Source organism: Psychroserpens sp. (genome assembly GCF_036960315.1).
Taxonomy (GTDB): domain Bacteria; phylum Bacteroidota; class Bacteroidia; order Flavobacteriales; family Flavobacteriaceae; genus Psychroserpens.
This window is the reverse complement of the sequence record NZ_JBALVR010000001.1, coordinates 519,045-576,715: the sequence shown is the minus strand read 5'-3', so window position 1 is coordinate 576,715 and position 57,671 is coordinate 519,045. Positions and strand designations below refer to the sequence as shown.

At 32.8% G+C, this 57,671-nt stretch carries 55 protein-coding genes (2 of these 55 cut by a window edge); 18 read left to right on the top strand and 37 right to left on the bottom strand.

Annotated features, from left to right (window positions below; genetic code table 11):
• Together ubiE and porT are read left to right on the top strand one after the other, a co-directional pair.
• A protein-coding gene (ubiE, locus tag V7719_RS02545) for a bifunctional demethylmenaquinone methyltransferase/2-methoxy-6-polyprenyl-1,4-benzoquinol methylase UbiE (protein WP_335728286.1) crosses the window boundary here: on the top strand, positions 1-599 show its 3' portion. It extends 133 nt beyond the left edge of the window; the window shows 599 of its 732 coding nt (coding positions 134-732); its start codon lies off the left edge, out of view; the stop codon is at positions 597-599.
• Positions 600-626: 27 nt separating this feature from the next.
• Positions 627-1,340, top strand: coding sequence for a type IX secretion/gliding motility protein PorT/SprT (gene porT, locus V7719_RS02540; protein ID WP_335728285.1), 714 nt, complete (start codon positions 627-629; stop codon positions 1,338-1,340).
• 136 nt (positions 1,341-1,476) lie between these two features.
• Here the strand turns inward: porT and V7719_RS02535 are convergent, their stop codons facing one another.
• Positions 1,477-2,190 carry an RNA methyltransferase gene (locus V7719_RS02535; protein WP_335728284.1) on the bottom strand — a complete coding sequence of 238 codons (714 nt, stop codon included), beginning with the start codon at positions 2,188-2,190 and terminating at the stop codon, positions 1,477-1,479.
• A 138-nt stretch (positions 2,191-2,328) separates the two neighbouring features.
• Here V7719_RS02535 and tamL point away from each other — a divergent pair, with 138 nt between their 5' ends.
• From tamL to accD, 3 genes are all read left to right on the top strand, one after another.
• On the top strand, positions 2,329-4,857 hold the full coding sequence (gene tamL, locus V7719_RS02530) for a translocation and assembly module lipoprotein TamL (RefSeq protein WP_335728283.1): 2,529 nt from the start codon (positions 2,329-2,331) through the stop codon (positions 4,855-4,857).
• A 139-nt stretch (positions 4,858-4,996) separates the two neighbouring features.
• Complete coding sequence (gene fbaA, locus V7719_RS02525) at positions 4,997-6,064, top strand: class II fructose-bisphosphate aldolase (protein WP_335728282.1); 1,068 nt, start codon at positions 4,997-4,999, stop codon at positions 6,062-6,064.
• 35 nt (positions 6,065-6,099) lie between these two features.
• Positions 6,100-6,957, top strand: a complete 858-nt coding sequence (gene accD / locus V7719_RS02520) for an acetyl-CoA carboxylase, carboxyltransferase subunit beta (protein WP_335728281.1) — start codon at positions 6,100-6,102, stop codon at positions 6,955-6,957.
• Between the two features lie 53 nt (positions 6,958-7,010).
• Here accD and V7719_RS02515 read toward each other — a convergent pair whose 3' ends face one another.
• Positions 7,011-7,853 (bottom strand): hypothetical protein, encoded by an 843-nt coding sequence (locus tag V7719_RS02515; protein ID WP_335728280.1) that lies wholly within the window; start codon positions 7,851-7,853, stop codon positions 7,011-7,013.
• 180 nt (positions 7,854-8,033) lie between these two features.
• Between V7719_RS02515 and rpsO the strand changes: the two genes are divergently transcribed.
• Both rpsO and V7719_RS02505 read left to right on the top strand, forming a co-directional pair.
• Entirely contained in the window at positions 8,034-8,303 is a 270-nt protein-coding gene (gene rpsO / locus V7719_RS02510; protein ID WP_335728279.1) for a 30S ribosomal protein S15, read from the top strand.
• Positions 8,304-8,502: 199 nt separating this feature from the next.
• Complete coding sequence (locus tag V7719_RS02505) at positions 8,503-10,758, top strand: polyribonucleotide nucleotidyltransferase (RefSeq protein ID WP_335728278.1); 2,256 nt, start codon at positions 8,503-8,505, stop codon at positions 10,756-10,758.
• Positions 10,759-10,816: 58 nt separating this feature from the next.
• On the opposite strand, the gene V7719_RS02500 is transcribed toward V7719_RS02505, so the two are convergent.
• The 8 genes from V7719_RS02500 to V7719_RS02465 form a co-directional block, all read right to left on the bottom strand.
• A complete protein-coding gene (locus V7719_RS02500) occupies positions 10,817-11,182 on the bottom strand; it encodes a hypothetical protein (RefSeq protein ID WP_335728277.1) in 366 nt (121 codons plus the stop codon).
• Between the two features lie 31 nt (positions 11,183-11,213).
• Positions 11,214-11,789: a hypothetical protein gene (locus V7719_RS02495; protein ID WP_335728276.1), complete on the bottom strand. Its 576-nt coding sequence runs from the start codon at positions 11,787-11,789 to the stop codon at positions 11,214-11,216.
• Positions 11,790-11,805: 16 nt separating this feature from the next.
• Positions 11,806-12,534: a sterol desaturase family protein gene (locus tag V7719_RS02490; RefSeq protein ID WP_335728275.1), complete on the bottom strand. Its 729-nt coding sequence runs from the start codon at positions 12,532-12,534 to the stop codon at positions 11,806-11,808.
• Between the two features lie 6 nt (positions 12,535-12,540).
• Complete coding sequence (locus V7719_RS02485; protein WP_335728274.1) at positions 12,541-13,767, bottom strand: radical SAM/SPASM domain-containing protein; 1,227 nt, start codon at positions 13,765-13,767, stop codon at positions 12,541-12,543.
• Positions 13,760-15,448, bottom strand: a complete 1,689-nt coding sequence (locus V7719_RS02480; protein WP_335728273.1) for a hypothetical protein — start codon at positions 15,446-15,448, stop codon at positions 13,760-13,762. Before V7719_RS02480 ends, V7719_RS02485 begins: the two co-directional genes overlap by 8 nt.
• Before the next feature lie 64 nt (positions 15,449-15,512).
• Complete coding sequence (locus V7719_RS02475; protein ID WP_335728272.1) at positions 15,513-16,076, bottom strand: porin family protein; 564 nt, start codon at positions 16,074-16,076, stop codon at positions 15,513-15,515.
• Between the two features lie 137 nt (positions 16,077-16,213).
• Positions 16,214-16,609, bottom strand: coding sequence for a hypothetical protein (locus V7719_RS02470; protein ID WP_335728271.1), 396 nt, complete (start codon positions 16,607-16,609; stop codon positions 16,214-16,216).
• Between the two features lie 40 nt (positions 16,610-16,649).
• Entirely contained in the window at positions 16,650-16,928 is a 279-nt protein-coding gene (locus V7719_RS02465; protein WP_335728270.1) for a hypothetical protein, read from the bottom strand.
• A gap of 137 nt (positions 16,929-17,065) precedes the next feature.
• On the opposite strand from V7719_RS02465, the gene V7719_RS02460 reads away from it, so the two are divergent.
• The 5 genes from V7719_RS02460 (at position 17,066) to rpe (ending at position 21,093) form a co-directional block, all read left to right on the top strand.
• On the top strand, positions 17,066-18,064 hold the full coding sequence (locus V7719_RS02460) for a hypothetical protein (RefSeq protein WP_335728269.1): 999 nt from the start codon (positions 17,066-17,068) through the stop codon (positions 18,062-18,064).
• 59 nt (positions 18,065-18,123) lie between these two features.
• A complete protein-coding gene (locus tag V7719_RS02455; RefSeq protein ID WP_335728268.1) occupies positions 18,124-18,360 on the top strand; it encodes a hypothetical protein in 237 nt (78 codons plus the stop codon).
• A 211-nt stretch (positions 18,361-18,571) separates the two neighbouring features.
• A complete protein-coding gene (locus tag V7719_RS02450) occupies positions 18,572-18,946 on the top strand; it encodes a hypothetical protein (protein ID WP_335728267.1) in 375 nt (124 codons plus the stop codon).
• Between the two features lie 94 nt (positions 18,947-19,040).
• Complete coding sequence (locus V7719_RS02445; RefSeq protein WP_335728266.1) at positions 19,041-19,904, top strand: sigma-70 family RNA polymerase sigma factor; 864 nt, start codon at positions 19,041-19,043, stop codon at positions 19,902-19,904.
• 526 nt (positions 19,905-20,430) lie between these two features.
• Complete coding sequence (gene rpe, locus V7719_RS02440) at positions 20,431-21,093, top strand: ribulose-phosphate 3-epimerase (RefSeq protein WP_335728265.1); 663 nt, start codon at positions 20,431-20,433, stop codon at positions 21,091-21,093.
• Between the two features lie 6 nt (positions 21,094-21,099).
• Here rpe and V7719_RS02435 read toward each other — a convergent pair whose 3' ends face one another.
• The 27 genes from V7719_RS02435 to V7719_RS02305 all read right to left on the bottom strand — a co-directional run bounded on the left by V7719_RS02435 (position 21,100) and on the right by V7719_RS02305 (position 48,430).
• The gene (locus tag V7719_RS02435) at positions 21,100-23,439 is read right to left on the bottom strand and encodes a GumC family protein (protein WP_335728264.1); all 2,340 of its coding nucleotides are present in this window, start codon (positions 23,437-23,439) and stop codon (positions 21,100-21,102) included.
• Between the two features lie 2 nt (positions 23,440-23,441).
• Positions 23,442-24,200: a polysaccharide biosynthesis/export family protein gene (locus V7719_RS02430; protein ID WP_335728263.1), complete on the bottom strand. Its 759-nt coding sequence runs from the start codon at positions 24,198-24,200 to the stop codon at positions 23,442-23,444.
• 85 nt (positions 24,201-24,285) lie between these two features.
• Positions 24,286-25,404 (bottom strand): glycosyltransferase family 4 protein, encoded by a 1,119-nt coding sequence (locus V7719_RS02425; protein WP_335728262.1) that lies wholly within the window; start codon positions 25,402-25,404, stop codon positions 24,286-24,288.
• A gap of 148 nt (positions 25,405-25,552) precedes the next feature.
• Entirely contained in the window at positions 25,553-26,314 is a 762-nt protein-coding gene (locus V7719_RS02420; protein WP_335728261.1) for a glycosyltransferase family 2 protein, read from the bottom strand.
• Positions 26,314-26,859 (bottom strand): WcaF family extracellular polysaccharide biosynthesis acetyltransferase, encoded by a 546-nt coding sequence (locus V7719_RS02415; protein WP_335728260.1) that lies wholly within the window; start codon positions 26,857-26,859, stop codon positions 26,314-26,316. Before V7719_RS02415 ends, V7719_RS02420 begins: the two co-directional genes overlap by 1 nt.
• Positions 26,860-27,801: a UDP-glucuronic acid decarboxylase family protein gene (locus V7719_RS02410; protein ID WP_335728259.1), complete on the bottom strand. Its 942-nt coding sequence runs from the start codon at positions 27,799-27,801 to the stop codon at positions 26,860-26,862. It lies immediately after the preceding gene.
• 103 nt (positions 27,802-27,904) lie between these two features.
• Complete coding sequence (locus V7719_RS02405) at positions 27,905-29,044, bottom strand: glycosyltransferase (protein ID WP_335728258.1); 1,140 nt, start codon at positions 29,042-29,044, stop codon at positions 27,905-27,907.
• A gap of 5 nt (positions 29,045-29,049) precedes the next feature.
• Positions 29,050-30,033 carry a glycosyltransferase family 4 protein gene (locus tag V7719_RS02400; protein WP_335728257.1) on the bottom strand — a complete coding sequence of 328 codons (984 nt, stop codon included), beginning with the start codon at positions 30,031-30,033 and terminating at the stop codon, positions 29,050-29,052.
• Positions 30,026-31,438, bottom strand: coding sequence for a hypothetical protein (locus tag V7719_RS02395; protein WP_335728256.1), 1,413 nt, complete (start codon positions 31,436-31,438; stop codon positions 30,026-30,028). Before V7719_RS02395 ends, V7719_RS02400 begins: the two co-directional genes overlap by 8 nt.
• Positions 31,429-32,235 carry a sulfotransferase gene (locus tag V7719_RS02390; RefSeq protein WP_335728255.1) on the bottom strand — a complete coding sequence of 269 codons (807 nt, stop codon included), beginning with the start codon at positions 32,233-32,235 and terminating at the stop codon, positions 31,429-31,431. Before V7719_RS02390 ends, V7719_RS02395 begins: the two co-directional genes overlap by 10 nt.
• 21 nt (positions 32,236-32,256) lie before the next feature.
• On the bottom strand, positions 32,257-33,255 hold the full coding sequence (locus tag V7719_RS02385; RefSeq protein WP_335728254.1) for a glycosyltransferase family 2 protein: 999 nt from the start codon (positions 33,253-33,255) through the stop codon (positions 32,257-32,259).
• Positions 33,256-34,410 (bottom strand): glycosyltransferase family 4 protein, encoded by a 1,155-nt coding sequence (locus V7719_RS02380; protein ID WP_335728253.1) that lies wholly within the window; start codon positions 34,408-34,410, stop codon positions 33,256-33,258.
• 5 nt (positions 34,411-34,415) lie between these two features.
• Positions 34,416-35,675 (bottom strand): hypothetical protein, encoded by a 1,260-nt coding sequence (locus V7719_RS02375; RefSeq protein WP_335728252.1) that lies wholly within the window; start codon positions 35,673-35,675, stop codon positions 34,416-34,418.
• Positions 35,675-36,871, bottom strand: a complete 1,197-nt coding sequence (locus V7719_RS02370) for a hypothetical protein (RefSeq protein ID WP_335728251.1) — start codon at positions 36,869-36,871, stop codon at positions 35,675-35,677. Before V7719_RS02370 ends, V7719_RS02375 begins: the two co-directional genes overlap by 1 nt.
• Positions 36,864-37,865 (bottom strand): hypothetical protein, encoded by a 1,002-nt coding sequence (locus V7719_RS02365; protein WP_335728250.1) that lies wholly within the window; start codon positions 37,863-37,865, stop codon positions 36,864-36,866. The genes V7719_RS02370 and V7719_RS02365 overlap by 8 nt, the downstream gene beginning before the upstream one ends.
• 207 nt (positions 37,866-38,072) lie before the next feature.
• Positions 38,073-39,038 carry a glycosyltransferase family 2 protein gene (locus tag V7719_RS02360; RefSeq protein WP_335728249.1) on the bottom strand — a complete coding sequence of 322 codons (966 nt, stop codon included), beginning with the start codon at positions 39,036-39,038 and terminating at the stop codon, positions 38,073-38,075.
• Between the two features lies 1 nt (position 39,039).
• Positions 39,040-39,885: a sulfotransferase gene (locus V7719_RS02355; RefSeq protein WP_335728248.1), complete on the bottom strand. Its 846-nt coding sequence runs from the start codon at positions 39,883-39,885 to the stop codon at positions 39,040-39,042.
• 116 nt (positions 39,886-40,001) lie between these two features.
• Positions 40,002-40,151, bottom strand: coding sequence for a glycosyltransferase (locus V7719_RS02350; RefSeq protein WP_335728247.1), 150 nt, complete (start codon positions 40,149-40,151; stop codon positions 40,002-40,004).
• A gap of 12 nt (positions 40,152-40,163) precedes the next feature.
• Positions 40,164-40,979: a sulfotransferase domain-containing protein gene (locus tag V7719_RS02345; protein ID WP_335728246.1), complete on the bottom strand. Its 816-nt coding sequence runs from the start codon at positions 40,977-40,979 to the stop codon at positions 40,164-40,166.
• A gap of 139 nt (positions 40,980-41,118) precedes the next feature.
• The gene (locus V7719_RS02340) at positions 41,119-41,352 is read right to left on the bottom strand and encodes a hypothetical protein (RefSeq protein ID WP_335728245.1); all 234 of its coding nucleotides are present in this window, start codon (positions 41,350-41,352) and stop codon (positions 41,119-41,121) included.
• 24 nt (positions 41,353-41,376) lie between these two features.
• Entirely contained in the window at positions 41,377-42,270 is an 894-nt protein-coding gene (locus V7719_RS02335) for a glycosyltransferase family 2 protein (RefSeq protein ID WP_335728244.1), read from the bottom strand.
• On the bottom strand, positions 42,260-43,492 hold the full coding sequence (locus V7719_RS02330; protein ID WP_335728243.1) for a glycosyltransferase family 4 protein: 1,233 nt from the start codon (positions 43,490-43,492) through the stop codon (positions 42,260-42,262). Before V7719_RS02330 ends, V7719_RS02335 begins: the two co-directional genes overlap by 11 nt.
• Positions 43,489-44,514 carry a polysaccharide pyruvyl transferase family protein gene (locus tag V7719_RS02325; RefSeq protein WP_335728242.1) on the bottom strand — a complete coding sequence of 342 codons (1,026 nt, stop codon included), beginning with the start codon at positions 44,512-44,514 and terminating at the stop codon, positions 43,489-43,491. The genes V7719_RS02330 and V7719_RS02325 overlap by 4 nt, the downstream gene beginning before the upstream one ends.
• A complete protein-coding gene (locus V7719_RS02320; protein ID WP_335728241.1) occupies positions 44,511-45,278 on the bottom strand; it encodes a sulfotransferase domain-containing protein in 768 nt (255 codons plus the stop codon). The genes V7719_RS02325 and V7719_RS02320 overlap by 4 nt, the downstream gene beginning before the upstream one ends.
• Positions 45,275-47,008 carry an ABC transporter ATP-binding protein gene (locus tag V7719_RS02315; RefSeq protein WP_335728240.1) on the bottom strand — a complete coding sequence of 578 codons (1,734 nt, stop codon included), beginning with the start codon at positions 47,006-47,008 and terminating at the stop codon, positions 45,275-45,277. Before V7719_RS02315 ends, V7719_RS02320 begins: the two co-directional genes overlap by 4 nt.
• Before the next feature lie 135 nt (positions 47,009-47,143).
• Positions 47,144-48,238 (bottom strand): non-hydrolyzing UDP-N-acetylglucosamine 2-epimerase, encoded by a 1,095-nt coding sequence (gene wecB, locus V7719_RS02310; protein ID WP_335728239.1) that lies wholly within the window; start codon positions 48,236-48,238, stop codon positions 47,144-47,146.
• Between the two features lie 60 nt (positions 48,239-48,298).
• Positions 48,299-48,430, bottom strand: coding sequence for a hypothetical protein (locus V7719_RS02305; RefSeq protein WP_335728238.1), 132 nt, complete (start codon positions 48,428-48,430; stop codon positions 48,299-48,301).
• A 395-nt stretch (positions 48,431-48,825) separates the two neighbouring features.
• Between V7719_RS02305 and V7719_RS02300 the strand changes: the two genes are divergently transcribed.
• The 6 genes from V7719_RS02300 to V7719_RS02275 all read left to right on the top strand — a co-directional run.
• The gene (locus V7719_RS02300) at positions 48,826-52,353 is read left to right on the top strand and encodes a T9SS type A sorting domain-containing protein (protein ID WP_335728237.1); all 3,528 of its coding nucleotides are present in this window, start codon (positions 48,826-48,828) and stop codon (positions 52,351-52,353) included.
• Positions 52,354-52,621: 268 nt separating this feature from the next.
• Positions 52,622-54,955 (top strand): T9SS type A sorting domain-containing protein, encoded by a 2,334-nt coding sequence (locus tag V7719_RS02295; RefSeq protein ID WP_335728236.1) that lies wholly within the window; start codon positions 52,622-52,624, stop codon positions 54,953-54,955.
• A gap of 75 nt (positions 54,956-55,030) precedes the next feature.
• Positions 55,031-55,192 carry a hypothetical protein gene (locus tag V7719_RS02290; RefSeq protein WP_335728235.1) on the top strand — a complete coding sequence of 54 codons (162 nt, stop codon included), beginning with the start codon at positions 55,031-55,033 and terminating at the stop codon, positions 55,190-55,192.
• Positions 55,193-55,204: 12 nt separating this feature from the next.
• Positions 55,205-56,338, top strand: coding sequence for a hypothetical protein (locus V7719_RS02285; RefSeq protein ID WP_335728234.1), 1,134 nt, complete (start codon positions 55,205-55,207; stop codon positions 56,336-56,338).
• 40 nt (positions 56,339-56,378) lie between these two features.
• Positions 56,379-57,392, top strand: coding sequence for a nucleotidyltransferase family protein (locus V7719_RS02280; RefSeq protein ID WP_335728233.1), 1,014 nt, complete (start codon positions 56,379-56,381; stop codon positions 57,390-57,392).
• A 54-nt stretch (positions 57,393-57,446) separates the two neighbouring features.
• Positions 57,447-57,671, top strand: the beginning of a protein-coding gene (locus V7719_RS02275) for a hypothetical protein (RefSeq protein WP_335728232.1). Its footprint extends 363 nt past the window's final position; 225 of the gene's 588 nt are visible here — the first part of the coding sequence; its start codon is at positions 57,447-57,449; its stop codon lies beyond the right edge, outside the window.

The following is a 57,671-nucleotide window of genomic DNA, read 5'->3' as shown; positions in this document are numbered from 1 at the left end:
GGCGCAAAAAAGTTGTTGATATTGTTTCAAAAACAAAACCAGAACGCGTTTTAGATATTGCCACTGGAACAGGAGATTTAGCTATTAGTCTAGCAAAAACTGATGCCAAAGAGATAATTGGATTAGACATTAGCGATGGCATGTTAGAAGTGGGGCGACAAAAAATAAAAAGCAAAGATTTAGACAACCTCATTAAAATGGTTATTGGAGATTCTGAAGATTTACCATTCGAAGACAATAGCTTCGATGCGATTACTGTGGCTTTCGGTGTTCGTAATTTTGAAACTTTAGAAAAAGGCTTAGCAGAAATTTTCAGAGTACTAAAACCTAACGGCATATTTGTTATTCTTGAAACTTCTGTACCAACCAAAACGCCCTTTAAACAAGGCTATAAATTCTATACAAAATACATTTTACCTACCATAGGAAAACTCTTTTCAAAAGATCAATCTGCATACTCTTATTTATGCGAATCTGCATCTGTTTTTCCTTATGGTGAGGTTTTAAACAATATTTTACGTAAAATTGGGTTTATTAACGTGCAAGACAAACCACAAACTTTAGGTGTTGCAACCATTTATTCGGCAACTAAAGCTTAAGCGTTTCCAAGTCATTATCGTAAATTTATGAAGAAAATACTTATCGTTTTAACTTTGTTAATCATTTCGCAGAGTGCTTATGCTCAGTTGTTCAGCAAAGAGAAAATAAGAAATCAAGAAAATTTTGATAAGCAATTATTAAGTTGGGGATTTTATCTCGGACTCAATAGTTACGATTATCAATTTAACTATGAACAGGACCAGCCAGATATTTTGACAGAAACCAGTATGGGTTTTAGCGTTGGCTTAATCTCTAATCTTAGAATCAATAATCATTTAGATTTACGTTTCGAGCCTGGACTATTCATCACTACACGAAACCTTCAATACGATCCGAGTTATTTTAATGATTTGGAGTTTACTAATGTCGATTTAATACGAGAAGTGAAATCAACATATGTTCACTTTCCATTATTATTAAAAGTCTCGACCAAACGTCTAAACAATTTCAAGCCATTTATTATTGGTGGTTTTTCAATGGCATTAAATTTGTCGAGTAACGAGGAAAATCCTGATGATAATTCTGCGGGACAGTTTAGAACTAAAAAAAGTGTTCTGTTTTACGAATTAGGATTCGGTATTGATTTCTATAATCAATACTTTAAGTTCACACCTTCTATTCGAGGTGTTTTTGCGCTTAATGACGAGCTAATTAGAGATGAAGACCCTAATAGTCCTTGGACAGGAAATGTAACTACCATGAAAACTCGTGGGATTTTCTTGAATTTCACGTTTCAGTAGAAAATAGTTTTCAGTAACAGCTTCCAGCGTTTACTCTTCTGGTAAATAGTTGTGTTTCTCAGTTATTTATATGAACATTAATCGACTTCAATATGTTTCTATTCTGAAAATTGAGACGGTGACTAAAACCTGAATATTATTTCCGTTTAAATTCACTCAACACGATAGCCGTTGCCGTGGCTACATTTAGACTTTCGGTAGTTTGAAGATTTCCAAATCTTGGAATACTTAGTTTTTTGGTGACCAATTTTTCCATTGATTCTGAAACCCCATTAGCTTCATTTCCCATGACGATTACACCTTCATCTGGCAATGATTCAGAGTAAATCGATTCGCCATCCATAAAGGTCCCAAAGACATCATGAGGATAAGCTTTGATATAAGCCTCAAGGTCTACATATTGGATATCAACTCTAGCTAAAGACCCCATTGTAGCTTGAACAACTTTAGAATTGTAACAATCAACCGTCGATTTAGTACACACTAAATTGTTAATACCAAACCAATCGCAAAGTCTAATAATCGTTCCTAGATTTCCTGGATCACGAACATCATCCAGTGCTAATGTCAATCCGCTTCCTTTTATTTCGTTTTGCTTCGGAATTTTAAAAAGTGCTAGAGCTGTATTAGGTGTTTTAAGACTACTTATCTTTTGCAGTTCCATTTCAGAAACAAGTATCGTGTCAGCCTCAAAAATGGCTTCTATTGAAAACAATTGGTATAACTCAAAGGTCGAATTTAAAAACTCCTGAACACCTTTTACACCTTCTACCACGAATAATTGATGCTGTACTCTAAACTTTTTTTGGCTTAGACTCGTAATTAATTTTACGTGGTTCTTTGTTAGCATTAAAATGTATTTATTTTCGTGATTTAGTGACTAAAATACAAAGTAATACTTTTTTGGTCTATTATTTGTTATCATAAGAACTTTAGAATATAATAAAGCCTTAAATTTGGGTAGAATTAAATGCAAACACCTTTCTTTTTGAAATTTGACATTTCCAAGATATTAATCTTTGTAATCCTATGCAGCACATTTTCATGTGATGTGATGAAGCGCGTTAAAAAAGACGAGCATTTATTGACTAGCAACACCGTTTTGGTAAATGACAAAAAAAATAATACCGAAACGATTAATAGCCTCATTTATCAAAAACCAAATGGAAAACTTTTGGGTGTGCCATTAAGAGTTCATATTTTCAATTTAGCAAGACCAAATATAGACTCTATATTAAATGAAAAATATAGAAACCCAGAAGATCCTAACACCGGACTTAAAAACTTCTTATCACTTAAACAATATGAAGCGCTTATAAAATCAAAGAAAAACTTCAACAAGTGGCTTAAAAAAACTGGTGAGTCACCTACTATTTACAATGAGGCACGAGCTCAAAAAACAGCAACAGCTCTCAAGAAATATTATTTTAGTAGAGGTTGGTTTAATGTTAAAACATCTTTTGAAACCGAAAAAGACAGTAACCAAAGTGCTAGAGTAACTTTCAAGGTAGAAACTGGATCCCCTTATCTTTTAGACTCTATAAAGACCATTATAAAGACACCCATCGTCGATTCTTTGTACAGCTCTAAATTAAAGAAAGGCTCATTAATAAAAATGGGACAGCAATATGACGAAGACAATTATACTGCGGAACGTGATAGAATAACAACAGAACTTAGAAATTCTGGTTTATTTCATTTTGGTCAAGATTACATTACTTTTGATCTTGATACTATAGGAAATAATAAAAAAATAAAGACCGACTTATTAATTGCTGAAAGAGCCATTAGAACAGAAGATTCGGTAGCACGAGTACCATTTAAAATTTATAAGATTAAGGACGTTAATATATACACTGATCATAAGAATACATATCAAGACTCCATACTTACAGATTCTGTTCAATATAAAAATTTCAACCTATACAGCTACGAAAAACTAAAATACAGACCAAAAGCGATTACCGATGCCGTTTTCATCAATAAAGACGAGGTTTTTAGAGACATTGACCGAACGAGAACCTATCGTTATTTGAGCGAACTACAAGCCTTTAGATATCCAAGAATCACCTATATTGAAAATGAAAGTGATACTACATTAACAGCCAATGTATACTTGGTACCTAGAAAGAAATTTGAACTTACAACCAGCTTTGAAGTCTCTCAAAGCAATATCCAAACTATAGGTTTTGCATTTAGTACCGGACTATTAATTAGAAATATTTTTAGAGGTGCGGAAACTTTGGAAATTTCGGCTTTGGGAGCCGTTGGATCATCAAAAGATGCCTCAAACTCCAAAGATCAGTTTTTTGATATAAATGAGCTTGGTGGAAATCTGCGTTTAAACATCCCTCGCTTTTTTCTTCCTTTTGGTACCGAAAAAATTATTCCGAAGTACATGTCACCGAGCACCAGAATTGGACTCAATGCTACCAGTCAGCGAAATATTGGATTAGATAAACAAACCTTTACAGGAACTCTAAATTACAATTGGAATCCTACACCTAAAGTGACAAATAATCTAGATTTATTCAATGTTCAGTTTGTAAAAAACTTAAACATTGATAACTATTTTGGTGTCTATCAAAATTCATATGACAGATTGAATGACATTGCTCAAGATATAGGGTATTTGCCAGAGGATGAAAATCTAACCATCCCAAACGAAGCCGATATATTTATTAATGATGTTATAAATGGCAACACATCGTTAACACCAGATGATGACGATTTTGTTAGCGTCAATAATATAAATGAGCGAAAAGAGCGACTCACCGAAGACAACCTTATTTTCTCCTCGAGCTTTAACTTCGTTAAAAATCGAAGAGAAAATATATTTGATAATGATTTCTCTATTGTAAGATTTAGATTAGAACTAGCTGGAAATCTATTATCAAATTTATCAAAGGTATTAGACTTACCTAGAAATACCGATGGCAGATATGAGGTATTTGATGTCCCTTTTTCTCAATACGTCAAAACTGAAGTCGACTATGTCAAACATTGGGATTTAGGTAGAAAAAATGAGCTAGCCATACGTACCTACTTTGGAATTGCCATCCCTTACGGAAATTCTAACAGTATTCCATTTGCCGAAAGTTTCTTCGCAGGTGGACCCAATGATGTTAGAGCCTGGACAGCCTACAATTTAGGTCCTGGAAGCTCTCTTTCTACCAATGAGTTCAATGAAGCTAACATGAAAATAACGCTTAGTGCAGAACAGCGTTTTAATTTAGTAGGCCGATTTAATGGTGCTATTTTTATAGATGCAGGAAACATCTGGAATGTCTTTGATAACGTCGAAGATGAGAGAGCAACCTTTGATGGATTTAGCTCATTAAAAGATATCGCTGTTGGTTCAGGGTTTGGTATTCGTTACGACTTTAGCTTCTTTGTTTTAAGAGGTGATATAGGTTTTAAAACCTATGATCCATCGCGAGAATTAGGAAATCGTTGGTTTAAAGATTACAATTTCAGTAACGCCGTTTATAATATAGGTGTGAACTATCCTTTTTAATCCCATTCAAAATTACTTCTATTTCTTCGAGAACGATAACGTTTGCGTAGGTTTCAGTTGATTCAAAGTCTTAAAAAAACCCAAATCCTATTCAAATTTTACTTATTTTTGATTTTTATTTTCAACTTAAAACGAAACCATGAGTCATAATATTAAAGCAGGAGTTGCAACCGGACGTGAAGTACAAGATATTTTCAATCTAGCAAAAGAAAAAGGATTTGCCATACCAGCAGTAAACGTTATTGGATCTAATACTATTAACGGCGTTTTAGAAACAGCTAAAGCATTAAACGCACCAGTAATTATTCAATTTTCAAATGGTGGTGCACAATTTAACGCAGGGAAAGCATTAAGTAATGAGAATCAAAAAGCAGCAATTGCTGGTTCTGTAGCAGGTGCAAAACATGTGCATTTAATGGCAGAAGCTTATGGTGTTCCTGTAATTTTACATACAGATCATTGTGCGAAGAAATTATTGCCCTGGATAGATGGTTTATTAGATGCTAGTGAAGAACACTTTGCAGCCACTGGAAAACCACTTTATAGTTCTCATATGATTGACTTATCTGAAGAGCCTCTTGAAGAGAACATTGCGATTTGTAAAACCTACCTTGAGCGTATGAGCAAAATGGGTATGACTTTAGAAATAGAATTAGGTATTACAGGTGGTGAAGAAGATGGTGTTGATAATACAGATGTAGATGATTCTAAATTATACACTCAACCAGAAGAAGTAGCCTATGCTTATGAAGAACTAAGCAAAGTAAGTGATCAATTTTCTATCGCTGCTGCCTTTGGAAATGTACATGGAGTATACAAACCAGGGAATGTGAAGTTAACACCAAAAATTCTTAAAAACTCTCAAGAATTCTTATCTCAAAAACACAATTTACCACACAATCATATCGATTTTGTATTTCATGGTGGATCAGGCTCTACAGTTGAAGAAATTAGAGAAGCCATTGGATATGGTGTTATCAAAATGAATATTGATACAGATATGCAATATGCATTCATGAGCGGTATTCGTGATTATATGGGAGAAAAAGAAGCGTATTTGAAACAACAAATTGGAAATCCAGATGGTGGTGATGTTCCAAATAAAAAGTACTATGACCCTAGAGTATGGCTCAGAAAAGGAGAAGTTACATTCGTTGAACGTTTAAAAAAGGCATTTGAAGACCTAAATAATGTAAATACTTTATAACTTTGCAAACTAACTACTAATTAAATTTAATTTTAATGTCTTGGTTTAAAAGGAAAGATAAAGGGATACAAACCTCTACCGAAGAGAAAAAAGACACACCTAAAGGGTTGTGGTATAAATCTCCAACAGGTAAAATAATTGATACTAAAGAATTAGAGCAAAACTTTTATGTCAGTCCAGAAGATGGATATCACGTTAGAATTGGAAGTAAAGAATATTTCGAAATTCTGTTTGATGATAATAAGTTTAAAGAATTGGATGCAGCATTGACATCTAAAGATCCTTTAAATTTTGAGGACACTAAAAAATATCCTGACCGTTTAAAGGCAGCACAAGAAAAAACCAATTTGAAAGATGCCGTTAAAACTGCTGTTGGAAAATCTAAAGGAAAAGATTTAGTCATCGCTTGTATGGATTTCTCTTTTATTGGAGGTTCTATGGGAAGCGTTGTAGGCGAAAAAATCGCTAGAGCAGCAGATCATGCGTTGCAAAATAAAATTCCGTTTATGATTATCTCAAAATCTGGAGGTGCTCGTATGATGGAAGCCGCTTTATCCTTAATGCAATTAGCTAAGACTTCTGTTAGGCTCGCGCAATTGGCAGAAGCAGGAATTCCTTATATCTCTTTATGTACAGATCCAACAACAGGTGGAACTACAGCTTCATTTGCGATGTTAGGAGATATTAATATTGCAGAACCTGGCGCATTAATTGGTTTTGCTGGACCTCGTGTTGTCAAGGATACCACAGGACAAGATCTACCAGAAGGTTTCCAAACCTCTGAATTTTTATTAGAGCATGGGTTTTTAGATTTCATAACACATCGTAAAGCATTAAAAAACAAAGTAAATCTGTATATCGATTTGATTACTAATCAACCTTTAAGAGCATAAAAAAAGCGAGCCATTTGGCTCGCTTTTTAATTGACTCCAACTAAACAACCAACCTAATTTAAAGTCACGTCAATTACGTTTCCGTTATTAAAAGTAAATGTTGCTTGATTATCACAATCTCCATTACCATAATCAAATGTTCCTCCAAAGTTAGTACGCTGAACGTCTACGCTTCCACTTACAAAAAAGAAGCAAATAACTTCACGTCGTAAAGGCGTAATTACTTCATAAGAATGTGTGTTACCGTTAACAAAAGTTGTCGACCAATTCCCCATGATTTCAAATACATTATCACTAAAAACGCCACTTCCAAAACCTTCAACCCATTCTCTAATTCTTAACCCTTCTCTGCTCGCTTGCGCACCATTAGGCCAAATAACAGTCATGTCTAATGTGTGAGTGAATTGTGGGTTACCATTGTCGTTTGACAATTCTTTTAATAATGTTTTACTTCCAATAATGTTCTTGGCATCAAAGAAAAAATTAATCAAATCATAAGTAATTAAGACTTGTTGCGCTTCGGGATCCCTAGTGTAAGAAAATACGATTTGACCTTTAAGCAAATGTCCATGAACCACGCAGCCCTCTGTACCAAAATCCACCGTAACTTCTCTAAAACCTTGTTGTGCTACAATTGTAATCGTCACACAATCTGGTAATCCATTACGTGATTGTCCTTCAGCAAGTCTATCAGAATCACTAAGCTCTTGACCTTCATAAGCATCGATAATAATGTCACCTACGACACTCGCCGCTTTATCAATTTCAGAAGAGAGTCTTACTTCCGAAATATCTTCATTTTGTTCTTCTTGTGCAACAGAATCTTCGTTGCTACAACCTGTAAATGTCAAACCTAAAACCACTAAGGCTAACATTAATTTTGTCATTGCTTTCATAATTGAATTATTTGATGTTAATATGATGTTAAGACTATCCAAAAATGAAAACGTTTAATTTTCAGTTTAAAAAAATAAAAGCGACACTGTAAATGCTTGCAAATCATCAAAAATTACTATATTTGCCGCTTGAAAGAAAGACTTTCAACGTACATAAAAATCATTTACAATAATATTAGCATGTATTTAGATCAAAAGGAAAAAGAAGCCATCTTTAAAAAACACGGCAAAAGCGTAAAAGACACTGGAAGTGCAGAAGGTCAAATCGCATTATTCACTTACAGAATTAACTACTTAACTGGGCACTTAAAGGAAAATCGTAAAGATTATAACACAGAGCGTTCTTTAGTAAAATTAGTAGGTAAAAGAAGAAGTTTACTAGATTACTTAACTAAGAAAGATGTCTTAAGATATCGTGCGATAGTTAAAGAATTAGGATTAAGAAAATAATATCAAAGAGGCTTCGTGCCTCTTTTTTTATACAATTAACTCTTACGATAGAGTATAACAATCGTAAATAAGAAGCTAATTATAGTTTTTCATTGGTCAAGACATTACGTCTCACAACAACAACTACAACAACACAACGACCATTGTTTAACATTGTTCTGGCATGGAATATATTGCCTGAACTAGAATTAAAAAATTTATGATTCCAAAAGTTTTTAGAGAGGTCATTGACCTAGGTGACGGTAGAGAAATTTCTATCGAAACTGGAAAATTAGCAAAACAAGCTCATGGTAGCGTTGTTGTGCAATCTGGAAAATGTATGTTATTATGTACAGTAGTTTCCAATTACGAACAAAAAGATCTTGGTTTTCTACCATTGACAGTAGATTACAGAGAAAAATTTGCTGCAGCAGGTCGTTATCCTGGAGGTTTCTTCAAAAGAGAAGCAAGACCAAGTGACGGTGAAGTATTAACAATGCGTTTAGTGGATCGTGTTTTACGTCCATTATTCCCAAAAGATTATACCGCAGAAACTCAGGTGATGATACAGTTAATGTCTCATGACGATGACGTTATGCCAGATGCTATGGCAGGATTAGCGGCTTCTGCTGCTATTCAATTATCAGATTTCCCTTTTGAATGTGCTATCTCTGAAGCTAGAGTTGGTCGTGTGAATGGTGAATTTGTAATCAACCCAACACGTGCGCAATTATTAGAATCTGATTTAGATATGATGATTGGTGCTTCTGCCGATTCAGTAATGATGGTAGAAGGTGAAATGGACGAGATTTCTGAAGAAGAAATGGCTGATGCTATTAAGTTTGCACACGAAGCTATTAAAGTTCAATGTGCTGCTCAATTAAGATTAGCAGAAGCATTCGGAAAGAAAGAAGTTCGTGAATATGAAGGGGACAGACAAGAAGAAGATTTAGCCAAAAAAATTCATGATATGGCTTATGATAAAGTGTATGCTATCGCAAAAGCTGGATCTGCTAAACATGAAAGAAGTGCTGCATTTAAGGAAATAAAAGAAGATATTAAAGCGACGTTTTCCGAAGAAGAAATGGAAGATTATGGTGGTTTAGTTTCTGATTATTACCGTAAAGCTGAAAAAGCTGCAATTAGAGATTTAACCTTAAATGAAGGTTTACGTTTAGATGGTCGTAAGACTGACGAGATTAGACCAATTTGGTGTGAAGTAGATTACTTACCATCAACTCACGGGTCTTCAATCTTTACACGTGGAGAAACTCAAGCATTAGCAACAGTTACTTTAGGAACATCTAGAGACGCAAACAAAATAGATATGCCATCTCATGAAGGTGAAGAAAATTTCTATTTACATTATAACTTCCCTCCTTTTTGTACTGGAGAAGCTAGACCAATTCGTGGAACCTCTCGTAGAGAAGTTGGACATGGTAATCTAGCACAACGTGGTTTAAAAGGAATGATTCCTGACGATTGTCCTTACACTGTAAGAATTGTATCTGAAGTATTAGAATCTAACGGTTCGTCTTCTATGGCTACTGTATGTGCAGGAACTATGGCTTTAATGGATGCTGGTGTGCAAATGATAAAACCAGTTTCTGGTATTGCTATGGGATTAATCTCTGATGCTGATTCTGGAAAGTACGCTGTATTATCTGATATTTTAGGTGATGAAGATCATCTTGGAGATATGGATTTTAAAGTGACTGGTACTGCAGATGGTATCACAGCTTGCCAAATGGATATTAAAGTAAAAGGATTATCATATGAGATTTTAGTGAATGCACTACAACAAGCTCGTGCTGGTCGTTTACATATCTTAGAAAAATTGACAGATACGATTGCTACACCAAACGCAGATGTTAAGGATCATGCGCCTACAATGGTAACAAGACGTGTTCCTAACGAATTTATTGGAGCCTTAATTGGACCTGGTGGAAAAGTAATTCAGGAAATGCAAAAGGAAACTGAGACGACTATCGTAATAAACGAAGATCCAGTAACTGAAGAAGGTATTGTTGAAATATTAGGTGTAGGAAGAGAAGGTATTGATGCTGTAATGGCAAAAATAGATTCTATACTATTTAAACCAACAGTTGGTAGCGTTTACGAAGTAAAAGTTATTAAAATGTTAGATTTTGGCGCAGTTGTAGAATATATGGATGCTCCAGGAAACGAAGTTTTATTACACGTAAGTGAATTAGCTTGGGAACGTACAGAAAATGTATCTGACGTTGTAAATATGGGAGATGTTTTTGATGTGAAGTATTTTGGACAAGATCCAAGAACTCGTAAAGAAAAGGTATCTCGTAAAGCTATTTTACCAAAACCAGAAGGTTATGTAGCAAGACCACCAAGAGATGATAAACGTTCTGGTGGACGTGATAACAGAGGCAGTAGAGATAATCGTGGACGTGATAATCGTCGTGATGATCGCAAACCAAGAGAAGATAAGAAAGAAGAATAATTTCTTTTCTCAATAATAAAAAAGCCTCACAATTAACTTGTGAGGCTTTTTTTATATTTTACTTTATTACTTTTTCACCACCTAAACCTGCATTAACTATTAGAAATAGTATGCCAATTCCAAGTATTGAAACTATTAATGTCTTTCTAATAGATGCTTTTTTATCTCTTAGTTCAATAGACTCAATATCTTTTTCAAAAATTAAGATTCGTTTTGAACTATTTTTTTTCACACCGTAATAACGACCATCAATAAACTCAATTTGTTTAAATTTTAAAGCACTCTTATCATTTGTTTTAATCATCACTTTACCATCTGTTTCTGATAATTGCTCTAATGTTAAATACGTTGGTTTATAAACTGAACAACTTTGAAAAAAAATTAGGAAACAAAAGATTAAGGCCAAAGGTTTTATTTTTTTCATAACTAATAATTTTAGTTGGCTTAATTATTTGTTAATAATTCCATTGAAATAGAAGTCCAAATGATGCCAAATTTGAAACTGAGTTAAAATTCCCTGCTACCCTAATACCTAATGAAAAGTGTTCCCTAAACAAGTACCTGAACTTCATAACAACCGGAAACCCTATAGCCGAAGCTGATTCATCCATTTTTTCAGAACCAAGACCTAAAAAACCAGTACCATTGAATATCTGTTCTTTTTTATCATAATTTAAAAAACCTATCCCTGCATAAATGTCAATAAAAAAATGTTCTGATGACCTGAATTCTCTCCCGTACAAAAAATTAGATTGCACAAATCTTATAGATGAAGAGTCCTCAAACCAGCCATCACTAGAACTTTTATCGACCACAGAGTATGCAAATGCAAAAACATGATTATTATATGAGACACTCGCATCTAAAGTCACCCCTAGACCAATATTAAGTCCTTTTGCAATAGAGAATTCTGGGAGTGTAAATGAAAATGAATTGAATTTTAATTTATTTTTTCTTTCAGCGTTTTGGCTAAATGCTGCGATTCCCATAAACGCAACAAATAAAAGAGTTAGAATGTTTTTTGTTTTCATAATTCATATTTTTTAATTAAGGGTTAGATGTACTATAAGTCCCCATCAGTCGATCCCAACACGTAAAATACAATCCAAAATTATACTTCGAATTTCTATGATGCACATCATGATCTTTAGGTGTGTTTTGCCATTTAAATACTTTTAGCTGTTTAATATTATACCCAAGATGCACAAAGGTGTCATAGGCAATTATAATTGTAATAAATACGATTAAGGCCAAGTTATGCCATGGGATTAAAAACATAACGACTGGAATAATGCCAAGCGTTAAAAGGGATTCAAAAGGATGAAAGGCAAAAGCACTCCAAGGGGAAGGATTCTTAAACTTGTGATGCAATAAATGCACGTATTTAAAGAGTGATTTATGATGTATTAATCTATGAATCCAGTAAGAGTAGGCATCATGAACTATAATCATTAATACTATACTAAACATAAAATAAGGCCATCCAAACTCATTAATCTCTGTGTAATTTCTAGTATAACCCTGTTTAAGCCAATAGAGAAATAGCCAAATACCTGAACTATAGATACATAGTGTTATGAGAGAATACTTCATTTCTTTAAGAATTTGTTTTTTCTCTGGAAGCTCATTTTGAAGCTTTAAGTCTTTGTATTTATTTTTTCCAAAAACATATAACCACAAATATGGAATACCGGCAACTAATACATATCTTAAGACTAATACTAGCAACAATAGTATCCACAAATAAAACGACGGTATATTAAGTAAACTTTCCATAATGCGTTAATATATTGGACAACCTAGTTTGGTCATCGCTCTTAATTGATTTTCAAAAGAATCATCTAGCATATTTCCTGAATTTGTATGACAAAACGGACACGCATTTAAATTCCCATCGGTATCCACATACATGCTTCTATTTCCGCCAGCATAACATCCTTGTCTTCGCTGATAATAACCATGATAATTAATTATTGGGAAGTCTAAATAATCATCAGAAAAATTCATTTTAACATAGAATGACTCTAATATTTCTATCTTTTCGCTACTAATTGAAACTTGTTTTCCGTCGAAATGCCCAACCTCTTTCGGTTCTAAAAACTGAACAAACGGTACTCCCAAATCTTTAGCCAATTTCATATAAGTCATTAGGTTTTCTTCACTAATAAAATCCTCTAGAACACATAAAGACAATGCGACAACCAAATTGTTAGCAACTGCATTTCCGGCACCATTAACAGCCCAATAGTAAGCGTCTTTATACTTTCTGAAATTATTGTGGGTTTCTTCATCAAAATGATCTAAGCTTATAAATAATCCTGTCAGCCCAGCATTTTTTAAATCTTTAGCTCTTTCATTAGTTAACTTATAACCGGAAGTATTAATCCAAAAATTAGTGTTTGGTTGAGATGTTGCCAGTAATTCAAATAATAACCTAGGTTTAATTAATGGTTCTCCACCTGTTAAATGTATTTGAGCCGTTCCCATATCTTGTAATTTCCCTATAATACATTTTAAATCTTCAGGGCTTAATTGCTCCTTCTTATTTAAAATATCCCAAGCATAACAATGATCACATTGCAAAGGGCATTTTTTTGTCACAGCGACATAGACATGATTAAACCTGAGTACATCGCTTTTAACGACCTTAAAATTATTAAGTTCTGAAGTAATAAATCTTTTGTAGATATCATCATTCCAACCTGGCGTGTAAAGTCCCATGTAATATTTACTATCCACTTTTATCATTTTTTTAAGCTTAAAATCTCCTAAGAAATTTTTACGCAGTCGTATTAAATATTTAAGTGCTAAAACCCAATGCAAAGGATTAGAATAAGCTTTAATAATAATTCGCATTAAACTTATACGAAGTCTAAAATGACACCAGTTCATCTTTAGTCCGCTAATTATTTTAACAGAAGCGTTCAAACTATTGGATGATGTTACAGGCAATTGTTCATCAATAACTGTTGTTGCAATAGTCGCTTTGAGTGTTGTTGATCTATTCATTTTGAGCCAAATTATTTAAACTAAAGTTGACAAATTCGAAATAGGACTTTTCAGAAAATATAGTAAAGGCACCATCGTCTCTAAAAGACTCTAATTTCTGCTGATCTGGAATACCTTTATAATCTCTTAAATAATTATAATAGCCTCTATTTTTGAGAAAAACTGTAGTCTCAAGATCATCTATTGATGGTGTAGAAGGAAAACTTACAGTAACCTCATCTCCAATATTTGGTTGTACAAAGTACTTTTCATCCCTATTATTTAGTAAATGGGTTACATCGTTTTCGTTTTGATCTAAGGCCGAAACAGGATTAATATAAGTAAGGCTTAAATTTAAATTTTCAGAGAAATCTACACCAACGTAATCCACTTCCCAAAACATAAAACCTGTTTCTAGTTTGATTTGTAAAATCTCTTCGGTAGTCGAATCCAAATGTATGGGTACCACCAAATCTCTCATTGCCAAAGGCCCAACAGAATTTAATCGTTCAACCAACTCCCAACCACTTTTTGTTTTTACATATACCGAGAGTGGTATGTTCTGTCCGTTTGCCCATTTGCTTAATTGTTCTTTATCAACAGTTTGTTGTTTCTTCTGAAAGGTGTTGTAGTAGGCTCCAAACTGTTCGTTAAATTTTCCGAAGACATAATCTAACCATACCGAATTCTTAGCAGTCAAATAGAGTTTTACCTCTTCAGCATTTTCTGGTTTATCGAATTCAAAGATTATACTTCTTATACTATTTGATGTAGATTTCAAGGAATTGAATGCATAATAGTTATTGTCCTTTTTTAATGCTAAATCCAATTTTTGAGTATCACTTTCATCTAAAATTTTAATTGGCGAATTAATACTCTCAAATGTTTGAAACGCACCTTTACTGTCGATAAGCACTTCGATATTCTTAGGATGATTTACTGAAATTAGCTGTAGCTGATCTGTATATTGAATTTCTTTTAATTGGTTGGATACTTTAAGCGTATACCATTCATTTTCAGGACAAAAATTGGGTAAGGCTAGATAATCATTTCTCTGAAGGTTTGGCGTTATGGCTCCTGGATATAACTCGCCCACAAATTGATATTCTTGGCCATCTTTTATATACACGAATGGACACGAACTTTTTAAAGCTAAGTAAACTGCACTAACAAAAAAAACGGCTCCTACGGTTGTGAGTAACACATTAGCAACAGTTCGACCTGTATTTTTATCATTAACTGAAATTCTATTAATGTCACTAAGTGATATATTTACCGTTTCTGCATCATGAAAATTAGCGGCTGTTTTTAGATAGAAATGGACTTCATTTAAAGGATTTGTTTTTTTATTTACATAACGATGCACACGTTTTTTATCTCTAGGCTTTTTATAATTATGAGCTTCATTTACTGGTTCGATAGTTCCAGAAATCATTTGTTCATCATCATTGAGTATCATATCGCGAAGATGCCAGAATAAAATACCGGAATGCACAATAACATACTTTTCAGAAGTATTAAATGTATCAACTTGCTTCGCAATGTTTTCCTCTGTTGTAGGTACATCTCTTACCGAAAAATAAGAGCATGATACCGAAAGGTTTAAAACTGCTATTGCAATGCCAATAGATATATACTTTGATAAGGTTTTAGGTAATTTATAAAATGACTTGGAGGTTTTAGTTATTGGTTGTGGTTTCATTATGACACTTTTTTAAAAACAGATTATTATTAAAGGTTAATACAACTAAACATTTCGCTTAGTGCTAAAAGAAGAAATAGCCCACTGACAATTGAAACACTCCATTTCTTACTTCAAAATCATCACTCTCGTCATCAACATTTGAAATTCCAATGTTATATCTAAGTTCAAAGTTCAATCCATTATTCATGGCATACCCTATTCCAAAGTTTAATCCAAAATCTAAATCATTAAGGAATTCTTTAATGTCTTCTTCTTCTCCATCAAATTCAGAATTTGCGGATAGCAGCAACCCTATCTGAGGGCCAGCTTGTATACTAACTCCGTCAGCGATATAGTACTTTAACATTAAGGGCAGATATAAGTAATTCGTTTTCAGTTCTTCATCAAATTTAGAATCTTTAGCCCCTTGAGATGAATACAAAAGTTCTGGCTGAAATGAAAATTTCTCTGAGATTTTAATCTCAGTAATGACTCCAATATGGAATGCAGTTCTAGAATCTAAATCGCCTGCATCTCCTGTTAGTGTCGCGAAATTTACTCCTCCTTTAATCCCAAAATTAATTTCTTGTGCTTCCGTTGTATTCCAGAAGTAAATCATAAATAATACAAATAATACATTTTTCATAATACGTTGTTTTAAAACACAATAGCAAAAGTTAATGTGCGTATGGTGTAATGATTAGTTTGGTAAACTTAATTGCAAAATCTGCATCTTGCTTTTTGAAATTGTCTAAAAATATGAGGCTTTTTTATCTACATAAATCAAGGTGATAATTGAAATGTGTTGGATTTCCATTCAAAAGAGTCTTTAAACGCCAAACCTATTCCTGCCAATATCCCTAATGGTAAAACAATGGTTAAAATGGTTGAAAGTGTTTTGTCTTTTATTTTAATATTATTTATATGTTCTTGATTCAATAATATTTTATCAAGCTTGCCCTTCGTTTTTTTTATTCCGTAATAGTTTTCGTTTTCAAAAACAATATTCTTAAACTTAATATTAACACCATTATTTGTTTCTACTTTTACTTTTACATCTTCTAATGCTGCTTGTTCTAATGCAACAGATGCAGATTTATACACTGTACAACTTTGAAAAACAACAAGCATAGATAAAGTAATAGACAAATTTTTTAATTGATTTTTAATTGTTTTCATATTGGTTGGTTTTAATTGGTTTAACTTAATTTCAAAATTTTCATAATAGGATTATCGTTTTAATAGTATTGATGTTTAAAAGGACTTTCTTCATTTTGCCTTTAAACCGTTTGAGGCCAAAAAATCTACCAGAATCAATTCCAACGTTTTCAAGTTTCAAAATCTCATTTTTATACGTTATAACCTCAACCCTTTTTAAATTATCCTTTGCTCGATTGAGCTTATTACATTTTTCTTTGTAGGCATCAATCATAGAGATACTTGGTATAGACCAAAAAAGCAGAATATGAGTTTTCGTGTTTTTTTCTGAAGATTTCATAATTCAATTGTTAAAAGATTATGATCAAACTTACTTTGCAATAATTGATAATCGTTTGACTAGAATACGGAAATAATAATTTATTTTTTGTAATTTTCACAAACCAGCTATGTATCCTACTTGTAATTTTTAAAAAAATGCAAGAACAATTTATTAAGTATCTAAAGGCAAAATTTCAAGACAACACCTCCTTTGTTGAAGAGATAGCGTCTATCTTGGATATAGGTTATGATGCAGCCTACAGAAGAATAAACTCAAAAACTATCCTTTCATTAGAAGAAAGTGTCACCTTAGCCAAACACTTTAAAATTTCGCTCAATAAATTGTATGAGGTTGGAAATCAATCTTCAATTTTAACAGAGCTATCACCAAGACCATCAGATGAACAAGGACTCGAACAATGGTTTAAGCAATCTTTACAAAACGTTATACCATTAACGAAACTAAAACAAGCAGAAATAATCTGGTCTGGTAAAGACATTTCACTTTTTAGAACACTTACCGATTCGTATTTAACGCGTTACAAAATGTATGTATGGCTTAAAGATTTGAATGTAGACATGGCTAAAAGTAAAATCTCTTTTGATGATTGGGTGAAACGCATTCCGCAATCTTTACTAGATAGTGCTTTCGAACTAAGCGAGGTATATAAACACATAAATATTACTGAATTATGGAATGACAATACCGTAAATGGCACATTACAACAAGTCCTTTATTATTATGAAGCAGGTTTGGTTTCTAGAGATTTGGCTTTATTGATATGTGATGATATTCATGATGTTATAAACCAAATTGAAGGTCACACCATCAACCAAAGTATTGATAAGCAAGAAAACAAAACCTTTTTCCGACTCTATAAATGTGATTTACATACCTTAACCAATACTGTAATGATAGTCACTCCAAGTCAAAAAGTATTTTTCTCTCCATTCACAGTTTTGAGTTATTTTAAAATAGAACATAAGCCAACATGTGATATGATGTACGAGTTTTTACAAAAACAGATGTCAATTTCTAAGCTTTTGGTTACTGCTGGTGAAAAGGATCGTAGCTTATTTTTTAAAACTATTCATGATAAAATTTCACTCACAAAAGAACGGATCAACTTAGATTATAAAATGAATTTTTTGTAAAAGTTTAGTTTCCCACGCAACCTTTTGGAGATATGTAAAACTATAGGGAAACAAGTCTTATGAATCTCTCAAAATTTTCACATTTCCTGATGCCTATTATAGTTAGCTCTTGTGCTTACGATTTGGATGAACATTTAAAAATCAATCCCATTCTAGAAACACAAGACGCTATTGGTGCAGATTCTGATTTATTCGACAATCTAAAAGATATTGGAATCGCTGCAAAAAGCAGATTAAAACCCTTTAAGGATAGTCCAGATCATATAATTTGGAGCATAAAGCTACAATGTCTTTAAATCTAGGTTTAGGATTAGAAACGAAATTGTTCTAAGAGATATACTTCAATGTGGAAACTAATTTTAATTATCAACTCAAACCATTCGCTCAAAAAAATAGCATAGACCTTTTTATTATCTCAATACATACAGGTATCGAATATCGATTTTAGAATGAAATGAAGTCGTCAAACATTTGCTTTTCTCGTCTTTTTTTCGTATACTATTAGTTATGATACATGAGGACAAAGAAAAATACAAAGATATTTTAAAAGATTCTGTTGATTACTTAGAACAACATGGTTTTGAAAACATCAAAGCCGACGCTGAAGGTTATGAAACGCCCAAATCTTTCATAAAAAAAGGTAGCGATATTACTATCACACCAGATATCGTAGCCGAAAAAGAAGGGAGACAACATTATTTTGATATTAGTCTTAAAAGTGAAAAGCCAAAACTACTAAAATCAAAATGGCTGTTTCTCAACACTTTAAGCGTTATAAAGTCACGTCCTTTCAGATTAATCACAACAAAAGGGCATTACAAATTCACTAGCGAAATGCTTGATGACATTAACCTCAACAACAAAAAGTTAATCAAAATTTAAATTAATTTTAATTATCTTGTAACATTTTCAGTACTTGTTACGTATAACTATGTAGTACAATACATTTGCCCAAATTTTTAAAGGAGATAATTAAATGAGACAACTAAAAATCACCAAGCAGGTTACCAATAGAGAAACTGCATCATTAGATAAATATTTACAAGAAATTGGAAAGGTTGATTTGATTACTGCTGATGAAGAAGTAGAATTAGCTCAACGCATCAAAGCAGGTGATCAATTAGCTTTAGAAAAATTAACTAAAGCTAACTTACGTTTCGTTGTTTCTGTAGCAAAACAATATCAAAACCAAGGTTTAACTTTACCAGATTTAATTAATGAAGGTAATTTAGGTTTAATTAAAGCTGCACAACGTTTTGATGAGACACGTGGATTTAAATTCATATCTTACGCTGTTTGGTGGATTCGTCAATCGATTCTTCAGGCTTTAGCTGAACAATCTCGTATTGTACGTTTGCCATTAAACAAGATTGGATCAATTAATAAAATTAATAAGACCTTTGCCTTTTTAGAGCAAAGTCATGAGCGTCCACCAAGTGCTGAGGAAATTGCCAAAGAGTTAGACATGACAATTAGCGATGTAAAAGAGTCGATGAAAAACTCTGGACGTCATGTATCAATGGATGCACCTTTAGTTGAAGGAGAAGATTCTAACCTTTACGATGTATTACGTAGTGGAGAATCTCCAAATCCTGATAGAGATTTATTACATGAATCTTTACGTACGGAAATAGAACGTGCATTAGAAACATTAACACCTCGTGAAGCAGATGTTATTCGTTTATATTTCGGACTAGGAAATCAACATCCTATGACTTTAGAAGAAATAGGAGAAACATTTGATTTAACTCGTGAGCGGGTAAGACAAATTAAAGAAAAAGCGATTCGTAGGTTAAAACATACATCTCGTAGTAAAATATTGAAAACATATTTAGGATAGTAATTTTTTTAATAAATTACGACTAAATTACGGCAACAACAGTTACAAAACATAACTGTTCGTTTTTTGATTGATGAAAGAACCCAGAGCTGATTACTCTGGGTTCACTCATTTTATAAAGTCAAGTAATTGTAAATGAATAACTTAATTTTTGCGAAAACACCATTTTAACAACACTTTGCACCCCTTTTTGTACCCCCGAGTAATCAAAACTCTTTATAAGTGTTGATTTTATTGACGTTTTATAATAGTCGAATTTTATTAAATGACCCTAAAACCGATTTCTCAAGGTTCACTCATTTTACAAAGTCTCTTGATCTAAGACCTACATCCAACCCATTAATACAAACAAGCCATATAGCACAGCTGTCGCAATCAATAAAACTAGTAGTGAAGGTATTAAGAGTTTAAATAACTCAGCAAAAAATAATTTTATCTTTTCGTCCATTTAACTAATATCGTATAATATAAAGTGATTACAAAATAAGACTGTATCTTTGTGCAAACCAAGTATACTTATATAAAAATGTCTAAAGTACTTATAGCTCCTTCAATGCTAGCTGCCGATTTCGGCAATCTTCAACGCGATATAGAAATGGTAAATAACAGTGAAGCCGATTGGTTTCATATTGATGTTATGGATGGTCATTTTGTTCCAAACATTTCTTACGGAATGCCTGTCATACAAGCCATAAAAAAACATGCAACCAAACCGCTTGATGTGCATCTAATGATAGAAAAGCCTGAGCGTTATATTGAAGAATTCGCTAGAGTTGGGGCAGATATTATTACTGTTCATCACGAATCTACTGTGCATTTACACCGCACACTAACTCAAATTGAAGATGCGGGATGTAAAGCTGGAGTTGTTTTAAATTTAACTACACCAGTATCGGTTTTAGAAGATATCTTACCAAAGTGTTATATGGTTTTATTGATGTCTATCAACCCCGGATTTGGGGGTCAGACATTTGAAGACATGACCTACAATCGTGTAAAGAAATTGCGTAAAATGGCTAACGACCAAGGATTAAACACACGTATTGAAATTGATGGCGGTGTCACCGATAAAAACGCAAAAGCACTTGTTGATGCTGGTGCAGATGTTCTTGTAGCAGGTAGTTATATCTTTAAAAGTGAGAACCAAACAGAAACCACAAAGTACTTAAAATCGATAGCTAACAGTTAAATAAGACTAGTCGTTTTTACTTCCGTAACCATAACCATAGCCATAGTTATAAGAATAGCCGTAAGACCGACTTGCTCCTACATCATTGATAACATAAGCCATATTTTTAATTTTTCCGCTATCAGATAAATTCTTAGAAAACTCTAATAAATTTTTCTCTGTATGGTCAGCTCTCAATAAATAAATTGTAGCATCTGCATATTTGGAAATTAACAGGGTATCGGTTACTAAAATCGTTGGAGCTGTATCAATAATGATATAGTCATATTGTTGCTTTGCTTCATTCAATAACGTTTCGAACCTCCCATTGGTAAGCAATTGCGTAGGATTAGGAGGGATATCACCTGATAAGAGTATCTCATGATTAGGGTGTTTTTCAAACCCTTTTACAACTATATCTTTCCATTCTACTGATTCATCATGCAAGTAATTGGATAATCCTTGCAGGTTCTTATCCTGAGATATGTAAGAGTGAATTTGTGGATTTCTTAAATCTGCTCCTATAAGCAATACTTTTTTATTAATGCTAGATAGAGCCAAAGACAGATTAATACCTACATAGGTTTTACCTTCTCCTTTGATTGTTGACGTACAGTAAATTACTTTACCATCGGAACTACCTGTAGTCGGCAATATATAGTTCACATTTGCGCTTAATATTCTAAAGGCTTCAGACTGTACAGAGCGATCTGTTGGGTTATCAAATACAAGATTCTGTCCTTTTATTCTAGGTAATTCAGCTAAAACCGGAATATTACCAACACGTGAGGTGACATCCTCCTTCCCTTTGATCTTAGTATCCAATAAATTACGAGAATAAATAACTCCAAAAGGGATTAATAATCCAGCGACCAAAGCCATTAAGTAAATATTTTTAGGGTTTGGTGAAATTGGACCTCCACCAGATAAGGCATACTCAACCACTTTAATAGACGGCTCTGTAACAGCCAAATTAATGGCAGCTTCTTCCTTTTTCTGCAGTAAGAATAAGTACAAGCTCTGCTTAATAGCTTGTTGGCGCTCTATTGAACGTAACAGCTTTTCTTTTAAAGGTAAGCTCGATACTTGAGACGCATACTTTTGGTTTTTTCCAACCAATTGCTGCTTGGTTACCTTCAATTGTGCTTGATAGGAGTTAATCGAGCTGATGATATTAGATTTAACGCTAGATATCTTATCATTTAGAACTGTAAATGTTGGATTGTTTTGTCCAGCACTTGTAATTAACTTATCGCGTTCAAACACCAAATCATTGTATTGAGTAATAAGTCCATTGATATTTGCATCGTCTAAACCAATATTAGAAGGTAATAATTCGGAATCTACACTTTCAGGACGTAAACTCTCCTTTAATAACCCTGAAATCACAATTTGATTTTCGATACTAAAGACCTGATTTTCTGATAAAGTACGCTGCGAAAGCCCTAGCTCTGCATCGGATTCTATATTTATAAAATTATTGGACTTTTTAAAATCTTTAATCCCTACTTCAATAGAATCTAACTCTTTCGTTAAAAGCTTAAAACGAAGCTTAATAAAATCAATAGTCCGCTCTGAAACTTTCTGCCGATCTTTAACACCATCGTCATCAAAGACCTTAATAACGGTATTAATTATGGCACTTGACCTAGCCTTACTTTGACTTGTATGTTTTAGCTTCAGTAAATCGCTGCTTTTACCTAGCATGGTAATATTAAGTTGTCCTTTTAGTTTTCGGGTAGCACTAGACACCGGAACAAACTTTAGTATATAGGTTTTCCCAATACTTTCTGATATTTTTGAGACATTCTCAAATTGCAGCTCAAAAGGTAAATTGTGATCGACATTGTAAGAGTTAAAATCAGGAATTATAATCGTCCTATCTGAATCACCTTTAGAGATACTAAAATTAGTGTCTTCAACTCTTATTTTATAGGATGAGACATTTTTAATACTATCGTTAGACAACGTTTTAACAAGCTTAAATGGAAACTTAGCAATTTCAGTTGTCAGTATATTTCCTTCTTCATAAAACGCCATCGTGAGGTTCAAAGTATCAACCACTTTCTCAATAATACGATAGGATTTTAATATTTCAATTTCATTCTCTAGGTTAATATTTGACCTATTAAATACGAACGCAGAAGATGGTAATTCTAAGCCTTTAGTTTTATTGAGGATTTTAATCTTGGCCGAAGATGAATATATTTTAGGTGTATATCTCAAATATACATAAGCACCAATTAATGCCAATAAAATTCCAAAAGCAAACCAATACCAATAGCGGCCATACTTTTTGATTTCATGCTTTATAGTTTCTCCTTGATCGTTCTTTTTTAGAGAAGCTACATTTGACTCTTGATTCATAACTATCTTGTAATTAGGACAACTGTCGTTAATAGAATTGAGATAACTGAAATAACAGTTGAAGTATTACCCACAAAACCAGCACTCTTTACTTTAGGGTTGTTTGGATTTACAATGATGACATCATTTGGCCTAATTTGATAAAAAGCGGTATTAATAAAATTAGTAGACGTCAAATCGATGTGCGAGATAACGCGATTACCTTCCGTTTCTCGTAATACAATAATATCTTCTCGTTTCCCATTGATGGTTAAATCACCCGCATAGCCCAAGGCTTGTAGTAAGGTAATATTATACTCTGTAAAATTAAAAGTACCTGGCTGATTCACCTCTCCCAAAATTGTCACTTTAGCATTGAGCAAACGCACATTAACTGAGGGGTCTTTTAAATGACCACCATCCTCAAGTAAGACTTTAATATGCTCTTGAAGTTCTAAAACTGTTTTATTGTTAGTAGAAATTGGTCCTAACTGAGGAAAATTAATGGTATTGTCTTCGGAAACCAAATAGCCCTCCAACTGCATCAATGCGACACCTCCAGTATTTCCGCCATTAGTTAACTTATTATAGGGTAATGCAGACTCTTGAACTAAAGCTCCAACAACTATTTTTAAAATGTCATTAGGCTGTATTTTAGGGCTTGAAAACTCTAAGGCTGTTTGAGGATAATCTATAGAATCTTGCATATACAAAATTTCCTTCTTAGTCGCACATGAACTTACCAAAATAAAAATTACACAAACACGAACAATGTTCTTCATTACCATAGAGTTTTAAAACGATTACAAATATAGTTGCAATTAAATGATTGACAAAAGTTAAGCCAATTTAAGTCATTTGAGGTGTTTAGTCCTTCAAGGATTTTGGTAACCATTTCTTTGAGGTCAGCCAATTGTATATAAATAAAGAAGCATATAAAAAAGTACCAACAATAACCAATAAAATAACCTGAAATAGAATATCAAAATCACGTATTTGGTATATAAATGCTATAAGTAATAAGTTTAGAACCACAATGAAAATTGTCGTTTGAGCATGAGAGAAGCCTAATTTCAAAAACCCATGATGAATATGATTTTGATCGGCTGAAAATGGACTTTTTCTGAGTATAATTAATCTTATCAAAAATATTCTTAAGGTATCCAACAGCGGAAAAAAGACAATAGCGAGCACTAAAATTGGGGCAGAATCATAAAATTCTGAAGACGAATTCATTTGAGTTTTACTTAAAAAACGCACAGCACAAAAGGCAATCAAAAAGCCAACGATCATTGACCCAGTATCTCCCATAAATATTTTCTTTCGCTTCGAAAAGTTTAATCGTAAGAATGGGATTAAAGCACCTATGGTAGCCACAGTCAACGTTGACATCGTAATATCATTGGTTTTTACAAATAAAAATGCAAATGCCGCGGAACCTGCAGCAGCAAGGCAACCAGCTAATCCATCAACACCATCAATAAGATTATAGGCATTGATAACCAGCACATAAACAAAAAGTGTAAATGCCACAGATAACCAGTACGGTATAATAGTTATTCCAAATATTCCTGATAGCCCTAAAATTCGTGTATCTGTAAAAATAATGAGTAAAGACGCAGCCAATATTTGCCCTAAAAACTTCTTTTTGGGAGACAGTATTAACAAATCATCTTTTAAGCCAAGAAAAAAAAGCAAGGTCAAACTCCCAAGTACTAAGAGCAATATTTTTGTATCTAGCAAGGCACCAACCGTAGTAATAACCACCATCAAACTTAGATAAATACCAACGCCACCAAGTGTTGGAGTCATTTTATCATGCACGCTACGGTCACCAGGCTCATCCATTAAACGCTTAGCTATAGCCACTTTAAAAATAGCAGGGAAACTAGAAAGAGAAACAATAAAAGCAATTACAAACGTAATTGCTAGCCATACTCCTAGGTAATCTAAAGGATTAAAATACTTTAGTAATTCTTGTATCATATCATGTACTTATGTTTCGCATCATAAAATTACTACTGCGAACTACAACTGCAAATATAGTTTATAGGATCAAGTTTAGGTCGAAAAATTGTTAAAAAGTAAGTAGTCGATTATTATTAACAGCCATTGAATATCATGTTGTTAGCAATTATTTCTTAAACCACTGTGGGATTTTTGAAAGGTTCTTTTGCAGTATCACTTTAAAAGGGAAACGCAGTCCATTTGTTTTGGCTGCTCTATAATCTTCTTTGGTTTTCGTTAGTACATTTTTAAGGCTTCTATTACTCGCACCTCCAACACGCATTTTAATTATGGTTTCAGACAAATAGTGAAATGTGTATTTACGCTTACCAAATATCCTAAGGATAAAATCATAATCTGCAGCAATGTCATAGTTCAAGTCGAAGTCTCCATTATCATTATAGACGTCGTTCTTTAGAAACAAGGTAGGATGCGCAGGCATCCAACCGCGATTCAAAAGCTTATTACGAAATGGCTGACTTACCCAATTTCTGACAATTTGGTTTACATCATCAAAATTCACATAATGCAAATTCCCGTAGACGCCGTCAACCTTATGCTTATCAAAGGCATTTACTATTTTTTCTATAGTCGTCATTTCAGCTAAATAATCATCACTATGAACAAATCCAACAACATCACCTGTTACTCTGGACAAGCCTTTGTTTAAAGCATCATAAATCCCTTTGTCTTTTTCAGAAATCCATTTGATCTGATGATGCGTTTCAGATTTAGATGCAATCAACTCTAAAGTACCATCATTAGACTTCCCATCAATAATGATGTATTCGATATTTGAATACGTTTGGTTTAAAACCGAACTCATGCACATGTCCAAAGTTTTGGCACTATTGTAAGTTGCAGTAATCAAAGACACTTTTAAAGACATTAATCTATGGTTCTAGTTTTAATTTTCAACGCAGGATTACCACGATAAATACCGTAAGGATCTAAATCAGTACTGGTTACAGATCCTAGGGATAATACGGCATGACTTCCAACAGTAACACCAGGGCCAACAATACTTTTGGCTCCAATCCATGATCCCGATGCAATACTAATGGGTTTTACTATGAGGTCAAATGCTGGAGATTTATAATTATGATTTCCGCAGATTAAAAACGCCCCTTGAGATATACAAACGTTATCGGCTATGGTCACGTCATCCAAATTATCGATCCACACCTCTTCTCCAATCCATGAATGGTGACCAATGGTCAATTTCCATGGGTACTTTATATTTACTGAAGGTTTTATAACGACTCCCGAACCAATTTTGGCTCCAAACCGTTTTAGCCAAAAAATTTTGAGAGATGATGATGGATTAAAACGATTTTTTAAAAATAACTCGTTAACAAAATACCATAAGAATCGTTTTAATTTAGATCCAGGTTGGTACCAGTTATTGTTATATGTTGATAAATCTGTTTTCAATTATTTAGCTATTAGAGATTCGAAATAAGCAATAGTTTTTGTTAAACCTTCATCAAGTTCTACTTTTGGTGACCATCCGTTAAGCTCTTTTTCTGCCAAGTCAATTACGGGTTTACGTTGTAACGGATCATCTTTCGGCAAAGGTAAGTATAACAATTTTGACTTAGAATTTGTAAGGTCAAGTACTTTTTCAGCCAATTCTAGCATCGTAAACTCATGTGGATTCCCAATATTTACAGGGCCTACAAAACCATCTCTACTATTCATCATTCTTATAGTTCCTTCTACTAAATCATCTACATACTGAAAACTTCGGGTTTGTGTGCCAGCTCCAAATATTGTTATATCTTCTCCTTTTAATGCCTGAACGATAAAGTTTGAAACTACTCTCCCATCGTTTGGATTCATATTTGGCCCATAAGTATTAAAAATTCTAATGATCTTAATTTTAACTTCATTTTGAATATGGTAGTCCATAAACAAAGTTTCAGCACAACGTTTTCCTTCATCATAACAAGAACGTAAACCAATAGGATTGACATTTCCCCAATACGTCTCTGGCTGAGGATGTACTGCTGGATCCCCATAGACTTCACTTGTAGAGGCTTGTAAAATTTTAGCTTTAACACGTTTTGCAAGACCCAACATGTTAATCGCGCCCATAACAGAAGTTTTAATTGTCTTTATCGGGTTATATTGATAGTGAACAGGTGATGCAGGACAAGCCAAGTTATAAATTTCATCGACCTCAACCATATAGGGATTAGTAACATCATGACGAACCAATTCAAAATAATGACTATCCATTAAATGTTCAATATTTTTTTTGCTCCCGGTAAAGTAATTATCTAAGCATATCACCTCGTTACCTTCATTTAACAAACGTTCACATAAGTGTGAACCCACAAAACCAGCGCCTCCTGTGATTAAAATTCTTTTCATGTGTATTATTTTTATTTATTAATTGTCACATGCTGTTCGCTATTGACCATCTCCTTAAATGATAACACTTTTAGCACGCTCGGTTCATGGTCCTATTTAATTTTTATAAAAACAAGTTTTTGTTTTGGTTAAGTAGCTCTTGATCCTCCGAAAAATTCTTTGCAAATATAAAGGCTCGATTCGCCATTTCATTATACTCATCTTGATTAACTTTTGAGATTTCAGAAAAAACCTCAGAAATCTTTTTCGAATCATTAATATCTACATCCCAACCAACACCTTTTGATTCTAAATTTTTCCATGGTGTTTTATCTGAAATAATAACAGGGCAACCCACAGAAAGCGCTTCTAAGATTGAATGTCCAAAATTCTCTCCTTCAGAAAGCAAAATGAAAAAATCGTAAGCTTTTATTGTATCTATGACTAATTCACTTTCTATAAACCCTCTATAATTAACAGTCACATTCTTGGGTAATTCCCGGATTGATATTTGGCATTTTTCCCAATAGTTTAAATCATAAACAGGTCCGAAAATATCTATTACCAATTCCGTTTTTACATTTTGAAGAGATTCAATCATTTTCAAGGTTCCCTTTTCTATCGATACCCTCGCTACATTCACTAATCTCAAAGGCTGATTTAGAACTCTTTTTTCTACTCTAAAATTTTCGATTTTCCTTGGAAGGTTAGCTGCTATTTTTACCTGACTTCTTTTACCAAATATAGCCTTAATATGCCCCGCTTCTTCCTTATTAGTGGCATGAAATTTTATATTTTTATAAAGACCAAGAGCTTTAGCTATAGTTAAGTATACTCTCTTTTTAGTTCCTTTTACTGAGAAAGCTTGTGGATTTAACATCCCTCTTGCAGAGACAATAACATTTGATTTTTTCTTTGAGAGCCAAACTGGTAATATTGAAAAATAAAAACTATAAATTCCATTAATCATAATAGCATCATAGTCGTGCTCATTAATAAGGGATTTCATGTTTCCTTTATTTAATTGATCCTTAGAAATATAATAGATTGATGTATGATCATTATACTTATTCCAAGCATTAGACGTGATATTCTCATAAACCTCATCTGAACAATAATCGGTATCACGCGTAATGACATAAAAATCATAATACGCACCTAAATAATCAATGATATTCTTGTATGAACGCACAGGACCACCTGATTTTGTGCCAGGCAAAAACCAATCTATGGTGATGAGTATTTTAGGACGTATGTTTGACATTAAAACTATAGTTGATTATAAATTGATAAATACTGTTTTACAATAGTTTCCAAATGAAATCGTTTCACATTTTCAAAACCATTATTAATTAAGGTATCGCGATAATTAGCATTAGAAATCAATTGTTCAATACCAACTTTAATAGCTTCGATATTATATGGATCGACCAAACATGCAGACTCTTTCGCCACTTCTAACAAGGCTCCATAGTTTGATGTTAAAACAGGTCTGCCTACCGACTGTGCTTCAATTATAGGCATTCCAAAACCTTCATATGTAGACGGAAAACATAGCATATCACATGCTTCATATGCTTTCACTATGTCTTCTTGCTCCAAATTTGAGCTATTCTGATAATTTATTTTAAAATGATTTAATAATTCTAACTGCTTAGATGTTAACTCGCCAATAATATGAAGCTTACAATTGATATCTACAACGCCCGTAATAATACGTTCTAAGTTTTTATTTGACTTTGTACCAACACAGAGTATTGTTGGGCATTGCTGATTGAATGTATAATGCTTTTGACTAAATGATGTGCTCACTGAGTTTGGTATCACCTCTATTTTATGCTTTGCAAACGGAATAATTTGGGTTAGTTCTTGCTTTGTGAATTCTGAAATTACTGTAATACGTTTAACAACTAGTGCAGGTAACCAAAACCAAAACAACTTGATATACAATCGTTTTAAAATAGTTCCTTCTAGTGCTGAGCCAATATCATGTACAGTCAAAACTGTTCGTTTTCCAGTGACTAAGGCCATATAATGTACATCTCCAGTAATGTGGTAAATAGTGTTTTTTGCCTTATCAAATGCCAAGTAATTCTTTAACATAGTTAAGGGCGAACCACCTGAATGTTTTGTATAAACTAAATCTGTTTCATTCGATTTAGACACCTCAGTTTTAATAGAATTAAACAAACCTTCAATACTATGATAGTGCGGCAGTGACTTTCGTTTTATGTAAGTTATCGTTTTATCCATTTTGACTTACTCTAAAATATCTATCAAAACTTTTATAAAGTATATTACGTAATAAATAAACAGGGACCATATACGTGATAAAGTTACCAATGACTTTAATCATATTAAAACTATAAACACTAATTAAAAAATAGAATGGTGTGATAAATATAATTGCCCAAAACATGTTTGGTGATTTTATAATTAAAAAATTCATTGACCATCCAAAGACATAGCCAATAACTAATAACAAAATCATCATGCCATATGGTCCGAAATCTATATAGGCATCTGTCATAAAACCAATACTATGAGATGCTTTACCATCATCCATTAAATCGAGGTTTGTGTATTTATTCGTGTGATCGGAGTCGTCAATAACTGGTTTATCTGGAAAAAATATTCTTGGCCTAAAATAATATAGTGTAGACTCTTTTATAATAGAACCATCCTCATAAGGCATATAATTAGGCACATTTCTTAATACAATAGAAAAAAACTCAATATAACTCACCCTATCTAATAACGCTTCTGAAGCAAAACTAACTTCTTCTAATGTAACGTCAGACATTTGGTTTATCATTTCGTTAATCGCCTCTGTCTTACTTACAACTACTTTTTGGGAGTACTCTCCTCCAGCCAAATAAGATCTATAATCCATTTTTATAGCAGACCATAACAAACCTAAGGATAAGCCAATTATAAAAATAAATGAAAATTTAGCTAAAGCCCTTGAATTCAACTCTTTTTGCATAGATAAAAGCGCTAAAACAATTACAAGAATAATATCTTTAAAAGCTGAGAAATACCCTGTAAACCCCAAAAACACCTCAGCGGCTATTACGGTGTAAAGTAATTTCTTTTTTTTGTCAAATACATTACAATAAACAACCGTCAACAATAATAATCCCCATTTTAATTTAGAAAATGCGACAACTATTGTATTTATCCCTGGAATACTATTACGAACTAGAAATAGAAAGGAAATACCTATTGAGAATATGATATAAATCTTTAAAATTTTTTTCGGACTATAATCTGCGTTGAGGGCATGTAGTAAGTCAAAGTCTTTAAAGCGTTTTTTGAGCGGGAAATATAGACCTATGGCAAAGAATATTAAACCAATATTGCTAAGAGAATTTGCGGAGTATAGAAAATCCACATCCTGATGGAAACTAAATTGAAGGTCTAATGGAATATTGGCCAGGTTTCCATAAATAATTTTAATATTTATTTGAAACCATTGAAATATCAAGGCCAAAAAAATAGTTAGAAAAATAGGATTTCTTAACTTAAAGAATAAGGTGATAATTACGACAATTGGCACCAAAGCAAAAAGTGTATTTAAAAAATGAGGACCAATAGCTGCAGAAACTAAAGACACTACACTAATGATAGTAATTAGCCTTTTTTGACTTAAATCCATAGTGACTCATCATTTAGTTTACCCAAAACTGAGTCTAATCGTTTTTTAGAAAACACTCTAATTTTCAGTCCATTGCCATCGCTATTTTTGAGTAGCGACTTTTCAAAAATCTTGTCAACATCTATCTGTTGTAATTCAGTTTTAAATTGTTTATTAACGTTTACAATGATATTATTATAATTGTTTAAAAAATGATTAAGCTCCACAACAATAACAGCATCTGTATGTTGTTTTTTGAACTCTAGAATATTTTCATTATAAATGCACCAAGCCTTATAAGCTTCATATTTCTTAATAAATATATTAATAGGATATAGCAATATATGTTTTAGTCTCACTGTAAAACTCATACCTACACCATACTTTAATTTACGCCGATAGCGTCTTATCAAAGAGTCTTCAACCTCATCATAATGCCTGTATATGGCGATACACTTTGCATTTGGCAGTTTTTGTTTCCAAGCTTGCAAATATAATGTAGTTCTTGGCTCTTTCCAGCCCCAAATAACTTGATTCTTACGTTTTGACAAAAACGCATCAACTAACACATTGGTTTCTTGTTCAAAGTTTAAACTACCTTTAATATTACCTGTAAGTCCTCTGGTATCTAATTGCTTTAGTTTTAAGTCCTTTTCATGTAAACTCAAAATTTCTAAATCTTCAAAGTGTCCTTTTTTATTATCAAAACCACCAGATAATAAGCGTTCCCCAATAAATAATCCTGATTGCTCAAGAAGATTTCCAGATAAAGAGGTTCCAGACCTATGCATTCCCGCTATGATGATACTTTGATTCACAATTTCTATTTATTCGGTATTCTAATTGTTTTGTTTTAAACTTCGTATTTTTTTATAAAACCTAAATTCATAAAATTTTTGTTCTAATCTAAAAAATCTTAAAAGTCTAATTATAATCCATTTAAAAAATATTGAATTAATATTATCATATTTCTTAAGTTCCTCAACATACCTTTTTGCCAAATCAAACTTTTTACTCTTTAGAATGAAAAGATATTGATTAACATATGTCGTATATATTTTCCATTTTATGGTTTTATTTAATTGCTTTCTCAATTCTGGATTTAAAGTAGATAAAAAACACTGGTATACTCCATAATTTTCTTTTAACCTGTAGAACGAAGCATCCAAATTTCTACTCAGCTGACCTGTATGTTGCCTTACATTTACCAAGATATTCCCATTCATACCAATTGGAGTCTCTTTAGAAAGCACACACCACATTTTAAAATCACCTACATAAATCATCGATTCATCAAAATAACCAACCTCTTTACAATCCTCTTTCACTAAGCATACGTTAGCAATGTTTCCTGCAATACTCCCATATAACAAAGAACTCACGGCATGATCCTGAACCGATAAGGTTTTATTTTTAAAAGTATCTGGGCGTTTTAACAAATTACCGCTAGCATCAATTCCTTGTAAACGGGAGAAGCTAAACTTTACTTCAGGAAATTCTTGATGAAATTTAATGGTTTCTTTTAAGCAATTTTTAAGCATAACATCATCTTGTGCCCAAAGATGTAATAAATCTGCGCTAGCATTTTTTATCAAAAAGTTTAAAGTTGGAAACAACCCCTTGTTTTTCTCATTTCTAAATAGCTTAACTCTAGTATCTGTTATTGAACTTAAATATGTATAACTATCATCTTTAGAACAGTCATCACATATTAAAAACTCAAAGTCAAAGTCAGAATCATCTTGATTAAGAACAGACTCTACAGATTGTTGCAAGTAGGCCATACCTGTATAAACAGGTAACACAATACTTATATGCGGTTTTGTTTTGGTATCCATCTATAAATTCGCTTCTATAGGTTCTACAATACTTAAAAAGTTATAATTCTTAATCTTCTTTTGTGCCGTTTCTCCCATTCGATCAAGTAAGGATTTGTTCAAATTTACAAGTATATCTGTTAATTCTTCCAAACTGTTATGTTTAAAAACAAAACCTGATTTATTATAGTCTATCAAATCATATGAACAACCTACTTTGTCCGAAACAATAGCCGCTTTACCACAAGCCATAGCTTCATTAACTGCGAGTCCCCAAGTTTCTCCTGGTCCTTTTGAGGGCAAGCAAAGAACATCACCTAACCTATAAACTATTGGCATTTTTGTTTGATTTTGAAACGGAACAAATTTAATATTTGGATTAACGTCTTCCTTTAAATCTTCTTCCATTGGTCCATTCCCTACAATTAACAACTTTAAAGAACTGGACTTATTTTTCAGAATTTTTTTAAACGCATTAATTAAAAAGTCGGGCTGTTTCTTTGTTTCCAATTTTCCTGCAAACACAATAACTATGTCTTTAGGGTTATAACCAAGTTCTGTTCGCCATTGTATTGCTTCTTCCGAATATTTCTTCACAGAATCATCACTAAATCTATCGTTATCAATAGCATGTGGTGCAGAAACTAATTGACTCCCTTTTAAACCATGTTTTAAAAAATAAGCCTTATTTGCCCCACCTACGTAAAAAGCTTTATCCACATACTTATAAACTTTAGTTAATATTAGACGTCTTAGCTTTGTTTTAAGACCCCCTGTTTCATCTAATAATGTTGAATCCCCTCGAAACCAAACAGGTATTTTTCCATGAAAATGACGCATGGCTTTAAGGTGGCTCTTAAAATTCCAACCAAAAAATAATATCGCTTGTGGGTTATAATTTTTAAGTTCTTCTATCAATTCAGGGTTATCAATTCCAAAGAAACTATGTGAACCTGGTTTTTTTGAAATATTTTCTACAAACTCATGATTATAGCCATCTAGTAACGGAATATCCCATTGAATGTCTTTTCCAAAAACCTTATCTTTTACTGTAGTTTTAGATTGTGACCATGTGTAAAACACTTTCAACTCAACTTTTCCACGCTCTGCCAGTAACTTAAACCAAGGTGCATTATACTGTATAGGATGTGTTGAAACAATGGCTATTTTTTTCATCATCCTTATTTTACTAATTGCTGTTTACTTAAAGCTTCATCCATGGCATCCGCCAAAACTTTCGCAGATTGCTTCGACGTGTATTTATCCAAAGGTTTTAAATCTAGATTCCAAGTCACCTCTTCTTGAAACTGCTCAATAATAGGTTTCAACTTATTGATAATATCTGTTTTTGAATCGTTGTCTTGATATGGCATTAAAAAAGCATCTGCATTTACTTGTTTAATCACGTCAACAGCAGAACTTTCATTATGTAACATTGATAACAGTGGTCTCTCACTCAACAAACATTGAAATGTTTTGGATGCCGTGTAATGTTTTTCGGTACTGCCAAAAAGCATTACTCGATCTGCTTTTGACAAAAAATTGAGGATGTGTAAAAACGGAAAACGCTCGCGTCGCTCTATAACGATCTCTTCTAATCCGCAATCTTTAGCATAAGACGTAATGCGCTTTGCGGGATACAACCCTGTTCCAACAAAATACAACTTTATTTTATCATCCCACTTACCCGCTTTTTTTAGCTGAGCAATGGTTTCAAAAAAGGATTGTACAAAGAGATGCGAATTAGGCAAAAATGCACCTGCATAAATCCATGGTTTACCATCTATATCATTATCCCACGGGTATTTTAAATCTGAAAGTTCAATCTTATGATCATTAGGATCGAAGCCATAAGGCATACCTGCATGTGTTGGTTCTACTTTAAAATTTCTATCCATAACGGATTGATAATATGGTGTAGACACTCCTGTTATCAACGCTGCTTTTTTAACAGCATAGGGCTCTAATGTTCTAGCTACGGACTGACTTAGTTTTGCTCTGACGTTATTTTGATTGGTAATATCTCTTACCCAAGGATCAATATAATCTATACCATAAGGGATTTTCGTTTTATTATGAATTATTCGTCCCAGAATAGCGGTATAGAATGAAGGTATTGGAATCCATATGAAATCAATTTGTCGTTCTTTACAAATTTTAAGTGCCTCTTTTTTTAGAAATGGAAACGCTCTTAGACCTATATCTCCAATAATTCTAGGCTTAGTGATTTTATATGCTTTGGTATAAATGACTTCAATATCATTAGAAGCTGTTTTTGCCATTAATGGATCTAGAGTTTCTTCATAGTACTGCGAGTCTGCGGTAAGCAAAAGCGGTTTCCAACCAAATTGCTTTAAGTAATTACCTATGAGTCTGGGTCTTTGAACACCTGCTAAATTCGCCGGAACCCATTGCGGATATATAATCAGTACCGTTTTCATTATATCGCTTTAAATAATTTGAGTTGTTCAGTTTCCCATGAAAAAGATTTAGCATTTTCCCAGCGCATCATTCGGCTTTCATGATTTATAACAGTCACATCAAAATTTGATAATGACTCTAATACATTTAAGTTTATAATTTCACCGGCCTTATAATGTAACTCCTTTAAGAAATCGCGCTGCCCAAAAGTATCAGTGGCAAAAATATATAATCCTGCTTGGGCATAAGCCAAAATCTTATTAGTCAAACAAATGTTCCTATTAAAATCAGCATCCCTATTTTCTAGTGCCAAACCAATATCCATCTCACTTAAAAATTCATGCAATTGGGTTTGGGACATAACATCATGACACTTAACATTTGGACTTAAATCAATAGTTTTTAAATAATCGGGATTAGAATTACCAATAATATGAAATTCTATCCCTTGAAGTACTTTAGCTGCATCAAAAACCTGTTCCAAGCCTCTATTTGGACCAATATTTTGAGAAAACCAAACACATTTAACAATCTCATCATTGCGTTTTTGAGGTTTTATAAAATCTGAGCTTTCAAAGGTATTAATAATGGTGATATGATTGATTTTTGCATTTGTTTTAAACGCTTTTTTACATTCAACTTCTATGCCTTTTGATGCATAAGTAATACTCTCAGCATGACTAAAACTAGCCTGCATCGTATGGTATCTATTCGCTTTTTCATAGGTTCTATTAAAATACAAAGCTTCGCCTGGATAAAAATCTTCAATATCTAATTGCAATTTTGTTTTTTGAAATTGAGAGAGCTTCACAGCTGGATAAAAGGCCCCCAAATTATGTGCTATCACTTTATCAAATTGATATTTTCTTCGGGCTTTTTTTATTCTGGATGTCAACTGAGGTGTTTTGTCATTACTGGCAAACGCACAAACTTTAAATCGTTTTTGAAATAGTGGATTTACTATAATAGCTAGTTTGTGTAAGAGTTTTGACATGACGGTTTCAAATACACTTTGCCGCCTGTCAATTTCAATAAAATGAACTTCTTTATTTTTAGCTTTAATAGCTTCAGACAATGACAAGCTCCAATCGTGATGTTTGAAACATATAACATAACATGAATAGCCTTCTTTCAGGCATTCAAATTCCTTTACTAACCTTGGATTAGATGCTAAACTAGATGTTGTTATGAAAAGCAAGCTAGGTCTATTAGACATTATTAATATTTGTTTTCAAAGGTAAAACATCTTCGGAGTACAATCTAAAATCAAAAGCCTCAAATATTTTTATTCCATCCTTAATATCTTGTTTCGTGGCTACTTTCTTCCATTTTGACAACTGAGCTAATCCCTCCTTTTCTGTATGATCTTTCTTAGAACTAAAACTTTGTTTATCTAACATTTTAAGGAACAAATCATAATCTATATGTAGGTCTACGAGTTTTTGAATAGAAGAATAAGCCTCTTTAGGCTCTACAACTAAATCTTCATAAAAGACAATGATAGTGTTTTCATGATCAAGATTATTTAAAGCATATGAAAACTGGGTCACAGCCTGAAACACAAGTAAACTGAATCCTGAAACAATTAAACTGTAGTTGTCATCATAACTTTTAAAAAAGTCATCACTTTTTGGAGTGTCTGGATAGTTCCAGTTTGTATAATTCTCTTTATGCCAATTAAAATTATCTCCAAAACCTAAAGATGATGCAGCTATTGCAAATGGATGTCTTAGTAAAAGTATAGACTTGAATCCATATCTTTTTTGAAAATAGGGATACATAAAATTCCCAAAACAAAATTTATGAATGGTATGTTGACTTTCACTAAACGAGTTCTGATTGGTAAATCTAAGAAAACGTATATTCCTTATCTTCAATGCAAAATACTTATCAAAATAATTATGAACCTGCTTATCGTCGTGAGACGCAACGTAAGGATGCCAACCCAATTTAAATTTAGCATAAGGTTCTACTGAAAAAGGATTAATTTTATGAAACTTCACATCTCCATATGGAAACAAGGGCTCCCAAACTAATCTAGCTTTTAATACTGACACGAGTGTCTCTGCTAAAAGCGTCGTACCACCACGTGATATGCCATAAATTAGAATATTCTCGTTTTTTTTGATTTTGGAAAATTTAATATTTACCAAAAAATTAGAGACTTCTTTTATTTTGGTTAGGTAGAAAGTTTTACGGTTTAAATTCAAATCTATTTAGTATTAATGACAAATTTACACAAACCAAATGTGCTGTACGAACTATTATTTTTTCCAATGGGACAAATCACGATTGACTAATTGTTCAAGTTCTTTTATAGAATTCGCATATATATTAATATTTATGTTTTTCTCGCTTCAGGCTTAAATTTTGTTTTCTTTTCTGTAAAAAACGAACCTTTAATTTTAGCAAATTTCTCAATACCCTATTTTATGAACCCAATAAGACAACAACTTCGCAGTTCTCCATCCCATTTTACGCTTTACAATTTCTATTATTTTACCACCCAATACTGGCAGATAATTGCTACCTCCAAAGGTCTTGGATAAATGAATCGCTTGTTTTGATAAGGCCTTAAACTCAGGATACGCATTGATTGCTATAATTTTATATTGCAAGGCCATTGCCTTTTTGTAACCATCCGTTTGTTCCAATCCTATGAATTGTTGAGATTTTGAATACAGTGCTTTTAATTGACTTTCTAAATGCCTTTTTTGCCTTTGGTTAGCGATATTAGTACCTTTAATATGTTTTCTATAATAATTTAAAACTTCAGGTGTGTAAATAACCTGTGTTCCAGCTGCAACCACTCTACAGAAAAACTCACCATCCTGATCTTTACTCAAGGTTTCATCCCAAGGACCAGCCTTTTCAATAAGGGCTTTAGGGGTTAACCAAGCACTAGTCCCCACCATGTTGTGTGTCTTACCATCTGAACCATATAAATTCAGCAAGAAATCCTTAGTATTGCTAGTGGTAAACAAAAATTCATGATCTGTAATTTTACCGTTGTCAATGCTATCGTAAAAATGCTTAGTACTGCAAACCCCAATACCACTTCGGTTTTTGTCTAATGCCTCAACCTGTATTTGTAATTTGTCCTTATCTAACAAATCATCGGCATCTAAAAACTGAATATAATCTCCTGTTGCCAACTCCATCCCATAATTGCGTGCGGCACATGCGCCTTTACCTTTATTATGTTTTACAACTAAATTTGGCAGGCTTAAACTTTCTAGATAGTGTAAAGACTCATCTGTTGAACCATCATCAATAATAATTATTTCAATATTAGAATACGTTTGTTCAATGACACAAGTCATCGTTTCCTTAAAAAAAGGCATGGCATTGTAAACTGGTATAATAACTGAAACTAATTGCATTCTAATAATGATTTTTAGTAGATTGTATAAGTTGATATCCGAAAAAATTCAAGGTATCTATATTTTTTATAAATACCGAATTTATAGCTTCTCGTTCCTTAAGCGTTAAATTATCTATTTTTTCTTGATTCAAATTTGAAATCTTCATTTCTTTTGAATGTGAATTTTTAGCAGTAAACTCTTTTTCATAATTCATATCGCTCAATTCAGGTAATAAATCTGTCATCATTTTAACTGTAGACTCAGTTTGTTCAGTAAGTAATTCATACGAAACTTGAAGCTTTTGACTTTTCAATTCAAGAATATTTATCTTTTGATAATTTAAACATTGTATCGCAAATTCAGCGGCTTTAGCTGGATCTTTATTATTACGCCTAATCAGACTCTCGCAATGCGCATAAGGGTTTCTGTAAAAAATCAAAAAAAATGCAGGCTGAAAATATTTCTCTATCGATTTTGCTCTAACAATATTTGGCGGGCTTTTTTCAAGAAGTATAGCTGCTTTTAAATCCCAATACTTTAACCATTCTTTATTTACAAATCTCCAATCGTAATCTAATGTGCTATCCCATCGTCTAGTATGATCAAACATGAGTTTAGACAATGTTGGTACTCGTTGTCCTTCTCTTGTATTTACCTGATTATTTACTGAAACTGATTTTGAGGTTGAAATCAATTGATTTAATAGTGTTGACCCACAATAAGGAGGTGATAATATGAATAGATATTTATGTTCTTTATCTTTTAAGAAACTATTTCGCAACCTGTTTTTCCAAACCAGCAGCGCATAATTACCATACTTTGGAGTTATGATTTTACAGATTTTTGAAAGTATTCTATGTATCATAATTTTAAACTATCAGTTATATCTTTAATGCATTTTGCTGGAATCTATAAATTCTTGCAGTGCAAACCCCTTTAACTTTGTTCTACTTTACAATTAAATTGAGGAACTCTATAGAATTATAGATATTCTAAAAACCAATCAGTTGGACTGTCGTCAAAAGCTATCATTTCAATATTTGTATGCGACTGTTCAAAGACTGAAGTCACGGTTTCTTTTAGAAAAGGCATAGCGATAAAAACAGGAATGATTACTGAAACTTTATTCATTTCAATCTATGTCTATTTTGAAAAACCCCATTTACTGGTGTCATAATTATATGTCTTTTGAAACAAATGCATGTCGCCTTCTAATTGTTGTTTGACCATTTTCACTTCTGATGATGTCAATTCCCAATTAGAAGTTTTACTCACACCTCTAACCATTTGCTTTACTTTCTCTTTGAAAGATACAGGAAACCATTTTAAAAGCGTTGAATAGCGTTTTATGATTTGCAACTCTAAATCACTTTTCATCTCAGTTTTATTAGAAACCTTATCCACTTTTTTAATTTCATAAGAATCTATACCTAAGAACTGACATGATGCATTGATTAATTCTTGTGGCCGCTTTTTCAAGTCATCAAAATCTAAAATTAAGATGTCTTCTTTAGAAAAAAATCCTTCGTATTGTGATAGTTGTAAATAGTAACTACTGCGCAAAATCATTTGATCTAAGTTATCTTTTGGATGGCTCCACTGTGGATAATTTCTCCAAAAATTAATTTCCGAATTTATACGATCTATAGGATGTCTTACGATAAAAATAAATTTAGGTTTCAGCCCTAAATCAAAAATACGCTTTGATACATCTTTATGTTTAGGATATTTAGCATAACCTGTTGAAGCTTCCATTTTAACACGATGTTTACTTTTATCGTATTGAAAAAGCCCATTATAGTCGTCTAGATTATGTACGATATCATCTTTATCTAAAAAATACTCTGTTTCCTTTTTTGTGCTTGCACATATTTCTGGATGATTTCTCAGATGCTCAAACAAAGTGGTCGTGCCCGCCTTCATTGCACCAATTATCATTGTATATGTTTCTTCGTCCATTTTTAAATATTCACTTTTAAACCATTCAATATTTAATACCTATTCAATATCTTTAATCCATTTTGCAGGAACTCCTCCGTAAACAGCATTTGATTTCACCAATAGTATCTCCTGGTAAAATTATCACATTTACTCCAACCTAAGCACCATTTTCTATAACGACCTCTTTAAATTTTAAGTCTCCCTTCCATGAAGGCACATCTGTATTCGAATAAATATGATCTTGGGTATAAATAGCACAGTTAGGCCCAATTGCTACTTCACTCCCTATGACAACATTGTCAATTACATCTATAATTGTAAAATCCCCATATTGAGGTGTTAACGTTCTAGTGATTTTTGAAAGTACTTTTTTAAGCATTTCTTGTTTCATTTACATTTCGAAGTTGACAGCTAATCAGACACTTTGACCGAGTATTTTTTTAGTAAAAACCTTTACTAAATCTATATATGATACGTTTCCTTTTTTCTTTAATTCTAATGCTTGCCTCAACGAATGATGTTTTGATGCAGAAATAACATCCCTTGCTTTTTTAAGCTTTAAACGCCTCAGTATATCTATCTTTTCATTATTTTCTAACGGACAATCTTCTAATTTCATTGCTTCTTCAGAATACAATAAATATTTGAAAGGCACTTGTGGATCTGTTCTATTATCATTCATTTGTTGGTCTTCATGTACACGATACCAAACGATACCTTGTGGCATTAAAACCACTGAAAATTTTTGAGACAATATATGCCACATTTCAAAATCTCCTAAATGTTGCTTTCCTGAAAAACCGCCAACTTCTTTAAAAACATCCCTCTTTATGATAGTAGATAAAGGTGCTCTGTTAAAAATTTTTAGTTCAAAATAATGCTTTCTATATGCTTCATAAGGATTCAACTTAAATGGGAACATTACAAGTTCGTCCTGAGGATAAGTACACATACCATATCCTGCATTTGGAAATTGTTCCATAAAACACACCAACTGTTCTAAGCCATGTGGATAAATCATATCATCGGCATCTACATACTTAAGGTATTTACCCTTAGCATAGGCAGCTGCTTGATTTCGATTTGGATAATCCCCCAAGTTTTTATCGTTAAGGTACACTTTAATTCTCGCGTCTTTTAACGCCAACCTATTGGCAATTTCGACTGATGTATCTGAAGACCTATCATCAACAATAATGAGTTCAAAATTGGTATAGGTCGATTTTAAAACAGACGAAATGGCTTGTTCAATATACTTTTCACGATTATAAACCGTCATTAATACAGAGACTAAAGGGTTATTGCTCATGACGTTGTTTTAGGTAGTTTTCAACTATTTTTTTCCAACTATAGGATGCTTCTATGAGTTGTCTTCCATGCCTTCTAATGGCCTCCAACTTAGAAAAGTCTTCTAATTGATTTATAATATTGGTTTTAAATGTTTCAAAATTATCAAATTCTAAATAATGAACACCATTTTTCGCATGAATACCTTCAATACCTTTAGGCGTACTTAAAACCAGTTTCCCATAAGATAGTGCTTCCAATATTTTTAACCGTGTACCACTACCTTCCAATAAAGGTACTACAAATGCATCATGGTTTTTGTAATACGCTTCCACGCTTTCGACTTGCCCAATGAGATTAATATTTGGATAATTATCTAAATATTTGAAATCTTCTTGATTTGGTGACTTCCCAACAATATTTAATTCAAATGATACTGGCAAGTGTTTGAAAATAGTGTCCACAAACCATTTGACACCATTAACATTTGGAAAATAATTAAGACTCCCAACGAATAGAAACTTTTTATAGTGGCTTGTTATGGGCTGAAATTGACGCTCTGTAACATCAGAGCCGTTAGGCAGTTCGTAGAATACTGTTTTAGTTCCTGGATTTACCGCTTTAAATTTTAATTCATCTGCAACACTACATACCCAAATTTCAGTAAAATATGTACCTATATTGTATTCATAACGTTTATAGATTTCCAAATTTTTCTTGGTGCTTTCAATTTCTACCCCACTAATTCCAGGGTTTTCAATTTTATTATCAAGATTCATTTGCACTAATTCTGAATCAAAATTATGTGCGTTTAATATCCTATTCTGAAATAAACCTGCCTTAACATTAACCACCATAGAAAGGGTGTCAAAAACAATAGTATCTATATGCTGATTTGTCCGCTTTGTTTTTAATTTGTTGAGCTGTTTTTTTAAAATATAAGTAGCGAAATTTGACTGATGAATTGGTTTTGTTGCTTCTTCTTGTTTTAAGAGTATGTTTAAAAATTTGAGCACCAAACGCGTAATCTTGTTTTTTCTTAATTTTTTTTCAAAACTTACTCCTTTATTAAGAATAAAATCGGCCTCTATATCTAGTTTATCTGCATTTGTGTATGGTGACAACACATATAAATTATAATATTTTGACAGCTCTTTAATTAAAAAGTATGTCCGTTGCTGACCACCATTTCCATCTTTACTGAAATGCAACTTGGTTACAAACAACATAGATTCCTTTTTCATAACACAAAGGTTTTAAAGGCTTCGTTTACAACCTTATTAACTTCAACTTCATTGTTATGACTAGTTTGCAACAGTTGTTTGGATATGGTTTCCTTTTGAGCTTTTAATTGTTTTATTTTTTTTGATAAAGCCTTATAATTATTCACATTTACTACAAAATTAGACAAACCGATATCCTCTAAATAATTATCTATTTTAGACGCATAGCTTATCGCTACAAATGGCACTCCCAATTGTGTGGCAAAAATTAATGAATGTAAACGCATCCCAATAAGATAATCACTTTGTTTTAAGTCATCAATATTAAATGCAATGTTTTTTTCAGCATCAAAATAAGTTTGCATCAATAAATTATCGCCATTTACGTCATTAATATGTAAAGGAAACGGCTTAATATGAGAAGTTGTAAGCGCATTAACTACTTTAGTGAATTTTTTAATATCCCACAACCTCAAAAATGTTGTTACTATGGGGAGCTTATGAACTAGCTTATTAAATCTGTGGTAGTTTTTGGTATACTGTTTAAAAAGATTGGGGCGCCAAGGTCTTAATGACACAGCAACAGCATTTTTACTGTCATGGCTAGCATCATTTTTAAAAGGATAGAGAAACGTCAAGTCTGGCGCTATGAAAAGTGCTTCTTGTCTATAATTACGAAAAATATCCAAACTAAATTGATCTCTTACGATAATAAACTTAGCGTTATTAGAAATATACGTTATAAATTTCGAATTATCTTCACCTACACTATCAATACTAACTCCAATAAAAGCCCAAGGAATCATAATTTTTTCAAATAATGAGACGAGTCTATTTGTATTACGAAGTATTAATCCGCCTCCTCCAACTAGTAAGAAATCACACGTGTTAATCTCCTCTATTTTTGAATTTAATTCGTCCCAAGCAATGAAAACACTAACTTCTGTTGCGCCTAATGTTTCACACTTCTTCTTTAGACATTCCAATATGCGGTCATCTCCAGCATTATTTTGAAAATACCATCCTAAAATTCCTATCTTCATTTAATAAAGGTTTCGTTTGGATAAAATTCATCGAATATATATTTATCCATTTTGTATACATACGCCATAAACTCTTGAGACCATTCTTTCTCAGTATTATAAGTCCCTGTATTTTGACTTTTTATCAGATCTATAGGACTAGAATCTAAGTTTGTATTAGATGCTATAAACGCAACCAGGTCTTGTGTCAGTTGTTCTTGCTTTAGAAATGTAATATTTGGTTCAATGACATCACTTAGCTTATAATTTCCTGTGAGTAGTTTTTTAGCTGATTCCTCAGGGTTTGAAGAGTAAAAAATTAAAAAAAGGCGAGTGTTATAGCCAAAATCTTTAGCAAAAGGTTTTAAAAAGTTATCTGGTGCGAGTTCAGCATCATTCAAAAACTTTGCAAAAGTTAAAAGGTCGAGTTCAGGATATGTTGGATATTTTTTTTCAATAGCATCTAAATCATATAAATGATTCTTTTTCCACCAAGCATAATGATAGCTCGAAACAACTCGTCCCAATGGGTTTCGTACTATAGAAATTACTGGTTTTTTTCGTTGCTTTTCAGGTATCTGAGAAAATACAGCGTGTTGATCTCTATAATTTTCATTAGTATTTCCATAAATTTTCGAAAAGTGTAAGTCTTCATATACTTTAGCTCTATGAAATATTCTATTAAAAGTAGTATTCTTCTTATATAATGACTTTAAACAAGTTCTTATATAAGTACTTCCCGTTTTTGGAAAATTAAGAATAACAAAATCTTTAGTAATTATCATGCTTTATCCAAATTTGAATTATTGATTTCTATAATTCTATCGCAGTGCTCTAATGTTGTCATTCTATGCGCAATAATAATAATTGTTAAATTTCCATCTGAAATATCATTAATGGAATTTGTTATTTCCTTTTCCGTTTTAGAATCTAATGCAGATGTTGCTTCATCAAAAAATAAAATTTCAGAGTCAAAATACAAAGCTCTTGCGATACCTACACGCTGTCTTTGTCCACCAGATAGTTTTGTCCCATTTTCACCTATCATTTCATGAATACCTTCTGGAAGTTTTTTAACCATTTCCCAAAGATTTGCCTTTCTCAGTACAATTTCTAATTTCTCATGATCGATTTCATTAGGCTTACAACCAAATGCAATATTTTGCCCTAAAGTGCCATCTATTAAATAAACTTGCTGTTGCACGTATCCAACTTTTTCATAGAAGGCTTTCATATGCGATTCATCAAGCTCTACGTCATCAACAAAATAGCCGCCTTTTGTCGGTTTTAAAAAGCCTAACAAAAGATTCATTAAAGTTGTTTTCCCCGCACCAGATGGGCCAACTAAACCAATAACTTCTCCTTTTTTGATCTCAATATCATAATTGTCAAAAATTGATCCGGCATCATTAGCATAAGAAAAATCTATTTGCCTTAAAGATAAACTATGTTTAAACTCAAGCGGCTTTTGTGTTGTGGGCTCAACATAATTAACGTCATGCTGCAATGGAGCTAATACATCAAAAATCCAGTGACATCTATTTAAGCCGTTAATAGCTATCATTATTTTATTTATGGACGGCATAATACGATAACCCGCTACTGCAAATAACCCAAGTAATTTCAACAACTCTATTTTAGATGGTAAAAAGTAGATTCCAAACGAAATTATTATAGCTATTGCCAACATTAAGGAGCTTTCAATAACTTTTGTTGGGGCTTGATTATAAATGGTGGTTTTGATATCTACCTCTACTAATTCGTCGAGGTTTTTCTTTATTTCATTTCTAAAAGGTTTTTCAGCACCCATAATGACCACGTCTACAAACCCATAAATACTCTGAAACATATTCTTTCCTAAAATTGGATTAATTTTATTCGTTGTAGCTCCAAGAACAATAGATTTATTTTTAACCCAACGATAAAAAATAATAAACGGCGGAACAACCGTTACGCCCAATAACAATAGTATTTTAAAATTATACAGTGCTATAAAAACGACGATTAAAAGTAAAACCACAAACTCGTTTAGCAAATTAAGGGAGCCTAATACCTGAAATTTAGCAAATTGACTGTTTGCCATTCTAAGATTTTTAACAACAACATTAGAATTTGTTGTTTTAAAATAAGAGAATCCTTTTTTGTAATAATGCTTATGTAAGCGCAATGCAAATTCCTTATAAAGCCCTAGAGCAAAGGTCGTGTTAAACTTAGCTATCCAGAGACTTAAAATATTTTTTAATACAGTAACTATGAATAGTGCAGATGCTAAAACAAGGATTAATTGCCTTTCATCCGTAAGACCAAAAATCTCACTCATCCAACTTGCCCAAGTATATTTTTCTATAACGTTATCTTCTAATAAAACAGAAAAAACTGGCAAAAGCACACCGAGACCTAATAGGTCTAAGACAGAATTCATCATTAGTAAAACCCCTACCCCAAGAAGCTTTAAATGGTACTTTTTTGGTAGAATACTAAAAATAAACTTTATGGTTTGTATTGCTATAAGCATGTGATATTTTTTTTCCTAGAATTTTATATTTGTAACAAATGCATCAAGATTGTCGCGCAGTTGAAACCCATTATTTGAAGGTTGCGAAAATACAATAATCCATTGAGCAATTATACGCTTCATATTACATAAACATTAAATAGTACTGATAATTCTTAAAATACGTTCCGTCGCCTTCCCATCCCATAATTTAGGGACTGTTCCTTTTTTATAATCTCCTAAAAAAACTTGATTAACCATATTGTAAATACTGTTTTTATCAAAATTAAGTAATGTATTGGTTCCTATCTCAATAGTACTAGGTCTTTCAGTATTTGGTCTTAATGTCAAACAAGGTATTTGTTTATAAGTTGTTTCTTCCTGTATGCCTCCACTGTCGGTTAAAACTAATGCGCTATTGTGAATCAAGTTTTGAAAACCTAAATAATCCATAGGCTCAGCAATAATCAAATTTTCAATACCATTAAAGGCTTTATCGAGATGATTAGATGTTATGTTTTTAAGTGTTCTTGGATGCATTGGAAAAATGATGCGTTTATCAGAAGGCAGACTTTTAATAAGTGATAAGAGTTCTTCCAATCCTTCTTTGTTATCCACAGTTGCTGGTCTATGAATCGTCATCAATATGTATTGCCCTTTTTCGAGATTATATTTTGAAAGTACATCTTGATTGATAATGTCCTTTTCAAAAGCAAACAGAGTATCAATCATCGTGTTTCCTACAAAATGAATTTGAGCTTCAGACTTCCCTTCCTTAAGCAAATTATCAACACCACTTTGTTCTGTCACAAAATAAAAATCTGTAATCTCGTCAACTAAAATTCGATTGATTTCTTCAGGCATTGAACGATCAAAACTCCTAAGTCCGCTTTCCAAATGCCCAAGTTTTACTCCCATTTTATAGGTTGTTAGTGCTGCAGCCAACGTCGAATTCACATCTCCTGGAACTAGAACTAAATCGGGTTTAAAGGAGGTGATGATGTTTTCCAGTTTCATCATAACCTCTCCAACTTGAGTATTTGCAGATGCCGGGCTTATATTCAAGAAAAAATCTGGCCATATATCTAATTGTTGAAAAAACACATCTGCCATAGAAGCGTCAAAATGCTGTCCTGTATGAACAATTTTAATATCGAACTCATCAGGAAACTGCTGTTCAGCAACAATTTTAAATTGTGTGATTTTAATATAGTTTGGTCTGGTACCAACAACTATTAATAGTTTCTTCATCTATAATGTGCAATAAATTTTATTCTAGATATTTAGCAAAAGTATTTTAATCCTATTGAATTAACTAATAGCTTGTAAAATTAAACCTGAGATTCTTTCGATATCGCTTTGTTCTAATGCGACATACAACGGTAAACATAATTTTCTAGGTGCAATATCTTCGGCAATACTCACATCATTAGTATTGGTCACATTTGGTGAGATCCCTTGGATGTATGTCTACAAAAATTGGTTTGCTCTAATCCCAAACAATGCTTGCGGTAGTCTCCACATAAGAAAATGGTATGGTTATAATTCCCCCTTCTTGCCCAAATGCATTTAATGCCATTTGAATTGGCAGCTTCCTATGAGTCATTGGGGTTATATAATTAACATTTAGGTGATTTATTAACTTATTAGTTAACTCAAAACCAAAGGCATATCATTGTTTTTATAAGAATTTAGCTTCTTTTTTAGTCACTTACCCGTAAACCCCCCGAATTAATTTTTATGAGTAATATCTTTCACTATATTTGACCCATCCTAATTCTACTAAACAAACTGAAAAATCAATAGCCATTCAAGATTGTAGAATAAATTTTTACGTTATGAAAAAGACATACTTTTTACTTTTAGCATTTTTCTTTTTTGCTTTTAGTTTTGCTCAAACCACAATTGTCACAATTGACAGAGCAAATGGTCCCGGACCAACCGATACAGGTAACGATCCTACAATTTCCTCGATAGGTCTCACAAGAGGTTCGGGCGTTAACCAAAGGAATGGTACAGATTTTTCATCAAACAATTGGGCAGAAACATCTCAAGCTAATGCAGAAACCAATAATGATTATTTGCAATGGTCTACGTCATCGAGTTCAAGTAATGACATTGAAATTCAAAGAATAGATATTAGACTAAGACGTAATATGAATGGACCTACAAACTGGCAATTGCATTATAGTATAGATGATTTTGCAACGGCAGGTATAGCAGTAAACGCGTCACAAAGTATAGTTGCTAATTCTAACGTTATTACTAATATTATAGGTTTAAGCATCAATTCTGGTTCCGCAGCAACAATTACTTTTAGATTATATGCTTGGGGAGCGGCAACAAATGGAGGCTTGTTACGGGTTAAAAGCCAAGCATCATGGTCTGACTTCGGAATTGCACTTCCAGGTCTTAGATTAAGCGGAAACATAACATCTACGACTACAAATAGTACCGAATCTAACATTGTTGCTACATCATTTGATCCAACAGACAATATTGATTACACATCATATAGTGCTACCTCTGGTTTAACAACTAGCAATGCCATTAAAATTGGTGAATTTACTATTCAAGATGGTGGAAATGACTTAACAGATGCTGACATATTAGGAACGACTCTAACAGATCTAGAGTTTAATATCACTAATAGTTCTAATATTGCTGCTTTAGCCGTATTTGATGGGTCAACTAACATTTCGGAAGTGACAACAGTTACAGATAACACTTCATTTACAGGAATTACAGGAATTTCTGCTATTGACGAAGGTTCTAAAACATTTGATGTTTATGCCACTTTTAATTCTACAGCTACTGATAATGAACAACTTCAACTAACAATCAGTTCTGCATCTGCAGATGGCACTGCAGGTTCTATTTTTGAAGCTTTTGATGCTGGAGGTGCGCAAACGCCTATTGCTGGTGACGATAATAGAATAGAAGTCATTGCTTCTCAATTAATATTTACAACTGAACCTTTAAACGGAAATCAATTTGAAGTCATACATCCAACACCTGTAGTTATTGCTACAGATATTAATGATAATTTGGACTTAGATTTTATTAACAGTATTTCGTTAACAACTACAGGTACTTTTGATGTCAGTGCAACAACTAGTCTTAATGCTGTCGCTGGAGAAAGCACATTTAGCAACCTAGTGTTTTCTGCTAAAGGAACAGGCTTAACAATTACTGCTACTTCATCAGGTTTAACCGATGCAACTAGTTCTAATTTTGATATCAACGGACCATTAATCACTATTGCCATTCAAGATTTTGACAACACATCTCCAGAATGGACGTACACCAATGATATCCCCTTTTTTGATAATGGCTGGGGTACTGATGGTTACTATGGTATTATTAACATAAACGATGCAAGTCCTATGAACAATCCGCAATTTTCAGGAAATATTCTAGGAGACAACGACCTTAACGATGAAGGCAATGGAACTAATACTTGGGCAACCATAACATTTAGTACAATAGATGTGAGTTCATACGAAAATGTAAAATTGAAATTTGATTGGGATATTCAAGGTTATGTATATAATAGTAATGATGCACAATACCGATTGATTTATGATGGGAGTAATGAATCGAGAGTGTTTTTATTCGATGGAAATGGTGCTATAGATTCTGATGAAGGTTCTATATCTCTTGATATTCCTGCTTCAGTAAATACAGTTGCACTCCAAATAAGAATTAGAAATAATAGATTAACTGGTTTTTCTGGTTTTGATAATTTCAGAATAGTAAGCGAATTTGATGGATTAGTGTATGCAAGTAGTACTTGGGTACCAAATGCACCTTCTGACACCACTGGAACCGATAATGTTTATGTACTTGACGGAACTTATACTGTTGGATCTAATATAGAAACTAATAATTTCTATATCGCAGATTTAGCGACTACTTCAGTAACTGCAGGAGAATCTATTGTTGTTAACTCTAACTTGGTTAATAAAGGAACTTTAGAATTAAATTCGACTTCAACAACCTATTCTAGTCTTATTGTTGAAAATACTTCCGAAGGTGATGTTATTTATAAGCGACATGTCAATATAAATACTGGTGGAAATGATCTTATTTCTGCTCCTGTAACTGGTCAAACTTTTGGTGATTTTGCAACGGTGAATACTAATATTTTTGAAAATCCATCTGATGTTTCTCAAAAATTATTTGGACCATTTAATAAAACTACTGGATTGTATCAATTGTATGACACCGATATTACTGCAGATGCAAATGCTACTTTAGATGCTGGAAATGGTTATAGAGCTGCATCCACAAATTCGAGTACATTTACTTTTGAAGGAACGGTTGAAACAACAACGATCACTAAACCGATTGTAGTCTCTGGACCTAATTCGCCAGAATGGAATCTCATAGGAAATCCTTATAGCTCTTACATTACATTATCAGATTTTTTAACTGCTAATACTAGTGAATTCGAACCAACAAATTCTGGTATTTATGGTTATGATGGTGATGCTTCTAATGGATGGGAAATATGGAATCAAGCCTACTCTGATGCAAATCCAGGAACTGTAATTACACCTGGGCAAGGATTTTTGGTCGCTTCAAAAGTTGGAGGCGGAACAATAACTTTTAACCCATCAATGCGATCTATTGGGAGTACAGATGACTTTGTCTTAGGCAGAGTTTCCAACCCAACTTTGGCGCATATAAAACTTCAAATGAGTAAAACAGACACAAGCTATAATACCGATATCTATTTTAATAATAATGCAACATTAAGCATGGATGCTGGATATGATTCAGCCCTATTTGGTAATTATGCTCCCGGATTTGCACTCTACTCTCATTTGGTGGAAAATAACTCAGGTTTAAAATTAGCTATTCAGTCTGTTCACTACAATGCCTTAAATGATGTTATTATTCCATTAGGTGTTAATGCAAGCCAAGGTGAACAACTAACGTTTAGTATTTTTGAAACTGATATTCAAAGAGGGATAGACATCTATTTAGAAGATACAGTTACAAATACCTTTACCTTATTAAATACGTCTGATTATGTATTCACACCTAACACTAATTTATCAGGAACAGGACGTTTCTTCCTTAGATTTTCTGGAGATGCTTTATCAACTTCCGAAGAAAGCTTTGAAACAGTACAAATATATACTAGCAAAACACCAAAAACATTATTTATAAAGGGTGAATTGTTAAACGATACAAAAGCAGAAATTTATGATATTCAAGGTCGATTAATTTTAACTTCAAAACTAAATAGTAATAGCATCAACAATCAAATTGATATATCCAATATTACATCTGGCATCTATATTGTGAATCTCAATAACGGAATACAGCAAAAATCACAAAAGGTTATTATCAAATAACTAAATAATCTAATCGATTATATAAAAAAGCACACTTTATAAGTGTGCTTTTTTTGTTGATATATTCAGATCATACTTCAACTAGGTGGCTTTCAGAAACAACACAGTATGGTCATTATATTAATCAAGCAGATGTCACTTTTTAAGTTTTCTTGATCTAAATTATCAATATTTATTAACACGTAGAGGTTTTTACTTTTAAGCTATTGAAACTTAACATATCTTTACATTTCTATTGTTTAGAGACTTAGATTAATACAAACAAGACATGATAAACCATTACAATTTCCCTAGAACCATTGCTCTCTTATATCTTACACTTTTAACTTCACTATTGGTAATGGGTCAAAATACCCCGAAGACTATTAGTATGAGCGGAGGTGATAATAATAGTACCGCTTTTTCTACTGAAGGTACAATTGCTACATCCATAACAACATTTTATACACATTGGGATAATACCTATTTATATATTGGTTGGTCTGAAGGGCAAACAAATTATTCATCAGACATGTACTATGTTGCTATTGACACAGATCCAAATACGGCTTCAGGCACAAGCAACGCCATAGAAGGTGTAGAGTTTACTACTGGCGATAACTTGCCAGATTATTATGCAGTATTTGAAAACAATTCTTCATTCTACGGAATTCCTACAAGCAATGGAAATGCTATTGAATTATATGACGGAACTTCTGGAGCATGGAATTTCGTTAGCCGAATCGATGGAAATGACAACACAGAATCTAAGATAGATTTCCAAGATTCACCTAATGGTGAAGTACGAATTAGAATCGCATGGTCTGCTTTAGGTTTTACTCCAGGAGATCATAAACCTATTGGCATTAGCTATTGGACAAATAACTCAAATGGTGATTTTATGTGGTCAAGGTACCCAGATGCAAACCCTTCAGCTGGACCAACATCAAAAACACTAACGCATCAAATTATATTCAACTCAACTGGATCTGGTATTGATCCGTCGACATCATTTTATGAAAATTCGTTTTCAGAAAACACTAAATACACCTCTAATGCTGATGGAAATTGGAACGACACCAATAATTGGCTATATAGCGGAATTCCAATTGAAGGTGGTGAGGTTACCGTTAATAATAATTTGATATTAGATATCGATGCTACGCTTGATTCCGCTACTGTTAATGACGGTTCTAGTGTAACGATAAATTCTAGTATCTCTTTAACAATAGCTGACGAATTAACTCTAGAATCAGTTTCTAACAGCTACTCTAGTTTAATATCTGACGGAACAATTTCTGGGACAGTGCTATACAATCGTTATGTTAATAATACTACGGCAACTGGTGGAAATGATTTAATTAGTGCACCTGTTTCAGGACAAGCTTTTAATACATTTATAATTAACAATCCAAATATAGTAGAAGAGCCAGATCCGGGTACTAGAATTCTGTTTGGCGGATTTGATATTGATACAAATACTTACGAACTCTTTGATGAATCGGATACAACACCCTTTGTTGCGGGAAAAGGTTATCGTACTGGGATTGATGCAGCTGCCAGTACTAATATCGTACAATTTGAAGGCTTAGTAAATACAACTCCTGTTGGCATACCTATCAGCCTTGGTGTGGGCACTGCTTATAATTTAATTGGAAACCCATTCCCTTCATATCTTAATTCCCAAGCCTTTTTAACTGAAAACTTAGCTTTACTGGATCCTTCCGCAACTGCTATTTATGGATATAATGACGATACTGATGTCCTCGCTGGAGGAAGTTATACAATTACTAATTATTTCAGCACCTACAACCTAGCTCCTGGGCAAGGTTTTTTTGTCGCCTCAAACACCTTGGGTGGCAACGCTCAATTCTTACCTTCCATGCGTTCTATCTCAGGCAGCGATGACTTTATACAAGGACGGGAAACTAATGCCATAACTAATTTAAAACTATCGATAAGTACAAATTCACAAAGTTTTTTAACCGATTTCTATTTTTCAGAATTCTCGACACTTGGCTTGGATCCGGGCTATGATGCCTCACTTTTCGGTGGATCATCACCGGCCTTTTCTTTATATTCTCATTTAGTAGAAGAAAATGCTAATGCCCCTTTAGGTATTCAAGCACTTGGCGAAACAGATTTTAATGATGCGACCATAGTTTTAGGCGTCAAATCTAATCAAGGCGAACAAATAACGTTCACGATTAATTCATCGACAATACCTAGTACCGTTAACGTCTATCTTGATGACACTGTAGCTGGCACAACCACTTTACTAAACACTATGGATTACATTTTGACACCAACTATTAATTTGTCTGGAACAGGACGCTTCTTTTTAAGATTCATGGACAATTCGCTATCAACTCAAGAAAATAGTTTAAATGACTTAGACATCTATGTTTCAAAAGCTTCCAAAGAATTAGTAATTAGCGGACAGCTTTTAAATAATACCCTACTTAAGTTATACGATATACAAGGTAGATTGGTTATGTCAACTAAACTTGATACAACTCAGTTAGAAAACCGTATTGACATTTCTAACGTAAATACTGGTATATATATCGCTAAGCTTCATAACAATACTCAAGAGTTCTCTCAAAAGTTAGCTATAGAATAGTTTTACGTCGAATTAAAGTAAATTAACGACTTAAATAATAATATTTTATTATTTTTGCCTCTATTATAATGCATAATGAAAAGAAATAGTCCTCAAGACCAAATTACTCGTAAAGAAGCCATAAAAAAAATGGGCAAGTACGCTGCACTTACTGCTGTTGGTACATTTCTTATTCTTAACCCTAAGAAGGCACAAGCGTCTTCTCCACCAGATCCAGGAGGAAATCCTTTTGACTAATTTTACTCTATTTTGAAAACGGGTTTATCTCCGAAGTATATTCACAACATAAATGAAACCATAGTTATGTGGTTTCAAAGTTCGAATAAGTATATCGTTGTTTCTGCAAATGTATATACCCTTGTCCTCTTATTTTTAAATGTTAAAGGTAAAGCCGAATTTATAGACACTTTATACGAAACCCTGCAGATTGAAAATGAAAAGTGTAAAGAAATTTTTTCTGAAATCTCAAACTTTCTAGAAGATGCAAATACCCTAGCTATCGTGGATATTACATTGAATGATAAGCTTGAAATCCCTAAAACCAATATCGAACGATCTTACGATTTTGATGGAAAAATCATTAGAATTAACTTTGAAACTGCTTTAATTGAAAGTTTAATTCATCCGCAAATTGAGCATCATACAGTAGATAAAATATCTGATGCTATTGCAGAATTTGATATTTTCAAAACATCCGATAGTTTACATTTATTCAAAAATAAAAGTCATATTGGAAGCTACAATACCAAATCGTTTCATTTTCTTCAAGGCAAATTTGCTTTAGAACTCACTAATTCAATCCACAATACGCATATAGACAATTGGGTTGCAACATTTCATGCGTCGACTGTAAGTCATAATTCTGAATCCATAATGATTATTGGAGATTCAGGCAACGGTAAAAGCACGCTATCTGCACTATTAATGTCAAATGGCTTAGATGTATTGGCTGACGACTTTTCACCACTTTATGCGGATATGCATATCTATAGATATCCGGCAGCAATTTCAATTAAAAAAGGAGCTTTTGGAATTTTAGAAGCATCCATGGAAAACTTTGAAACACTAAAAATCCATAAAAATGGCCCTAAAAAAGTCAACTTAAAATATCTACCGCCAAGTACTAAATTTAGTACATCTGCATCAAATTTTCCTTGTCATAAAATTGTAATTGTTAATTTTGATAGCTCCAAACCATCTCAATTAAAGCAAATTCCCGTAGAAAACATATTAGAAACCCTAATTCCAGAGTCCTGGATTTCACCAAACGAAACCCATTCACTCAAGTTCCTAAACTGGCTAGAACATCTCCAATGTTATGAACTTTGCTATAGCGATAATGATTTTGCAATTTCTAAATTTAAAGCACTATTTGAGGTTTAGGCATTTGTTTGCTTACTTTTGAAATGTTAAACATCTAAGATTGTCTTCAAAAAAACATACATACAAGGACACATTACAGTTAATTGCAGAAATATTAAGCTTTGAGAGTTCTAATGAATCTTTAAGAAAAAAGCTAGATTCTGGCACAATCGATTGGAATAAATTTGTGGAAATTTCCAGTAATCAACTGGTTTTAACTACATGCTATTGCAGATTAGAACAAAAACAATTAGTGAGTTCTATACCCGATGATTTGACCTTATATATAAAAGAGTTAACATCGATAAATAGAAATAGAAACCTTAAGATAATTAAAGAAGTAAAAATTATTGCTGCGATTTTCAGTAAAAACAATATTAGTTATTCACTACTAAAAGGAACAGCCATGTTGGTTGGTAACTATTATGATGATTTTGGAGAAAGAATGGTTGGTGACATTGATATTTTAGTATCAGACGATCAAATTGAAGATGCTTTTAACCTACTTAAGGAAGCAAACTACACTTCTCTTATTGAATTCAATTACAACAATAAAAACTTCAGGCATTTACCAAGACAAATAAATCCTGATAAAATCGCTGCAGTTGAACTTCATAAAACGGTATTAAATGCCAACTATAAAAACCTTATAAACGAAAAAGAACTATTACTGAACAGCTTAGAGAAAGATAAGATTCGCATACCAAATAACTATTTCCTTAATCTTTGTAATATCCTAACATCTCAAGTTAATGGCAATGCTTACCGTTTTAAACAATGGTATTTCAAAAATTTATATGACAGTTTAGCGCTAAAACTAACTAAAAAATCTAATCTTCCAAACAATAAATATGTCGATGATTATTTGTCAAAATTTCAAGCAATTTTTAGTCATATAAATCATACAAAAAAAGCTAAAAGGTACCTGTTTAGGATAAAACATTATAGGTTTCATAAATTCTCCTTCAAGCTAAATTTCATTTATCATAATTTAGAAAATAGAATATGGCTTATGATTTACAATAAAAGTTATAGATCTCATGTTTTTAAAAATAAATTTCTAAAAAAAAGATAGACTCTTTTTGTTTCTTAATTTGAACAAATTATCTATTTTTGGCAAAGCTTAATTATGAAAAAAATAATAGTTGCAACAATATTTTTATTTAGCGCAATAATTAGCGCGCAATCATCCTTGAGCAAGCAGGCTTATCGAAATAGTCGGAACCCATGGATATTAAGTGTTGGTTTTAATGCACTTGGAAATCTTGGTACTAAAAACCCATTAAAGCGTGTAGACGAGTTTTCATTTAGACAACCTTTTGCCGTTGCTATAGAACATAGATGGACTGAATTT

What these genes read in the sequence shown, in the direction of transcription:
- porT (WP_335728285.1), top strand. Translation starts at nt 627, where the DNA reads ATGAAGAAAATACTTATCGTTTTAACTTTGTTAATCATTTCGCAGAGT.
- V7719_RS02535 (WP_335728284.1), bottom strand. Translation starts at nt 2,190, where the DNA reads ATGCTAACAAAGAACCACGTAAAATTAATTACGAGTCTAAGCCAAAAA.
- fbaA (WP_335728282.1), top strand. Translation starts at nt 4,997, where the DNA reads ATGAGTCATAATATTAAAGCAGGAGTTGCAACCGGACGTGAAGTACAA.
- accD (WP_335728281.1), top strand. Translation starts at nt 6,100, where the DNA reads ATGTCTTGGTTTAAAAGGAAAGATAAAGGGATACAAACCTCTACCGAA.
- V7719_RS02515 (WP_335728280.1), bottom strand. Translation starts at nt 7,853, where the DNA reads ATGAAAGCAATGACAAAATTAATGTTAGCCTTAGTGGTTTTAGGTTTG.
- rpsO (WP_335728279.1), top strand. Translation starts at nt 8,034, where the DNA reads ATGTATTTAGATCAAAAGGAAAAAGAAGCCATCTTTAAAAAACACGGC.
- V7719_RS02505 (WP_335728278.1), top strand. Translation starts at nt 8,503, where the DNA reads ATGATTCCAAAAGTTTTTAGAGAGGTCATTGACCTAGGTGACGGTAGA.
- V7719_RS02500 (WP_335728277.1), bottom strand. Translation starts at nt 11,182, where the DNA reads ATGAAAAAAATAAAACCTTTGGCCTTAATCTTTTGTTTCCTAATTTTT.
- V7719_RS02495 (WP_335728276.1), bottom strand. Translation starts at nt 11,789, where the DNA reads ATGAAAACAAAAAACATTCTAACTCTTTTATTTGTTGCGTTTATGGGA.
- V7719_RS02490 (WP_335728275.1), bottom strand. Translation starts at nt 12,534, where the DNA reads ATGGAAAGTTTACTTAATATACCGTCGTTTTATTTGTGGATACTATTG.
- V7719_RS02485 (WP_335728274.1), bottom strand. Translation starts at nt 13,767, where the DNA reads ATGAATAGATCAACAACACTCAAAGCGACTATTGCAACAACAGTTATT.
- V7719_RS02480 (WP_335728273.1), bottom strand. Translation starts at nt 15,448, where the DNA reads ATGAAACCACAACCAATAACTAAAACCTCCAAGTCATTTTATAAATTA.
- V7719_RS02475 (WP_335728272.1), bottom strand. Translation starts at nt 16,076, where the DNA reads ATGAAAAATGTATTATTTGTATTATTTATGATTTACTTCTGGAATACA.
- V7719_RS02470 (WP_335728271.1), bottom strand. Translation starts at nt 16,609, where the DNA reads ATGAAAACAATTAAAAATCAATTAAAAAATTTGTCTATTACTTTATCT.
- V7719_RS02465 (WP_335728270.1), bottom strand. Translation starts at nt 16,928, where the DNA reads ATGAAATCTTCAGAAAAAAACACGAAAACTCATATTCTGCTTTTTTGG.
- V7719_RS02460 (WP_335728269.1), top strand. Translation starts at nt 17,066, where the DNA reads ATGCAAGAACAATTTATTAAGTATCTAAAGGCAAAATTTCAAGACAAC.
- V7719_RS02455 (WP_335728268.1), top strand. Translation starts at nt 18,124, where the DNA reads ATGAATCTCTCAAAATTTTCACATTTCCTGATGCCTATTATAGTTAGC.
- V7719_RS02450 (WP_335728267.1), top strand. Translation starts at nt 18,572, where the DNA reads ATGATACATGAGGACAAAGAAAAATACAAAGATATTTTAAAAGATTCT.
- V7719_RS02445 (WP_335728266.1), top strand. Translation starts at nt 19,041, where the DNA reads ATGAGACAACTAAAAATCACCAAGCAGGTTACCAATAGAGAAACTGCA.
- rpe (WP_335728265.1), top strand. Translation starts at nt 20,431, where the DNA reads ATGTCTAAAGTACTTATAGCTCCTTCAATGCTAGCTGCCGATTTCGGC.
- V7719_RS02435 (WP_335728264.1), bottom strand. Translation starts at nt 23,439, where the DNA reads ATGAATCAAGAGTCAAATGTAGCTTCTCTAAAAAAGAACGATCAAGGA.
- V7719_RS02430 (WP_335728263.1), bottom strand. Translation starts at nt 24,200, where the DNA reads ATGAAGAACATTGTTCGTGTTTGTGTAATTTTTATTTTGGTAAGTTCA.
- V7719_RS02425 (WP_335728262.1), bottom strand. Translation starts at nt 25,404, where the DNA reads ATGATACAAGAATTACTAAAGTATTTTAATCCTTTAGATTACCTAGGA.
- V7719_RS02420 (WP_335728261.1), bottom strand. Translation starts at nt 26,314, where the DNA reads ATGTCTTTAAAAGTGTCTTTGATTACTGCAACTTACAATAGTGCCAAA.
- V7719_RS02410 (WP_335728259.1), bottom strand. Translation starts at nt 27,801, where the DNA reads ATGAAAAGAATTTTAATCACAGGAGGCGCTGGTTTTGTGGGTTCACAC.
- V7719_RS02405 (WP_335728258.1), bottom strand. Translation starts at nt 29,044, where the DNA reads ATGTCAAACATACGTCCTAAAATACTCATCACCATAGATTGGTTTTTG.
- V7719_RS02400 (WP_335728257.1), bottom strand. Translation starts at nt 30,033, where the DNA reads ATGGATAAAACGATAACTTACATAAAACGAAAGTCACTGCCGCACTAT.
- V7719_RS02395 (WP_335728256.1), bottom strand. Translation starts at nt 31,438, where the DNA reads ATGGATTTAAGTCAAAAAAGGCTAATTACTATCATTAGTGTAGTGTCT.
- V7719_RS02385 (WP_335728254.1), bottom strand. Translation starts at nt 33,255, where the DNA reads ATGGATACCAAAACAAAACCGCATATAAGTATTGTGTTACCTGTTTAT.
- V7719_RS02380 (WP_335728253.1), bottom strand. Translation starts at nt 34,410, where the DNA reads ATGAAAAAAATAGCCATTGTTTCAACACATCCTATACAGTATAATGCA.
- V7719_RS02375 (WP_335728252.1), bottom strand. Translation starts at nt 35,675, where the DNA reads ATGAAAACGGTACTGATTATATATCCGCAATGGGTTCCGGCGAATTTA.
- V7719_RS02370 (WP_335728251.1), bottom strand. Translation starts at nt 36,871, where the DNA reads ATGTCTAATAGACCTAGCTTGCTTTTCATAACAACATCTAGTTTAGCA.
- V7719_RS02360 (WP_335728249.1), bottom strand. Translation starts at nt 39,038, where the DNA reads ATGCAATTAGTTTCAGTTATTATACCAGTTTACAATGCCATGCCTTTT.
- V7719_RS02355 (WP_335728248.1), bottom strand. Translation starts at nt 39,885, where the DNA reads ATGATACATAGAATACTTTCAAAAATCTGTAAAATCATAACTCCAAAG.
- V7719_RS02350 (WP_335728247.1), bottom strand. Translation starts at nt 40,151, where the DNA reads ATGAATAAAGTTTCAGTAATCATTCCTGTTTTTATCGCTATGCCTTTT.
- V7719_RS02345 (WP_335728246.1), bottom strand. Translation starts at nt 40,979, where the DNA reads ATGGACGAAGAAACATATACAATGATAATTGGTGCAATGAAGGCGGGC.
- V7719_RS02340 (WP_335728245.1), bottom strand. Translation starts at nt 41,352, where the DNA reads ATGAAACAAGAAATGCTTAAAAAAGTACTTTCAAAAATCACTAGAACG.
- V7719_RS02335 (WP_335728244.1), bottom strand. Translation starts at nt 42,270, where the DNA reads ATGAGCAATAACCCTTTAGTCTCTGTATTAATGACGGTTTATAATCGT.
- V7719_RS02330 (WP_335728243.1), bottom strand. Translation starts at nt 43,492, where the DNA reads ATGAAAAAGGAATCTATGTTGTTTGTAACCAAGTTGCATTTCAGTAAA.
- V7719_RS02325 (WP_335728242.1), bottom strand. Translation starts at nt 44,514, where the DNA reads ATGAAGATAGGAATTTTAGGATGGTATTTTCAAAATAATGCTGGAGAT.
- V7719_RS02320 (WP_335728241.1), bottom strand. Translation starts at nt 45,278, where the DNA reads ATGATAATTACTAAAGATTTTGTTATTCTTAATTTTCCAAAAACGGGA.
- V7719_RS02315 (WP_335728240.1), bottom strand. Translation starts at nt 47,008, where the DNA reads ATGCTTATAGCAATACAAACCATAAAGTTTATTTTTAGTATTCTACCA.
- wecB (WP_335728239.1), bottom strand. Translation starts at nt 48,238, where the DNA reads ATGAAGAAACTATTAATAGTTGTTGGTACCAGACCAAACTATATTAAA.
- V7719_RS02300 (WP_335728237.1), top strand. Translation starts at nt 48,826, where the DNA reads ATGAAAAAGACATACTTTTTACTTTTAGCATTTTTCTTTTTTGCTTTT.
- V7719_RS02295 (WP_335728236.1), top strand. Translation starts at nt 52,622, where the DNA reads ATGATAAACCATTACAATTTCCCTAGAACCATTGCTCTCTTATATCTT.
- V7719_RS02290 (WP_335728235.1), top strand. Translation starts at nt 55,031, where the DNA reads ATGAAAAGAAATAGTCCTCAAGACCAAATTACTCGTAAAGAAGCCATA.